Below are 57,671 nucleotides of genomic sequence, written 5' to 3' on the forward strand. Positions count from 1 at the left end.
CGTGGTCGTCGTCATGAAACCCTCCGAGAAACAGTGAGACCATGTAAGAGGTCACTTACAACCAGCGTAAGTGGGCTCTTACCTATTCCGCGACCGGAACGGTGTGATCCACGACATGGGCGGCAAGTACCATCACGGCGACCTCCGTGCCGAACTCGTACGAGTCTCGCTCGACTTGATCGCCGAACGGGGTTTGGGCGCGTTCTCCGTCGCCGAGGTCGCCAGGCGCGCGAAAGTCAGCCCTGGCGCGCCGTACCGGCATTTCCGGGACAAGGAAACCCTGATGGCCGCGATCGCGACCGAAGTCGCCTGCCGGCTGGCCGGCAAGGTGCGCGACGCCGTCGAGGCCGAGAGCGAGCCCGTCGCCGCGCTCGCCGCGGCCGCCGGGGCGTACACGGAGTACCTGATCGAACACCGGGCCGGGATGAACGTCATCTACGCGGACGGCCTGCAGGGACCGGAGCACGCCGATCTGCACGAGCAGACCCGTCGTTTGACCGACCAGTTCGTCATGCTCTGCCTCACCGTCACCGATCGGCCGCAGGACGGGCTCGAACTGATGGAGCAGTTGTTCACCCAGGCGCACGGCTACGGCACGTTCCATCTCGACGGGGTCTTCACGAAACAGGGCTACTCGAAGGAAATCGTCGTCCGGAAGTCGGTCGAGGCGGCGCGCGTGGCCATCGAGGGCCGCCGGAAAAGGTGACATGAGAACCGCGTGAGCATCGCGCCAGACGTCACATCCCGGCGGGAACCGAGCCGTCATACGAGCACTTCGGCGATCCGCCCAGGCCGTCGCGAAGACTTTGCCATTTCGGCGGCGCGCCGCACCGCCCGAGTCAGTTCGGGAAGTGCCTTCCGCGCACACGCGGGAGCGCTTCCGGACAGCCGCCGTCGCAGCGGATGTGCGCCCACACGATCTTCCCGCCACGCACCGACTCACGCCGGACGCCCCACTGCACCGCCACCCCGTCGACGACGAGCAGCCCCCGCCCGCGGGAATCCTCGATCTGCGAACGGCGCGCCCGCGGTTGCTCGACGCTGACGTCCGCGACTTCGATGCGGACGGCGCACGGTGTCACGCCGCGCCAAAGCTGGATGAGACGTGCCCCGCCCCCGTGCACGTAGGCGTTGGCGACGAGTTCGGTCGCCGCCAGCAGGACGTCGTCACGATGCCCCTCCCCGAAATCGGGAAGGCAGCTGACGACCCATGCTCGGATGTCGGGCAAGGCGCGAGGCGTCGTGGCGCGCAGGTCGAGCATCCAGGTACCCGGCGTCGGATGCTCCGCGATACTGATCATGGAGCCACCCTTCCCGTTGCCCGCGACCTCCCTGCTGAAGTCGCACAATCGGGTTACCCCGAACATTCGCCGATCAACCCGTTTCGGAGCCGGCACTCCGATCACCGGGCCGCGAGACCCTCCAGCACCGTCTTGACCACGGCTTTCACCTCCGGCGAAACGGTCACCGACGGGCCGTGCGGGAGCAGAGCGGAGAGCACCGTTTCGTGGCAGACGCCGACCAGCATCGCCACCGCCGCGTCCACATCGCCGTCCAGTCTGCCGAGTTCCTTTTCCGCCCGCAGGTATCCGGCGAGACGATCGCGCCAGAGCTCGCCGTCGCCCGTCCGTTCCCCGAACCGCGCGAGCACGACGGGGCGAGCGAGAAGCCCGGCGAACGCGGGCAGGATCTCCTTGTGCAGAGCCAACCCATACGTGAGCTGCGCGCGGAGATTGGCCTCGACCGTAGCCGAACCTGGCTCGGGCAGCTCGCCGAGCCCGTCTTCGGCCCTCCGCACGTGTTCGGCCAAGGCTTCGGCCAGCAATTCCTCCTTGTCGGCGAAATGGTTGTACAGCACGCCATCGGCGACTCCCGCCGCACGCGCGATCGCCCGCACCGTGAGTTCCGCGGTCCCGTGCGCGGAGATCAGGTCCGCGGCGGTGCCGATCAGGTGCTCGCGCAGGCTCCGGCCGTCTTCCGTGTGGCGCAGGGCGGCCGCTTTTCTCGGTGCCATCAGGATTTCGCCCTGACCAGCCAGGCGGCGCCGCGCAGCCGGACACCACCGGATCCCGCACAAGGCTTTAGCGCGGCCGAAAGCGCTTCTCGTGCACTGTTCGCCGCTTCGGCGCTCACCTGGCCGAGGTGGTATTCGACCGGACCCCAGTCCGCGATGAACCTCGCCGCGTCGGGTACGTCAGCTCCCCAGATCTGGTCGGCCTCGACATGGTCGCAGGCGACATCGAGGAAGCGGCGCCGGTCAGCACCGAGCGAACCCGCGCCGGATCGGCGAACGCCGTCGGTCCCGTGCCGTCCTCACCGGTCGGGGTCGGCAGAAATGGCGCCAGTGCCCCGAAAACGGTACCGAGATCGGTTCCGGCGAGCGCGGTCATGCACAGAAAAGCGAGCCTGCCGCCCGGTTTCAGCGCCCGGCGGACATTCGCGAAAGCGGCGACCGGATCGGCGGAGAACGTCACCGCGAACCGGCTGAGCGCGACGTCGGAAACCCCGTCCCCGAACGGGAAGACCTGGGCGTCGCCCTGATCGAACACCACGTTCGCGACACCTTCCGCCTCCGCGCGCGCCCGTGCCGTGGCGAGCATCGGCGCGGACAGGTCGATCCCGGTCGCGCCCCCCCGAGCGGAGCACGGACGGCGGCGAGCCGGGTGACCTGCCCGTTGCCGCAGCCGATGTCGAGCACCCGGTCCCGCTCGCCGATTCCGGCGGCGTCGAACAGGAACCGGTTGAATCCGCCGTTCACCGCGTCGTAGCGCTCGTCGTGTGCGGCCCAGTGCCGTCCCTCGTAGCCGTTCCACGCCTCCGCCTGCGCGGTGTTGACGATACCGGACACAGCAGCACCCCTTCCGTCATGAACGCGCGTTCATGAACACGTGTTCATATGGGGGGGGAGTGAGTCTGACGTCAAGCGTCACGTGACTCTCAGCGGTAGCCGGGCGACCAGCCGCGCGCCGGAGGCGCCGTCCTCCGCCCGAAGCGATCCACCGTGCCGGACGGCGATGTCCCGCGCGAGTGTGAGACCGAGACCCGTACCTCCCGCGTCCCGCGCGCGAGCGTCGTCGAGCCGGGCGAACCGATCGAAGACACGCTCGCGATCGGCGGCGGGGATGCCGGGGCCGTCGTCGAGGACTTCGAGGACCGCCTCCCCCGCCTCGCGCCGGAGCCGGACCGTGACGGACGACCGCGCGTGCCGCACGGCGTTGTCGAGCAGGTTCCGCAGCAGGCGTTCCAGCTGGACGGGTTCACCCGCCACCGGCGCCGGTCCGTTCACATCGGACACGACCGCGGGGCCGGGTTCGAGCGCGCGTTCGGCGACCTGCTCCCCCACCACGTCGGCGAGGTCGACGGCGGCTTCCGGGATGCCGGCGGGGTCGACCGCAAGCTGGAGGAGGTCCGCCGTGATGCGCTGGAGCCGCTGGACGTCGAGCAACGACCGGTGGGCGACGCCGGGCCAATCGGCGCGATCGGCGTGGGTGAGCGCGACCTCCAGTCCGGCGCGGAGGTTCGCCAGCGGGCTGCGCAGCTCGTGGCTGGCGTCCGCGATGAACCGTTCCTGTTGGTCGTAAGCCTGCTGGAGCCGGTCCAGGGTCTCGTTCATGGTGGTCGCCAGGCGGGCGATCTCGTCACGGGACGGTGGTACCGGCACCCGGCGGTCGAGTCTGCTCCCGCTGACCTCGGCCAGTTCCCGGCGGATCGCCTCCACCGGCCGCAGTGCCCGCCCCGCCGCGAGCCACGCGGCGAGCGCGGTGATCAGCACCGCGAGCGGGACGAAGAAGACCAGGGTGTCGTCGAAGGTCCCCAACGTCCGAAGCGTCTCCCACGGCGACACGAACAGGTGGACGGTGAAGCGGCGCCCGCCGCGGTCGGTCACCTTGCCCACCACGGTGTACTCGCGGTATTCACGCCAATGGGGATGGTCACCGGGTTCGAGCGTGGCCTTCGTGGTGATCGTCCAGTCCGCGGGTGCCCCGGCGGGCGCGGGCGGCAGCGGCGTCCACCCGGGATCCCAGCGACGGAGTTCCTCGCTGCCCGCCACTGCCTTGCCGGACTCGTCGACCACTTCGAACAGCGCGTCGCCGTAGAGCGCCGGTGGCTGCCCGGCACGGTAGGCGTCGGCGAGGCCGTCCAGCTGGACTCGTGTCGCGGCCACGGCACTGACCGACAATTGCTTGCTCAGCAGTTCTCGGGTGCCCAGCCAGCCGAGGCCGAACACGACCGCACAGAGCAGGGCGGCCGAAAGCGCGGTGCTCCGGCGTACCGAGGAAGGCCACGACCCGCTCATCCGTCCTCCAGCCGGTACCCCGCGCCACGCACGGTCGCGATGGTGCGCCGTCCGAACGGCGTGTCCAGTTTGCGCCGCAGCGCGCTCACGTAGACCTCGACGATGTTGGGATCGCCCCGGTAGGCCAGATCCCAGACCTGCTCGAGGATCTCCCGTTTCGTCACCAGTTGCCCGCCGTGGCGCAGCAGGCATTCGAGGACCGCGAACTCCTTGGTGGTCAACGACACCGGCGTCCCGGCCCGGCGGCACGTCCGCTTCGCCGGGTCGAGTACGAGGTCCCCGAACTCCAGCACGCCCGCCGTGCCTGCCCCACCCCGGCGCAGGAGCGCCCGCAGCCGGGCGGTGAGCACGACGTAGGAGAACGGCTTGCTCAGGTAGTCGTCGGCTCCGGTGTCGAGCGCCTCGGCTTCGTCGTACTCGCCGTTCTTCGCCGTCAGCATGAGGATCGGCGTGGTGATGCCGCGCTCCCGCAGTGCCGCGCAGACACGGTAGCCGTTGAGCTTCGGCAGCATGATGTCCAGGATGATCACCTGATACGGGTACAGCTGCGCGAGTTCGAGCCCTTCCAGGCCGTCGTGGGCGAGGTCGACCGCGTAGCCGTCGGCCTCGAGTCCCCATTGGAGGGTCTCGGCCAACCGCCTTTCGTCTTCCACCACGAGCACGCGCATGACCCGATCTTCGCAGATCACCGCCTGGGTTCCTGAAGCGTTCTTCAGGTTGTTTCAGGAACCGTTCAGGTGCCTCCGGCCATGATCCCGGTATGCACACAATGGACGGTTCCGCGGCGGGCGCGATGGATGTGGTGAAGGTCTACGGCCAAGGCGACACCGCGGTACGGGCGCTGGACCACGTGTCACTGGACTTCCCGCGCGGCCGGTTCACCGCGATCATGGGTCCCTCGGGGTCGGGCAAATCGACCCTCATGCACTGTCTCGCCGGACTGGACACCGTCGACACCGGCCGGGTCCACATCGGACGGACCGAGCTCACCGGCCGGTCCGACGCCGAGCTGACCAGGCTGCGCCGCGACCGGGTCGGGTTCGTGTTCCAGTCGTTCAATCTCCTGCCGACCATGACCGCCGAAGAGAACATCCTGCTCGGGCTCCGGCTCGCGGGACGGCGCCCGGATCCGGTGTGGTTCGACACCATCGTCGGCACCCTGGGGCTTCGGGAGCGCCTGCGGCACAAGCCCGGCGAGCTGTCCGGCGGCCAGCAGCAGCGGGTCGCGTGCGCCCGTGCCCTCGTCGGACGACCGGACGTCGTGTTCGCCGACGAACCCACCGGCAGCCTGGATTCGAGGTCCGGCGCCGAGGTGCTCGACTTCCTGCGGACCTCGGTCCGCGAACTCGGCCAGACGGTGGTCATGGTGACGCACGACCCGGTGGCGGCCTCGTACACCGAGCACGGGGTGCTGCTGGCCGACGGCCGGATCGCCGCGCGGATCCCCCGGCCGACCGCCGACGCCGTGCTCGGCGCGCTCGCCGGGCTGGGGGCGTGATGCTGCGAACCGTGCTCGCCGGGCTCAAGGCCCGGCCGCTGCGGCTGCTGCTGTCGGCCGTCGCCGTCACACTGGGCGTGACCTTCGTGGCCGGCTCGTTCGTGCTCACGGATTCCGTCGGCGCCGGACTGCGGGACGCCGCGGCCTACGAGACACGTGGTGTGGACGCGTCGATCACCGCCGACCGGGCCGCCCTCGACGACACGACGCTCACCAAGGCCCGGCAGGTACCGGGTGCAGCCGCCGCGGAGGGCAGGACCACCGTCAGCGCGCCCCTGATCGGACCCGACGGGCGGCCGCGTGACGCCGCCGCGACCGGGTTGAGCGCCGACGAACGACTACGCCCGTACGACCTCGTGGAAGGCCGTTTTCCACGCGACTCCGGCGAAATCGCGCTGGAGCGGACCAGTGCCGACGGCTTCCCGCTCGGCGGGCCGGTGACCGTGCTGGACGAGACCGGCGGCCGTCACCCGCTGACGCTGGTCGGCACGTTCAGCCGCCCGGCCGACTCCGGTCTCGGTGGGGCGAACCTGCTGGTGTCGCAGGAAATGGTGCACCGGCTGAATCCGGCGGCGACGTTCGGCGAGATCGTCGTGCGCGCCGCACCCGGCGTCGGCCAGGCACGACTGGCCGCGGATCTGCAAAAGGCCTTGGGTGTCCCCGTGGTCACCGGGAAGGAAGCCGCCGCCCGGCTGCTCGCCGAGACCGCGCCGGACACCGCCGGTCTGGCGAAGTTCTTCGTCGGCTTCGCGGTGCTCGCCATGGTGGTGGCCGCGATGGTGATCACCAACTCCTTCACCGTTCTCGTGACCCAGCGGGCACGCGAGCTGGCGTTGCTGCGCTGTGTCGGGGCCGGGAAACGGCAGCTCTTCGGCGGTGTGCTGGCCGAAGCGGCGGTGGTGGGCGCGGTCGCCTCCGTGGCGGGGCTCTTCGGTGGCGTCGGTGCCGCCGCCGCGTTGCAGGCCGTCGCGGGACAGCAGACCATCCATCTCCCCTTGACCGCGCGGACGGTGGCCGCCGCGCTGGCCGTCGGAATCGGAGTGACCTCGCTCGCGGCGGCGATCCCGGCATGGGCGGCGACGCGGGTCGCGCCGGTCGAAGCGCTTCGGACGCCGGCCGGATCCACGCGTGCCGGCCGGCCGCGCGCGATCGTGGCGGCGTTGCTCCTCGCGGTCGCCACCGGCGCGGGCGCGCTGGCCCTTCGGTCCTCAGTGGATGGTGGTGCCGCGCTCGCCGTGCCGGCGATGGCCGCGCTGCTCGGCGCGGCACTCGCCGCCGGGCCGCTGATCGCGGGTCCGGTCGTCAGGACGCTCGGCAGGCTCGTGCCAGGGCGGGCCGCCGAACTGGGCGCCCTCAACGCCGACCGCGACCCGAACCGCACCGCCGCCAGCGCCGCCGCCCTCACCATCGGCCTCGCCGTCGTCACGCTCGCGACCACCCTGGCGGCCGGGGTCGAAGCGGGCCGCGGCCGAGGGCTGGACGAGCAACTGGCCGCCGACTTCGCCGTCACCTCGGTGATCATGACCCGGCCCCTCCCCGCGACACTCGTGGACACCCTCGCGACCGTGCCCGGCGTCACCGCCACCGCGACCCGCCGGTCGTTCTCGGGCGACCTGGGCGAATACGGCGACTACCAGCTGACCGCCGTCAGCGGCGACCTCCTGCGCCCCACGGTGCTCTCCGGTCGTCTCGGCCGGTTGGGCCCCGGCGAGATCGCCATCAGCAAGGATCTCGCCGATCAGACCGGGCTCGCCGTCGGCGGCACCGTTCGGTCCCTGCGCGTGGTGGGGGTCTACGACGCCGTGGACGGGCCGGGAGTCGATGTGGGGTTCGCGCTGGTCGACGTCACGGAGCAGCGGAGGCTCGACCCGGCCGGGGAGAGCTACGACGGGAGCGTGCTCGTCAAGGCCGCCGATCCCGAACGGACGCGGCCTGCGCTGGAGCGGGCGCTCTCCGCGACACCACTCGCGAAATTGAGCAGTGCCGGCGAGATCAAGGAAGAGGAGGCCGCGCCGCTGCGGGCGACCTTGAACCTCATGTGGGCGCTGACGGGGCTGGCGGTGCTGATCGCTTTCGCCGGGATCACGAACACGCTTTCGCTGTCCGTTCTGGAGCGGACGCGGGAATCGGCGCTGCTGCGCGCGCTCGGTCTCACCCGTGGCGGGCTCGGCGCCGCGCTGACCGCGGAGGCGGTGTTCGTCGCCGTCCTCGGTGCCGCGTGCGGTCTGTCGGTGGGGATCGCCTCCGCGTGGCTGATCACGGAAGTGGCGGCGGGCGGCGGTGAACCGATCGTGTTCGCGCCGCCTTGGGCGCGACTGGGGGTGCTGGTGGCGGCGGCCCTGGTCGCGGCTCCCCTGGCGGCCTTGGTCCCGGCGCGGCGGGCCGGACGGCAAGGGCTCGTGGCGGGTCTTTCGGCCGAGTGACGCTCGATGACCGGCCAGAACCCCGTCCCGCGGCGTTTCATGGGGATTTCATGGCTCCGTCCTACGGTTCCGGGCACGGCCGCACCCGCGGGCCGGTGGCCCCACGAGGAGACGTGCATGAGCCCCGCGAGCCGGACCCCGTACAACACAGTGCTGCCCTGGGACGACGCGCCGAGTCCCGGCGAGCGGGACGGGGCCGTCGGACCCGGCTGGAGCTGGGCGGCGTTCTCCTTGCCGTGGGCCGGCGGCCGTCCGTCGCCGAAGTACCGATGGACGGTGTTCGAGACCGCCGCCCACGCCGTCGAGGACCTCCACCGCCGCCTCGTGGACGGCGACGTCGGCAGGCGCGGCGCCCTGTGCTCCTCGGTGCTCCGCAAGCGCGGGGCACCGAGGGAATTGGTGCTGTGCGACGCCGCGGAGTGGGCTTACGCCGTCCACGAGGTCCGCGCCGGAGCGCACTTGGCCGATGCCGCCGACGCCTGCTTCCTGCGCTGGCGGACGAGCATGGCGGGGCACCGCTTCACGATCGTCAACGCCGGCGTGCCGACTGTCTGGTGAGGTCCAGGCCTTCGAGCGCGAGGGTGCGTTGCACGGAATCGCCGTCGGAGCCGATCGTCGTGAGCACCCACTCGAAATGTTCCCTCGCCGTCACCGGATCACCCGCGGCGAGATGGGTGCGGCCGAGCCGGTTGCGGATCTCGGACTCCATCCCGGCGATGGTCTCCTCGGTGACCGCCGTCAGCGCCCGCCGCTGGAGGTCGAACGCCGCGTCGAGGTTCCCCAGTTCCAGTTCCGCGGCGCCAAGGCGGGCGAGCGCGGTCGCGGTCAGCAGGCCGTCCGCGGTCTCCTCGGCGAGTTCGACGGACCGCCGGAGGTCCAGCGCGGCTTCGGCGAAACTGCCGGTCTCCAGCCGGACGGTTCCGCTGTGGCACAGCACTCTGGCCAGCATGCCGGGGCTGCCGATCTCCTCGCTCAGCTCACGGGCACGGCCGAGGTGGCCGAGTGCTTCCTCGTGCTCGCCTTGCAGGTAGGCGAGATAGCCCAGCGCGGACAACGACCGCTCGGCCAGCCAGCGGTCCCCCACCTCGTCGGCCAGGACCATCACCCGCCGCATACCCGGGATCGCGAGCTCGTGCCGTCCCGCGATCAGATCCACCATGGTGAGCCCGCCGAGCGCCCGCGCCTCCACCCCGCGGTCACCGGACGACCGGCCCGCCCGCAGCGCGTCGTCGAACCAGCCGCGCGCCCGGTCCAGCTGCCCTTGCATGGCGTAGGCGTAGCCGAGGCAGAAACGCAGCGAAGAGACGAGACGTTCGTCTTCGGCCTGTTCCGCCAATGGCAGCGCGATCTGCAGCGCCGTCCGGCATTCGTGGTACCGCTGCTGGCGCGCGAGGTAGTCGACCAGCGCCTCGGCGATCGAGCAGGCCAGGCCGTCCAGTCCGGCTTCGGCCGCTTGGGACACCACCTCCGGCAGGTCACCGACGGCGTCGAGCCAGGCGGAAGCGTCCCGTTGCCCGGTGAACGCTCCGCCGGATTCCACCGGGAATCGCGCGACACCCCATTCGCTCGCCCGGCGAGCGGCGCCGAGATACAAGCCGTGCACCCGTTTCCGCGCCGCGTCGGCGACGTCTTCCGGCATTTCGCCGGCGAGATGCCGCGCGTAGACCGCCACCAGGTCGTGCAACCGGTACCGACCGCTCGCCGGTTCCTGCACGAGGCTGGCGTCGACCAGGCTTTCCAGCTCCCGCTCGGCTTCGGCGGGTGAGGAGCCCAGCAGCGCGGCGACCGAAAGCCGGTCGAACTCGGTCGTCGGGGACAGGCCGAGCACCGTGAACGCGTTCTGCTCGGCCGGGCGAAGCTGCTCGTAGGACAGGCGCAGCGCCACCTCGACGCTGCGGTCCTCGGCGGTCAGCTCGCCGAGCCTGCGCTCGTCGTCCGACATCCGGTCCACCAGGTCCTTGAACGTCCACATCGGACGGTTCTGCAACCGGGCGCCCGCGATCCGCAACGCGAGCGGGAGCCGTCCGCACAGTCCGGCGAGCGCGCGCACGGCGAACCGTTCGCCCTCGGCCCTCGGCGCCCCCACGATCCGGCCGAGCAGCTTTTCCGCCGCTTCGAGGCCCAGCGCGCCGAGGGAAACGCGGCGGTCGGCGTCCAACCCGGACAGCCGGCGCCGGCTGGTCACCAGCACACGGCTGCCCGGCCCGGACGGCAGCAGTGGCCGCACCTGCCCGGCGGATTCGGCGTTGTCGAGCACCAGCAGCAACTTCAGCTGCGCGGTCGCCGCCCGCCACGAAGCGGCCAGTTCGTCGAGATCGTCCGGCATGGCGCCGTCTTCGACACCGACCGCGCGCAGCAGCCGCCGCAGCGCGCGCTCGGGCTTGACCGGTTCGCGGCCTTCGGTGTGGCCGTGGAGATCCACGAACAAGGCACCGTCCGGACAGGACTCCCGGAGCCGGTGGGCCGCGCGCACCGCGAGCGTGGTCTTGCCCGCGCCGGGAACGCCGTCCACGGCGTCGACCGAGACCGACTCCGGATCACCGTCCTCGACAAGGAGCGTGAGTTCCCGGTCCCTGCCGACGAGTTCGCCGTTGGTGGCGGGCAGTTCGTTCCGGATCCGGCGGGACGGCTCGCGGCGCGGCGCGACCCCGAGCAGCGTCTCGTCCCCGCGCAGCACCGCTTCCTGCACCTGCCGCAGTTCCTCCCCCGGCTCGACGCCGAGCTGCTCGATCAGCCGCTCGCGGACGTCGGTGAACACCTCCAGCGCCTCCGCCTGCCGCCCGCCGCCGTAGAGCGCCCGCATCAGCAACGCGGCCAGTGGCTCGCTCGGCGGATCGGCCGGCACCAGCGCCGACAGCTCGCCGATCACCTCGTCGAACCGCCCGAGTTTCAGCTGGGCCCGCAGTTTCCGGCGTAGCAGCAGAAGTTTGCGTTCTTCCAGCCGTCGCCGCTCGCCATGGACGAACGCACCGGGCAGCCCCGTCAGCGGCTCGCCGTGGAACAGCCGGAGCGCGTCGGCGAAGGTGTCCACCGCGGTGACGAGGTCGCCCGCCTCCTCGGCGGCGGCCGCGACGACGGCGATCTCCTCCAGCCGTGCCACGTCGAGGCGCACCCCGCCGCTGGCGAACCGGTAGCCGCCGCGATCGGACACGATCACCGAGTCCCGCGGCTTCTGCCCGGAGCTGTCCAGGCATTGCCGCAGCCGCCGGACGTACACCGGCAGCACATTGGATTCCGGCGGTTTTTCCCAGAGCCCGTCGGTGAGTTCGTGGTGGCTGACGGTCACGTCCGGGCGCAGCAGCAACGCGGCCAGCACGGCCTGCTGCCGGACCGGACCCAGGTCCAGCCGGGTCTCCCCGTGCCAGGCCCGCAACGGGCCGAGTAGTTCGAGGCGAAGTCGCGAGTCCGGCATTGTCCCCCCATCGTCGTGCATCAGCCCGGCACCACGATCCCGTGGTCGAACGCGTAGACGATCGCCGCCGCCCGGTCCCGCAGCTGGAGTTTGGTGAAGATCCGGCCGATATGGCTTTTCACGGTCACCTCCGAAATGACGAGGGCCGCGGCGATCTCGGCGTTGGTCAGCCCGCGGCCGATCGCCCGGAGCACGTCCTGCTCCCTCGGTGTCAGCAGTTCCGGCGACCGTCCCCCGCTGCCGTTCCCGGCGGCCTGCCGGTACGCGGCGAGCACCCGGCCGGTGACGCCGGGGTCGAGCCAGGCGGCACCCCCGGCGACCGCTCGCACGGCCCGGATCAGGTCCTCGGCCGGGGAATCCTTGAGGACGTAGCCGGCGGCGCCCGCCCGCAGCGCGTCGGCCAAGAGGTCGTCGTCGTCGAACGTGGTCAGCGCGAGCACGGGCGGACGACCGCCGGACCCCCGCAGCCGCCTGGTCGCCTCGACGCCGCCGACGTTCTTCATCCGCAGGTCCATCACGATGACGTCGACCTCGTGCGCGGCCAGCGCCGCGGCCACTTCCGAACCGTCGCCGCATTCCCCCGCGATGACGAATCCGTCGCGACGCCGCAGGATGCGCCGCAGCCCGGAGCGGACCAGCTCCTGGTCGTCGACCAGCAGCACCTGGATCTCGGCGGCGGTCACGGGTTGGCTCCCGGCACGGTGACCTGCACGATCCACTGCCTGCCGCTGGGCCCGGCGCTGAGTTCGGCGCCGAACTGGGCCGCGCGGACGGCCATGCCCGCCAGTCCCGAACCATCCTCGGCCGAGCGCCGGACGTTCGCGGGCAGCGGGTTGCTGACGATGAGCTTCATCCCGGACCGGCCGGCGTTCAGCCGGACCTCGGCGGTCGCTCCGGGGGCGTGCTTGACGACGTTGACCAGTGATTCCTGCACGATCCGGTAGAGACCCAATCCTTCCGAGGCGCCTACCCGGCCGGGATCGCCTTCCTGTGTGTAGCGCACCGCGAGTCCGGCACTGCGGGTGCGTTCCACCAGCGTCGCGATGTCCTCCACGCCCGGCAGCGGGGCGCTGCCCGACGGAGAGTCGGCGAGCAGGCCGACCGTGCGGCGGATGTCGGCCATCGCGGCCCGTCCCACCTGTTCGGCCTCGGTGAGCGCTTCGATCGCCTCGTCGACGTCGCGGTCCTGCTGCAAGGCGTGCCGGGCCCCGGTCAGGTGCAGCAGCGTGATGCTGAGCGAATGGCCGACGACGTCGTGCACCTCGCGCGCGATCCGCTGGCGTTCGGCGAGCAGGGCCTTGTCACGGGAGGCGTCCCGGCTGCCTCGTTCGGCGTCGAGCACCCTGGTGTACCAGCGGACCATGAGCCCGCCGCTGAGGCCGAGCAGGATGGCGACCATGTACACCGGCCCGCCGATCAGCCCGCCCCAGACCCCGGCCACCACCAGGACCGCCTCACCCGCGGCCGTGACGAGGGCGATTCCCCACGTCGTCCGCAGGACACTGCCCGCTTCGGTGGCCGCGACCAGCAGCAGCAACGGCGCGAAATCCGGGAGAACGGGCTCGAGGAGCAGCACCGAGGAGGCGAGGATCAGCGCCGTCATCCGCGCCCACGGCATGATCCAGTTCGTGACCGTCCAGATCACCGACGGCGCGATCACGATCAGGCCTGCCAGCGCGATCGGCTCGGGGGGCAGCAGCGCGTCCCGCTGCACCAGCGCGACCGCGGTGAACGCGAAACTCACCGCACTGGCGCACAGCGCCCCCCACCACGGCAGGGTCAGTCCGGCACGGGTGAGGCTCACCTGCACCCGTGCCCGGAACCGGTCCCGCAAGATCCTCAGCACGGCATCAGCCTAGGAAGTCCCGGTGAGCGCGTCATCGTGCGGCGGGCGGCAACCGTCTCCGCCCACGGTAGGAGGCGGGAGGAGCACGGACCGATGAAATCCGGATGAAACCCGGGCGTCATTCCCGGCTGAGCGCGACCCAGCCCAGTTTCTCTTGCTCCCGTTTCGGCAGGCCCGCGACGACGAGGTCGTAGGAGTCTTCGACCAGCTCCCGGACGAAAGCGCCGGTCAGCGGACCGTCCAGGTGGACGGTGTTCCAATGCCGCTTGTCCAGGTGGTGGCCGGGGATGATCTCCGGATGCTCGGCGCGCAGCCGGACCGCCAGGTCGGGCTCGCATTTCAGGCTGATCCGCAGCGGCTTCGCCTTGAGCGGGCTGAGCGCGAACATCTTACCCGCGACCTTGAACACGCTGGAGTCCTCGCCGAAGGGGAACTCCTCGCGGGCACCGGGGAAGCCGAGGCAGAGCTTCCGGAGAGCGGCAGGCGTCATGGCGTTCAGGCTAACCGCCCCCTCCGACAGGAATCCGTCCTGTCCAGGGCGTCGACCACTCGTCGGTGCTTACTCGACGATGGGTGGAGCCGACTGGGTGGAGGCGGAACCGGCATGCGCGCGAGGGGCTGGGGTTCGTACACGCCTCAGCTCGAGGAGACCAGGCAGGCGGTCAACCGGTTCATCCGCACCAGTGGGTTCTTCGACTCCTGCGTCGACTTCGACGCGGCGATCCGCGATCCCGCCGACCCGCGGCGGATGAGACCCGAGTACGACTCAGGCGATCACCCCCATCCCGGTGACCAGGGCTTCACCGTGCTGGCGAACGCCGTCCCGCTGCCGGAACTCCAGGGGAAATAAGAGCTGCGTCAGGCGGTTCCTTCGGGCACGATGAACTGATGGCGAGCAGGAATGACTAACGGCGACAGCGGTACCCGGGCGACGGCACGGCAGGTCCGGTTCGCCGAACACGACGCGCGCGCCGAAACGCTACGGGCACAGCTGGCGGATCTGCACGGAACCATCCGGCTGGCGAAACGGACGTCGAACCTGTTCCGGGCACGGACGGCGACCAGTACGCCGGGGCTGGACGTCTCGGGTTTCACCCAGGTCCTCGACGTCGATCCCCTGGCACGCACGGCCGACGTCGAAGGCATGGTCACCTACGAGCAGCTCGTGGACGCGACCCTGCCGCACGGGTTGATGCCGCTGGTCGTGCCCCAGCTCAAGACGATCACGCTCGGTGGCGCGGTCACCGGACTCGGCATCGAGTCGTCCTCGTTCCGCAACGGCCTCGTGCACGAGTCGGTGCTGGAGATGGAGTTGCTCACCGGCGACGGCCGGATCGTCGTCGCGCGGGCGGACAACGAACACAGCGAACTGTTCCACGGCTTCCCGAACTCGTACGGGACGCTCGGCTACGCGCTGCGGCTGAAGATCGAGCTGGAGCCGGTCAAACCGTACGTGCGGCTCGACCACGTGCGGTACGACGACACCGAGGAGTACTTCGCGGCACTCGGCGAAGCCTGCCGTAGCGGATCGGCCGACTTCGTGGACGGAACGGTCTTCGGGCCGGGCGAGCAGTACCTGACGCTGGGCACGTTCACCACCTCCGCGCCCGCGACCAGCGACTACACCTGGCTCGACATCTACTACAAGTCGATCCGCTCCCGCGAGACGGACCATCTGAGCGTCCGGGACTACCTGTGGCGCTGGGACACGGACTGGTTCTGGTGCTCACGGGCGTTCGGCGTGCAGAACCGGCTCCCCCGGTTGCTGCTGGGCAGGCGGCTGCTGCGGTCTTCGGTCTACTGGAAGGCGGTGGCGCTCGACCGCCGGTTCGGGATCGCCGCGAAACTGCTCAAGCTGCGCGGGCTCCCTCCGGAAGAGACGGTCGTGCAGGACATCGAGGTGCCGCTGTCGCGTGCCGCGGAGTTCCTGGACTTCTTCCGCCGCGAGATCCCGATCAGTCCGGTGTGGATCTGCCCGCTGAAGCAGCGGCCGGGTGGCGTGAACTCGCCACTGTACGAACTGGACCCCGAAACGCTGTACGTCAACTTCGGCTTCTGGTCCGCGGTCCCACTGGACCCTGGCGAGGAGCCCGATACGCACAATCGGCTGATCGAGGCCGAAGTGACGCGACTCGGCGGGCGGAAGTCGCTGTATTCCGACAGTTTCTATACCGAAGACGAGTTCTGGCGGCTGTACAACGGCGACGCCTACGGAACACTGAAGACGGCGTACGACCCGGACGGCCGCCTGCTCGACTTGTACGCGAAATGCGTGCGGCGGCGGTGACCCGGGCTGGGAGAAAAGAGAAGAACATGGCTGAGACGACGACCGTCGGGAAGATCTTCGAGCGGTTGCTCGGCCCGAGCACCGAAGTGTCCATCACCGCCTACGACGGCAGTACGAGCGGCCCGGCCGACGCGCCGGTGTCGATCCAGGTGCGGTCACCACTGGCGTTGACCTACTTGATGTCTTCACCGGGGGACCTCGGGCTCGCGCGGGCTTACGTGGCCGGCGCGCTCGATGTGGACGGTGACCTCTACTCGGCGTTGCGCGCGCTCGTGGCACAGGTCGATCAGCTCAGCGCCGCGGACCGGTTGTGGCTGCTGCGCGAACTCGGGCCGAGGCACCTGCGCCGCGTCACCCCGCCCGCCGAGGAATTGCCGAGTCGCGCCAAACGCGTCTTCGACGGGTTGCGGCACTCGAAAGCACGCGACAGCAACGCCATCTCGAACCACTACGACGTCTCGAACCGGTTCTACGAACTGGTGCTGGGCCCGTCGATGGCCTACACCTGCGCCGCGTATCCGTCCGCCGACGCGTCACTGGAGGAGGCGCAGGCGCACAAATTCGACCTGGTGTGCCGGAAACTCGGCCTCCGGCCGGGGATGCGACTGCTGGACGTCGGCTGTGGCTGGGGCGGCATGGTGGAGCACGCCGTCGAGCACTACGGCGTCGAGGCGCTCGGTGTCACCCTTTCGCGCGAACAGGCGCAGTGGGCGCAAAAGGACATCGTGACCAAGGGTCTCGCGGACCGCGCCGAGGTGCGGCACCTCGACTACCGTGACGTCACCGAAACGAACTTCGACGCGGTGTCCTCGATCGGGCTGACCGAGCACATCGGCGCGCGCAACCTGCCGTCGTACTTCCGTTTCCTCGCCGGGAAACTGAAGCCGCACGGGCGCCTGCTGAACCATTGCATCACCAACCCGGACACCTCGGTCCCGCACCGGTCACGCGGGTTCATCGACCGGTACGTCTTCCCCGACGGCGAACTGGAGTCCGTCGGGGAGATCGCCACCGCCATGCACGACAGCGGGCTCGAAGTGCGGCATTCGGAGAACCTCCGCGAGCACTACGCCACCACCCTCGGCGCGTGGTGTGCCAACCTCGACGCGAACTGGGACGCCGCCGTCGCCGAAGCGGGCGCCGGGCGGAGCCGCGTCTGGGCGCTGTACATGGCCGCGTGCCGACTCGCCTTCGAGCGGCGGGAGATCGAACTGCACCAGGTGCTCGGGGTGAGGGTCGGTCCGGACGGTGACTCGGGCATGCCGCTGAGGCCGGACTGGGGCGTGTAGGAAGGCGTCGGCGAGCCACCACGAGCCGCCGTCGCCGGCGATCGCCGCGGTGTCGGTGTCGGTGTCGGTGTCGGGGAACCCGTACATGAAGGCCCCCTTCCTTGCGCCTAGCGCAAGGAAGGGGGCCTTCATGTACCTCAGCGAGAGCACCACGGCGGCGACGTAGCGGGCACTGGGTCGTGATGTCCCTTGTGGACTGTCAAGCCGCGCCAGGCCCCTTCAGCGAATTCGCTTTAGCTCCTTCGGCTCACTAGGCCTGACCACGTCCCGTTCACCACTGGCCGGTTTCTTTTCACCGTCCCCCGGTGCGGCGGTGCAGCCAATAGGTCTAGACAACTTGTCACCAGCCCATGCACACCGACCACTGGCTAGGCTGTGGTCATGCGGCGAACAGAGGTCGAGGATCGGCTCCGCCGGCTCATCGAGCGGCGGCGGCCCGGTGAGGTTCTGCCTTCGGAACGCGCGCTGAGCACCGAAATCGGCGTCTCGCGCCCCACCCTGCGGGCCGCGATCGACGAGCTGGAACGCGACGGTCTCGTGGTCCGCGAACACGGCCGCGGCACGTTCACCGCACCACGCAAGATCTCCCAGGATCTCGTGCCCGCCACCGGCGGTGACCAGTTCGCCCCGCCCGCCGAAGGCCACTGGACCAGCCGGGTGATCGAGTTCGCCACCATCCCGGCGGGTGCCCGGCTCGGGAAACGACTCGAGGTCTCCCCCGGCCGCACACTGGTGGCCGTCACGCGCGTCCGCGTCGTCGAAGAGGCGCCGATGGCGATCGAACGCATCCTGGTCCCGCGGGATCTCGTGCCGGACATCACGGCCGCGGGCTTCGAGTCCGGCTCGTTATACGAACTGCTCCGCACCCGGTACGAGATCGTCCCCGCGACGGCCGTGCAGGTCATCGAACCGACCGTCACCGACGTGGACGAATCCGGCCTGCTCGGCGTGCCGCAGCACTCCCCCGCGCTGCTGTTCGAGCGCACCACCCGCGACGACGGCGGCCGCGTGATCGAGTACACCCGCTCGATCTACCGCGGTGACCGCTACCGGATCACGTCGCATCTGACGTTCGACCACACCTCCGGCTGACTCCGGCGCGCCGGAGCCGTCCTTTCGCGAGTCCGTGCGAGACTCCCGGGCGATGTACACCCCGTCCGATCTCGCCGACCTGCTCGAATGCGAGCACCGCAGCCTTCTGAACCAGGCGCTGGCCGCCGGGCTCCCCGGAGCGCCGCGGCCGGGCTCCGGGCCGGATCAGCTGGCGGTCACGCACGGACGCGCGCACGAGGCCGCGACGCTGGACAAGCTGCGCGGCGAGCGCAGCGCCGTCGTCGAGATCGACGAACGCGACCCGGTCGTCGCCGCGAAGGCCACCGAGGAAGCGCTTCGGGCGGGCGCGCCGGTGATCTACCAGGCGGTCTTCCACGACGACGAGTTCTCCGGCCGTGCCGACTTCCTGATGAGGGACGACGAAGGCCGTTACGAGGTCTACGACACGAAGCTGGCCAGGCACGCCAAGCCCGCGGCGGTAGTACAGCTGACCGCGTACGCCGACGCCTTGCGCCGCGCAGGCTGGCCCGCCGGTCCGCGGATGCACCTGCTGCTCGGTGATCACAGCACCCGCTCGTTCCGCGTCGACGACTTCCTCCCGCTGGTGGACCGGCTCCGCGCCCGGCTGCGGAACCGGCCGCCGACCCTGCCGCTCCCGTTGTGGGCCGACGAACGGCCCGCCTGCGGTGGCTGCTCGTACGCCGCGCATTGCGCGAGCGCCCGCGAAGCGGATCGAGACCTTTCGCTGGTCGCCGGGATGCGCGGTGACCAACGGCGGAAACTCGTCGCCGCGGGTCTCGGCACCATCGACGCGCTCGCGACCGCCACCCCGGAGGATCGGCCGCGCGACCTCTCGACGACCTCGTTCACCACGCTGCGTGCCCAGGCCGCGATCCAGGTCCGGCAGGACGCCACCGGGCGGATCGCCTACGAGGTCATCGATCCGGCCGCGCTGGCCGAGCTGCCGCCGCCCGCGCCCGGTGACGTCTTCTTCGACATGGAAGGCGATCCCTACGCCCTGGCCGGCGAAGGGCTCGAGTACCTCTTCGGCGCGGTGACCGCGGACGACGGCACGAAGTTCACACCGTTCTGGGCGCACAACCGGTCGCAGGAGAAGCGGGCCTTCGAGGAGTTCGTCGACTTCGCCACCGCGCGGCTCGCGGAACATCCCGGTTCGCACGTCTACCACTACGCGCCGTACGAGGTCACCGCGATCAAACGGCTCGCCGCCGTGCACGGGACCCGTGAGGACGCCGTCGACCATCTCTTGCGCAGCGGCGGGCTGGTGGACCTGTATTCCGTGGTGCGCAAGGCACTCCGGGTGTCGCAGCGGTCGTACTCCATCAAGTACCTCGAGCCGCTCTACATGCCCGAAGCCCGCGACGGTGACGTCAAGACGGCGGTCTCGAGCATCGAGGCCTACGAGGAGTACCTGACGCTCACCGCTTCCGGCGAGACCGCACACGCGGACGAAGTGCTGCGCGGGATCGGCGACTACAACGAATACGACTGCGTCTCGACGCTGCGGTTGTTCGAGTTCCTCCACAAGGTCCGCGTGGAGGAAGGGATCGAGCTCGCCGAGCCGCCCGACGAGTCCGAGGTGGACGCTCTGCTTCGCCGGACCGAAGAGGACGTCGCGGCCCAGAAACGCGCGGAACGCGCCACGTGGCTGGCCGCGCTGGTCGATCCGCTGCTGGACGGGCTTCCCGACGATCCGGCCGGGTTCACCGGCGAGGATCGCGCCCGTGCCCTGCTGGCCGCGTCCGTCGGCTATCACCGCCGCGAGACGAATCCCGCGTGGTGGGAGTACTTCCGCCAGCTGGCGGCCCCACTCGGTGATCTGGAGACCGACAACGCGTGCACCGTCCCGATTTCGCTGGAGGCGGGGGAATGGGTCCCGCCTTCGGGCCGGGTCCGCAAGGCGAAACGCTCGCTCGTGCTGCGCTGCGACCCGGACCGGCCGCATCCCTTCGCCCCCGGTGACGACGTCCGGCTGCGGTACGGGGCGGCCGCGCGGGACGCGAAGGTCGTCTCGGCCACGGCCGTCGAACTGACCCTCGAGGAAAGCTGCCCACCCGACGAAACCACCGCCGACAGGCCGGTGGCGGTGCTGCCGGGCAGCCCGGTCCGGCCTTCCCCCAAGGACGACGCCGTCGCGGACCTCGCCCGTCTCGTCGTTGACAGGTTGCCGGTGCTGCCCGCCCATCCCGGCGTCGACCTGCTCCGGCGCGCGTCGCCCCGGCTGCGTGACGATCGCCCCCTGCCCGAGCCCGGGGCCGATCTGGTGAACACGGTGATCGAAGCCGTCGAGGCGCTCGACGGTTCCACGCTCGCCGTCCAGGGTCCGCCCGGCGCGGGCAAGACGTACCTCGCGGGCAGGCTGATCGCCAAGCTGGTGCGCGCGGGCAGGACGATCGCCGTCACCTCGAACAGTCACAAGGCCGTGGAGAACGTGCTGTCCGCCGCGCTGAAGAACGCCCCGGACCTGCCGTGTGCCAAACGCGCCAAGCGGACCCCGGATCCGGCCGCGCCCTGGGAGCAGCCGAAGACCAATCCCGCGCTGGTGAAATGGCGCGAGGAGCACGACACCGGCCATCTGGTCGGCGGGACCGCGTGGACGTTCGCGAACGCCGCGATCCGGGAAGAGCCCTTCGACCTGCTGATCATCGACGAGGCGGGCCAGTTCGCCCTCGCCGACGCGCTCGCGGTGTCGATGTGCGCCAAGAACCTCCTGCTGCTGGGTGATCCGCAGCAGCTGCCGCAGGTCGTGCAGGGCACGCATCCGGCGGGCGCCGAGACGTCCGCGCTCGGGCATCTGATCGGCGAGGCCGACATCATCCCGGCCGAACTCGGATACTTCCTCGACGAGACCCGCCGGATGCATCCGGCCGTCTGCTCTCCGGTGTCCCGGCTGTCCTACGCGGGCCGCCTGCACTCGCATCCTTCGGCGGCCGAGCGGGCGATCGACGGTGTCGAGGCGGGTCTGTACCTCGCGGAGGTCGACCACCACGGCAACACGACACGGTCGGTCGAGGAGGCCGAGGCGGTCACCGCGCTCGTCTCCGAACTCCACGGCCGCGCCTGGACCGATCACGGCGATCCCCGCCCGCTCGGCGACGAGGACATCCTGGTCGTGGCGCCGTACAACCTCCAGGCCCGCGTCGTGGCGCGTGCCCTGGAGCAGGCCGGGTATCCGGGCGTCCGGGTGGGCACCGTCGACCGGTTCCAGGGGCAGGAGGCACCGGTGGTGATCACCACCATGACCTCGTCGTCGGCGGTCGACCTGCCGCGTGGCCTGGACTTCCTGCTCTCCCGCAACCGGCTCAACGTCGCGCTCTCGCGGGCTCAGGCGCTCGCGATCGTGGTCTGCTCGCCGCGGCTGGTCGAGGCCGACATCCGCACGGTCGACCAGATGCGGCTGGTTTCGGGCATGCTCGGGTTGATGACCGAAGCCGTGCCCTGGCACGCAGGACGGAGTGACCATGAGTGAGAACAGTCCGGAGAAGAAGCCGGAAATCCTCGACGCCGAGATCGTCGAGGAGACCCCGGTGCCTCCCGCCCAGGTTCCGGACCCGGACTACAGCGAGTCCGGGGTGCCCTCGTTCGAGCACGTGCGGGACCGCATCGAGCAGCGGTACACGACCTCGCTGGGCTCGACCGAGCTCGCAGGCCTCGGCGGTAAGGAAGACGTGGCCTCACTGGACGAGAAGATCGCCGACCGCGACAAGGCCGCCAAGGACAAACTGGCCGAAATCCGCCGCGCGATGCGGGAGCGGTGAGTCAGCCCCAGTGCGGTGAGCCGGCCTGCACCGCGATGGCCCGTGCCTTCCGATAGAGCTCAGTGGCCGCTTCGCGGAGGCCGAGGGCGGTGGCCAGCTCGCCGAGGTGGAACGCGACCGGGCGAAGGGTGAGCATCCCGCTCCCGGCGCCCGCGATCTCGCCCTCGGCCGGAAGAAGGTCGGCGTACAGGCGTTCCATCGCCGTCCGGTCACCGAGTTCGATCGCGACGACGGCGGCCAGGCAGGTGCGCGCCTCGTACAGCACGTCACGGGGCGAGTCCGGGATCGGGAGGACCGGACGACACCAGCTTTCGTAAGCGCCGTAACTGTCTTCGCGTGCTTCGGGCGGCATGCCCCGTTGGATCCGGTCACAGAACAGGGCGAGGGCGAGGATCCCGTTGTCCACTCCGGACATCGCGGCTCCGGCGAGCCCCGCCGCCGCGGCGCGGTAAGCGGCTTCCCCGCCGGGTCCGGTCATCGCGGTCCGCATCGCGCGATACCACCGGGTGAACACGCCGACGAGCGGGAGGCCGTACTTCTCCCCCAGTTCGTCCGCCGAAGCGGCGTGCCGGTCCGCGGCCGTGAAATCCGCGAGCGCGCTGCTCGCCTGCACGAGGACGAGATGCCCGAGCACCTCGAACGTGACCAGCCCCTGTCGCCGGGAGAGGTCGACCAGTTCCGCACCGATCCCGGCCCGCTGGGGTGCCAGCCCCGCGCGGTCGAACGACTGCAGGAACCGGGCGTTGAGCGCGAAGGCCAGCAGCGCCGGGTCACCGAGCCGGCGGGCGAGCGTCTCGGCTTCCCTGGCCGCCTCGCGGGCCCGCCGTCCGCCCGCGTTCCGCAGTTCGACGGCGAGTGTGGCCAGCAGACGGCACCGCTCGGCCTCCCGATCGCCGGGCAACGCGGCGAGGGTCCGCTCGACGGCGCCCCGCGATCCGCGCAGCGAGTCCGGGATCGTCGCTCTCGGTCCAGCTGGCGGGAACGTCGAAGGCGCCGATCACCCGCGCGGTCAACAGCGGATCGGCCAGCTTTTCCGCCGATTCCAGCGCCTCGGCCCGGTGCCGTCGCGACTGGGCGAGGCCGCCCGCGACGGCCGAAGCGCGCGCCTTGCCCATGACCAGCTCCAGGCGCTTTTCCGGGTCGGAGGCGCCGGACCGGTCGAACGCGGTGAGCGCGGCGTCCCAAAGTCGCGCCGCTTCCGCCTGGGCGAAACGGCTTTCGGCCCGTTCGGCGACGGCCCGCGCGTAATGCGCGGCGCGGTCCGCGTACTCCTCGGACAGCACGAAATGGTGCGCCAAGGCGTCGACGTCGTGGGGGCGCAGCCCTTCCAGCGTCTTGGCGATCTCGCCGTGCTCGCGGGCACGCCGTGAACGAGAGAGATCGTGGTACAGCGTGTCCCGCACGAGCGCGTGCGCGAACCGGAACCGACGCGGCGCCGGCTCGGTCAGGAAACCGTGCCGGACCGCGCTTTCGAGCGCGTCGAGCGCGGTTTCCCCGGCCAGGGTCTCGAGTACGGCCAGGTCGACGTCCGTGCCGATCACCGCGGCCCGGCGCACCACCCTCTTCGCCGTGTCCGGTAACGCGTCCAGCCGGTGCCGGACGACGTCGCGGACTCCCGGCGGCACCGCGTCCAGTGCGGCCGGCCCCTCGGCGGCCAGCACATGGGCGAGTTCACGGACGAAGAAGGCGTTCCCGCCGCTGCGCCGATGGATCGCCGCGGCGGTCCGCGGATCGACTTCTTCCCCGGTCGTGACCCGGACCAGGTCGGCGACTTCGGTCTCGGGCAGGCCGCCAAGGTGGACGCGCACCGGCTCGTGGCGCGCGGCCCGGCCGAGGAAGCCCGTCAGCCGCGCGGGCGGGTCGGTGCCTCGATGGGTGGCCACGACCAGCACCGGCTCGGCGAGCACCGCCGTCAGCAGCGCCAGCGTCTCCTCGCCCGCCCAATGCAGGTCGTCGAGGACGATCAGCAGCGGCTTGGCGCCGGCCAGGTAGGACGCGACAGCCCGATGCCATCGCCAGCGCGCGGCGACGGGATCTTCGGCCACCGGTCCCGCCGTCGGCGCGGGACCGTATCCGGCGTCGGCGAGTGTGGCCAGGATCCGGGTCCACGTTCGGCTTCCTCAAGAGAACTTCTCGAGCGCGGCTTCGGCCGAGCCGGTGTGAGAGTCCAGGTGCCGCCAAGGGTCCTCCTTGCGCGCCAGCCGCCGACGCAGTCTGGCCGGATTCCAGCCGTCCGGCTCGGCCTTGCCCAGTTCCGGCCAGTCGAGCGGGGTGGCGGCCGCGGCGCCGGGACGGGCGCGCAGCGAATACGGCGCGACGAAGGTCTGCGCGTAGCCGTTCCGGTTCGCGTCGAGGAAGATCCGGTCGCCGCGCTTGTCCTTGCGCTGTGCGGTGGTCAGCCGGTCGGGATCGTCGGCGGCGACACTGTCCGCGATCTTCCGCGACAGTTTCAGGACGAGGTCGGTGTCCGCCTCGGCGTCCAGCGGTGTCAGGATGTGGAAACCCCGGCCGCCCGTCGCCTGGACGAAGGCCGTGAGCCCCAGGTCGCCATAGCGGTCGCGGATGCGGCGGGCCACCGAGCGCAGTTCGGTGACCGGTGTCCCGTCCGGTGGGTCGAGGTCGAGCACCAACCGATCCGGCCGATCCGGCGCCTCCACAGTGGACAGCCAGACATGGAACTCGACGGCGCCCTGATCGGCGAGGTAGACCAGCGTCTCGACGTCGTCGCAGACCACGTACTCGTCGGTGCCGTCGGACCGGCGGGGTACCTCGGCGACGTGGATCCAGTCCGGGAAATGCTCGCTCGGATGCTTCTGGAACCAGCCTTCGGCGTCGATCCCGTCCGGGAACCGGCGCACCGTCAGCGGACGGCCGCGCAGCTGCGGGAGCATGACGTCCGCGACGCGGCGGTAATGCTCGACGACGTCACCCTTGGTCAGGTTGTCGGCGGGGTAGAACACCTTGTCCGGATTGTGCACCGTCATCCGGGGTGATTTCCCGATGATCGCCCGCACGAAACGGCGTGGCACCATACCGTTCTCGCAGGTCCAGGCTCTTTCCGGTGGGGAATTTGCCGCCCGGACCGGCTGGCGCAGGCTGCCGGAGGGGCCGGATGTGAACCGTACGCGACCATTCACGCGTCAAAGAGGACTCTTCGGACTGAGCCGAACGGGCTAATTCTTGCCCTCCACCGGTCGCAATCGCCGTCCCTTCGGGTTTGTCCATCACTCGGATGGGTATCGGTTGTCGGCACGCTCTACGAGGGGCCCGACATGACACCCACCACCAAAAGGGCGCACACCATCGCCCGCGATCTCCTGTCTCTCACCAGATCGGGTGAAGCCGACCAGCTCGCCACCGCGCTGGTGTCCATCGCGTCGTCCACCCGGCGGAAACCGGCGCTCGGCGAAGTCGTCGGACGGCTGGTCGACACGTTCTCCTTGGCCACCAAGGATCGCCGGAGTTCGCTGCGGATCGGTGAACCGTTCACCTTGCGCCTGCGGGATTCGGCGGGACGGACGGTCCGGCCCGACAGACTCGACCCCGGTGTGGCCGCGATCGTCCGGGCCATCGCCGCCAGCGTCCGCGACGACCGGGACACCTGCGCCGACCAGATCGGCGAGGCCTGCGAGAACGTGGACCTCGACCAGCGGATCCGGGTTCTCGCGCACTGCCTGGTCTGGACCTCGGATCTGTTGAGCACCGATACCACCGCCTATCCCCCGGTACTGTCCTGCTTCAAGGTATTCCCCCGCCACCGTCCACAATAGACATTGCGCGGTTCGGATGACTTCCGGCCCGTCCGGTGGACAACCCCCGCCCGGAACGGCAAGCTGGACCATCGCGCACGAAGTCCGAGTCCCCGATGACGGGCGCACCTTCGCGGCCACTTCCCCTGAACCAGGAGTGCAGACTTGGACGAGGTAGCGCCCTCGACGGTACCCGCGGATTCCCGTGCCGCCGCCACGGCGGGCCGATTGCCCAATCCGGACAGCAGATTGGTCCGAGCGGCCGTCGCCGGTGATCCGGTCGCGGTCCGGGAACTGCTCCGTTTCCTTTCCCCGCACGTGTTCCGCTATTGCGCGGGCAGAGTCGGGAGCACCGGCACGGGAGCCTGTGACGCGCAGGACTGCGCGCAAGACGTGCTGCAGGCGGTGCTGATCGCCCTGCCCCGCTACCGGTACCGCCCGGACCGGTTCCTCGCGTTCGTCCTCGGGATCGCCGGGCACAAGGTGGCCGACCTCCATCGGCGGCGTTCCCGCGAACCGGTCGCCTGGGTCTCGGAGATCGGCGACGGACTGACGCTCTGGGTCCGCCGCGATCCGGACGAGATCGAACGGCTGGAGCATCGATGGCAAGCCGGGACCCTGCTGGCGAGATTGCCGATGCCGCACCGGGAGGTGGTCGCCCTCCGGTTCGTGTTCGGCCTTTCGGCCGAGGAGACGGCCGAAAGGCTCGGCCTCCCGAGTGCCGGAGCGGTCCGCGCGGCCCAGTTCCGGGCGCTCGCGCGGTTGCGGGCCCTGCTCACCGAGCGCACCATCCGTCACGCGAGCGATGTCCCGATCATGGGACAAATCCCCGTACCGGAACTCGTCCCGGTATAGAACCGTCCCCTTCGGCGATCGATTCTTGTACGCCGCTTGTACGAGGGTCCCGCATCCTGTCCCCCTATCCGGGGAACCACTGGAGGACAGAGATGAAGATCCGATCGAGGATCGGCAGAAGCGCCGTGGGCACGATCGCGCTGACCGGGGCGATCATGCTCGGCGGCGCGGGTGAGGCGCTGGCGGCGACGGGCACGGTGAACACCGAATCCGGCGTGGCGGTGACCGTGCGGTCGAGCCCGAGCACCGGTGCGCGTTCGGTCGGCACCGTCGCGAGCGGCACCTCCGTCACGATCGACTGCCAGATCAACGGTTCGACGGTGAGTGGCAAGTACGGCACCACCGACATCTGGGACTACGTGCCGTCCAAGGGCGGCTACATCAGCGACGCCTACGTCTACACCGGCTCCGACGGCCGGGTCGCGCCGGACTGCGCCGGCAGCACCCTCTCCTGCTCCACCGCGGGCACCGGAAACCCGAGGACCTGTGCCGAAGCCGTCGCGTGGGCGAAGGCGCACGTGCACACCGACAACGATCCGAACTACTACCGCTGGTGCGACCGGATCAACTCGTGGGCCTACGGCTGGACCGCGAGCGGCTCGGAAACGGCGTACGTGCACTGGACCCAGATCCCGGGTTCGTACAAGCACCCCGGTGACACCCAGGTGCCCGCCGGCGGGCTCGCCTTCTTCGGCAACGGCGGCACCGGGCACACGATGATCTCCATCGGCGGCGGCAAGTTCCTGTCGAACGACATCCACGGTCCGGGCAGCTTCACCGAGACCACGATTTCGGAGATCAAGAGCGCGTGGAACTACACCTATCTCGGCTGGTCACAGCCGTGGTTCAAGATCAACCACTGAGCGCGCGAGTGGCCTCGAAACGCTGCCGGACGAAGGGAGCCTCGCCCGGCAGCGTTTCCTCCGCACGCCAAGAGAAATGCGCGGCGGTCAACCCGGAGAAGATCCACCGGCGCCGGACGCCGCCGGTGTCGGCCTCGATCTCGAAGCCGTCCTCCGTCCGCTCGCCGAGGAACGGGATCACCCAGCCGTTGCCGGGACCGAGCCAGGTCGACCGGAACGCGTCGATCTTCTCGTCGTAGAAGCGCAGGCTCATCCCCCATTCCCCGTCCACACCGCCGACCCTGCTCACCCGCGCCGGACTGATCCACACGTCGGCCAGCGCGCGGCCGTCGAGCGCCCAGCCGAAATGCCACTCCCCGTCGACGGTGCGGACACCGCCGTCTTCGTCGAAGTTGTGCACGACCAGGTCCCAGCTGCCGATCAGCGGCTCGAACACACCGAGCCGTCCGGCGAGTTCGGGACGCGGTCCCGAGGCGGTGAAGACGGCGGCGATCCGTTCGGTGACGTCCATGCGGCCAGCATGACCATTTGACAGTATGCTGTCAAATATGAGCGACCTCGTCCGCGACTACCGGCTGCTGATCGCCGACGTCTACGAACTCGCGGGACTGAGCCGCCGCATCAGCGAGCGGGAAGCGGCCGGGCTGGGCACGACGGTGGCCCGCTGGCACGTGCTGAGCACGGTGTCCGAAGCACCCCTCGCCGTGCCCGCCATCTCACGACGGCTGGGCCAGGTCCGCCAAGCCGTGCAGCGCGTCGTGGACGACCTCGCCGAAGCAGGCCACCTGAGCGTGGAGCCGAATCCTTCGCATCGCCGCTCATCCCTGTACGCCATCACGTCCGAGGGCACCCGGTTGCTGCAACGGCTCTGGGACGCGAGCGAATCCCGGTGCGACGTACTCGAAGACAGCGGTGTCACCCACGAGGAGCTGCGGCAAGCCCGCGACACGCTGCGCAGGTTGTCAGCCGCGCTCGGCTCCTGAAACCACTTCGTCGCATCGTGACAAGCGGCCACTCGATCGGGTCGTGAGCACGCCCCAAACCCGGACGACGGCTCCTCCTCGACACGCTGACATGGTCCGTGAAGGCCTCTCGGAGTCATGGGGTTGTTGCAACACCGTCTGATGGGGGTGGGGTTGTGGTGCGGGTTCATCGGTGGCTGCCGCGGTCGGTGCGGGTGGGGTTTTGGGATCAGGTCCGGGCCGGGGTGGCGGCGAAGCCGGCGGCCCGGGCGGTGGGGCTGTCCCCGACGACGGGGGTGCGGTTGTTCCGGCAGGCTGGCGGGGTGATCGGTAACGCACCTGCTCGGCCTGGTCCCCTCCGGTTGAGCCTGGCCGAGCGGGAAGAGATCGCCTGCCTGAAAGCCGCGGGCCAGGGGCCCCGGGCGATCGGGCGGGCGATCGGCCGTCCGGCCTCGACCGTGTCCCGCGAGCTGGCCCGCAACACCGGTTCCTCCGGCCGCTATCGGGCTGTCAGCGCGCAGCACACGGCCGAGAACCGTGCGAAACGCCCGAAGGCCGCGAAACTGGCCGCGGACACCGTGTTGCGGGACGTGGTGCAGGACAGGCTGAACCGTAAATGGTCCCCGCGTCAGATCGCGCGGAGACTGGTGCTGGAGTTCCCCGACCAGCCGGAGATGCGGGTGTCCCACGAAACGATCTACCAAGCACTGTATGTCCAGGGAAAAGGCGCGCTGCGCCGCGAACTCACCCAGGCGTTGCGGACCGGGCGGGCACTGCGGATGCCCCGCCGGCAGGCCCAGGCCCGCCGGGCCCGGCCCGCGGGCAGGATCCCCGACATGGTCAACATCTCCGAACGGCCCGCCGAGGTCACCGACCGCGCCGTCCCCGGGCATTGGGAAGGCGACCTGATCCTGGGCAAGAACAACAAATCCGCGATCGGGACCCTGGTCGAACGATCGACCCGGTTCGTGATGCTGCTGCACCTGCCCCACGGACGCGACGCCGCCACCGTCGCCGCCGCCATGACCGAGACCATCCAGACGCTGCCGCCGCTGCTGCTGAAATCCTTGACCTGGGACCAGGGCAAGGAAATGGCCCACCACAAAAAGATCACCCTGGCCACCGGGATCGACATCTACTTCTGCGACCCACACGCACCCTGGCAACGCGGAACCAACGAGAACACCAACGGACTACTCCGCCAATACTTCCCCACAAGCACCGACCTGTCCCAGCACACCGCCGCAGACCTCGCACGAGTCGCCGCCGAACTCAACGGCCGCCCCCGCGAAACCCTCGACTGGCACACACCCGCCGAAGCCCTCGAAGCACTACTCTCCAACCAACAAACAATGCGTGTTGCAACCACCATGTGAATCCGCCCCTCCTTGAGGGACCCTGGGTCCCTCAAGGAGGCCTTCACGGACTTCAGGCGCCGAGATCCGCGGAGTCCTTTGTGGACGATCATGGGCGCCCCAGACCCCGGCGATCAGGTCATACAGCTTTGGCGGCCTGACACGTTCGCCTTACCCCTCAATACCTCTTGTGCCCGCCGCCGAGGCGCGGGGTGAGGATCTGAGATGGTGCCCCATCCGCCCGTGAACCTCGATCCTCGGGCAACTCAGCGCTTCCCGCCGCGGCGAACGGCCTAACCGAAGTACCGTCCCGCCCCGATGTGAGCACCGGCGGATCGCCACCATCCCGCGTCGCCGGTCGAATCGATCCCGTCCGCGATCACCGTCGCGCCCGCCAAGGTCGCGGTCTCGATGAGGTTCCGCAGTGACCGCTCCGCCAGTGGTTCCGTCCGCCGCTCCGCCAGCCGGGGAGCGATCCGGACCGTCTTCACCGGCACGTCCACGAGGCAGACGACGTCACCGGCCGCGCCGAAGTCCTGCAGTTCCGCGTCCACCCCGATCTCGGCGAGGAGGTGCAGGTTGTCCACGGTCTCCCCGAGTTCGGCGAGCACGGCGCCCGCCGGGAAGCCCAGTCGCAGCCGTGACGGGCCCAGACCGGTCGCGGCGAGCACGTTCCGCACCGATCCGACGAGATCGGGATCCGCGGCCTGGTTCGGCGTCAGGCTCACCACCATCGGGAGCCTGTCGTCCGCCTCTTCGCACGCGGTGCGGATGAGCCATTCGCCGAGCGGCACGACGAGACCGGTGTCGTTCGCGAAGCGGACGCACGTGTCGTGACCGATCCGGCCGTGGCGCGGATGGTTCCAGGCGAGCCTCGCCTCGATACCCGCGGGCCTGCTGTCCGCCAGCCAGGTCAGCGGCCGGAAGTGCACTTCGACCTCGCCGGTCTCCCAGGCGCCCGCCATCGAGACGGCAAGGCCGAACTCGTGCCGCTCCCTGGTGTCGAGGACGGAGTCGGACATCGCCCACTGGCGATAGCCGTTGGCCTGCGCCCGGCGCAGTGTCATGTCGGAGACGCGCAGCAGTTTGTTCGGCGCGATGTCCCTCGGCGGCCGGTGCACCACCCCGACGCAGGCCGATACCGCGACCCCGCTGCCGCCTTCGAGGTAGACCGGTTCGGACAGCTCCTGATTGAGCATGCCGATCACGGTGGTGACGTCGGGACTGGCCGCGGTGTTCTGGATGAGGATGCCGAACTCGTCACCGCCGATCCTGGCGACGAGTGCGTCCTCGCCGCCGACGACGGCACGCAGCTTCGCGGCGACGTTCTTCAGCAGGTCGTCGCTCTGTTTCTGGCCGAGCCCGCCGGCGATCAGTGAGAACCCGTCGAGGTCGAGGTGGTAGACCGTGACGCCGAACGACGGGTCGGCGTGCCGCAGCGCCCGTTCGAGGCGAGTGCCGAAGCACTGCCTGTTCGGCAGGCCGGTCAACGGATCGTGCAGGGCCTGACGGCTCAGCTGCCGCTGCAGCAACGAAACGTCGGTGTCGCCGTCGACGAGCGTGATCAACTGCTGGGCCTCGCCCGCCGGGTCGCGGATCACCGCGCCGGTGAAGCCTGCCCACATCGGTTCCTCGTCGTCGGCCGCGAGTCTTCGCGTCAGCTCCAGCCGCTGGCTCTCGCCTTCGAGCAGCTTCCGGTAACCCTCGCGCAAGCCCTCGGCGTCTTCCGGATGAACCAGCTCGTAGAGGTTGAGCCCGGTCAGATCGGTGACGGGCCGGTTCAGCATTTCGGCGAACGCCGGGTTCACCCGCTGGACGCGGCCGTCCACCCTGGTGACGGCGACCCCGGTCGCCGAACCGGCGAACAGCTGCTCGAAACGTGCCTGGGTGAGCACCAGCTCACGCCGGGTCTCGCGTTCGATCGTGACCAAGGTACGACTCAGATCCTCTTGCTGGGTTTGGATGCTCTCACGCAACGCCTCGCCGTAACCGGACGCGAGTGCGCCGAGCACCTGCAGGACCCGTTCGGGAAGCGACTTCACGCTCCGCAACTCCGGCTCGTGCAAGAGTCCCTTGCCGAGTACGTCCATCGTGCGCCGGAGACTGTCCGGCCCGACGCACCTGAGCGCGACGAGCCGTGCCCCGGCATCGGCGGCCTGCACGGGCTCCGCGTCCTCGCTGAGGACCGCCGCGAAGACTTCGTCCAGCAGGCCGGCGAAATGTTCCTCGATCTGGGCGTGGGTGTACGGAAGATACGCCGTTCCGGTGACCAGGTAGGCCCATTTGCGGGCCAGCGTGGCGCGGGTCGGCGCGGCGTTCTTCCGCTTCGGCGCTGTGGAGGATGCGGTTCTCTTCGGGGCGTCCGGCGATACGGAGAACTCATCGCCGTCCGGAAGTGGGGAGGTCACGTCCGCCGGTCCTGGGGTCGTTTTCGTATTCCGTCGTGAAGAAACATCCTCCACGATTCTCTGGGCGTACTCACGGTCAACCGGCCACCTGATCGGGTGGTCACCCTACGGTACTGCAATACCGACCTTGTCCCTCAGCCAATCGCGAGTGGCCTCCCGATAGTGGGACGCATTCCGGTGCAATGCCAGCGAATGCCCGGCACCGGGCAGAACATACGTGGAAAGTTCGGCTTCGGGCCGGTAGTACGGCGCTTCCGCCGGACGTAACGTCTGTGCGTGCGAGCAGTCCCGAAGCGCGAACAGACCACAGAACAGGATGTCCTTCTCCCCGATCGCCTGGAAAACCGGCACCCTGATCGCTTTCGTCGCGGGCAGCACGATGCCGAACACGGCGACGGTTCCCATTCCCGGGACCGCGACCTGATCCTTGGTCGCCTCGTCCGCCTCGATGACCCGCGGATCGGCATTTTCCGTCGCGTAGAACAGCCCGGCCCGCGCTCCCGGTTTGGTCGTGAAATAGAGCGGATCGCCACCGACCGAACCGAGCTTGCCGTCCGCGAAGGCGGGCTGAAGGCCGAAAAGCACGCCGAGGGTCAAGGCGGGTACCGACGGAAGATGCGTGACGCCGGTGAGGATCACGCCGTCCACGTCCTGATACGTCGAGGCCTCGGCCGCGACGATGCCCGAACCGACCGAATGCCCGACGATCACGACCTTCTCGAACGGCGTGCCGCCGACCCGTCCCGCGCGCAGGTGACCGACCACCTCGTGCATCGACCGTGCCAGTACCGGCAGCAGGAGCGGAAGGCTGAACGGTTTGCTGCTCCCGCCCGAACCGAGCTGATCCGCGGCGAAGGTCGCGTAGCCGTGCTTGGCCATGTCCCGCTGATAGGAGTAGCGATCCGGGTCGTACGGCAGGTCCCAGTAGGCGCTGTTGTACGTGCCGCCGTGCACCAGCAGCTGGACCGCCTTGGGCACCGGGTCTTCGGGCAGGCAGAGCCGGCCGTGCACCGTGGCGGGCGCGCCGAGCGGGCCGGTGACCGGCAGCTCCAGGTCGGAACAGCGGACGTCGACGGCCGCGGCCGGGGCGGCGACCAGGAAACCACCGAGGAGCGCGCAGCAGGCGGCCACCACCGTGGCCAATTTGAGCGGCATTCTCACAGAACCTCTCCGGAATCGGAACGCTCGGAAGGAGCATGAACCCTACACCCGGTGATCGAACATTCACCGACAGCCTGGTGACGGAGTCGGAAATGCACCGGACAGGCGGCCGAACGCGGGAACCCGCCCTGCCGACGTGGATCCCGGGCACCGGTTCGCCATCAGGCACAGCCCGAGGTCCGAGGCAGCGCGATCATCGGCAACCGGTTCGGCTGCATGGTCGCTTTGATCTTGGGAAAGACCTTCACCCCCGGGACCGGCTCCAAGCGCCACCGCGCGCCGATCGTCGCCGCCACCAAGGCGATCTCCGTGGGCGCGAACTGGTGGCCGGGGCACAGCCGCGCGCCGGCCCCGAACGGGATGAACGCGCCTTTGGGTATCCCGGCGGCGCGCTCGGGCTCCCAGCGATCCGGGTCGAACCGTTCGGGTTCGGGGAACCAGCGCGGATCGCGGTGCAGCGTGTGCTGGCTGACCGCGACCTCGGTCCCGGCGGGGATCGGCACACCACCGAGTTCGACGTCCTCTCGCGCCCGCCGCATGAGGATCACCGGCGGAGCGCGGCGGACGACCTCGTTGATGATCCGCTGTGTGCACACCAGGCGCGGCAGGTGTTCGAACCGTGCGGGGCCGCCCGCCAGCACCTCGTCCACCTCGGCGTGGAAGCGGCGTTCGATGTCCGGCCGCGCCCCGATCTCGTGGAAGAACCACGCGAGCGCGACGGCCGTGGTCTCGGCGCCGGTGGTGAGGATCGTGATGACCTCGTCCTCCACCTGCCGGTCGGTCATCTCCTCACCGGTCTCGTCGTCCTTGGCCAGCAACAACATCGACAGCAGATCGCCCTGATCGCCACCCTTCTCGCGCGCCTTGAGGACCGCGTCGCCGATGACCCGCCGGAGCCGCGCGGCCGCCGCGTCGAACTCGCGGTTCGCCGCGATCGGCAGCCGTTCCACGAACTTCGGCGAAAAAGCCCGGACCATGACGTACTTCAACATGATCGGGATCGACCGCTGGATCTCGGTGAGCGCGTCGTCGCCGAGTTCGGTGGAGAACAGGGTGCGCCCGGAGATGGTCAGCGCGAGATCCTGCATCCGCCGGTCGAATTCCACCACCTCGCCCGGTTTCCACGTGTCGGCAAGGTCTACAGCGACTTTCGTCATCGTCGTCTCGGCGTAGAGCGCGATGCGGCTTCGCTGGAAAGCGGGCAGCATCATCCGCCGTTGCCGCTGGTTGAAAGCACCGTTCGAAGTCGCGAGCCCGTCACCGAACAACGGCCGCATCTTGTCGAACACGATGCCTTTGTCGAACTTTCCCGCGTCGACGGCGAGCAGTCGCCAGGCCAGTTCCGGCGTGGTGACCAGATAGACCGGCATCGGGCCGAAGTCGAGACGGACGACGTCGCCGTGCGATCGCAGTGACGTCAACAGTTTCAGCGGGTCACGGAGCATCGGCACGGTATGCCCGAGCACCGGCCAGCGGCCTGGTGCGACAGCGACGTCCGGTGATGGTGCCATCGTGCTCGTCTCCCCATGCCTGGGCGCTGAACCCGGTCACCTTAGGACCGCCGGGCCGCGGACGGGGTGCCGCGGCCGCACATCCACACGATCGGACGATGGCAGTCTGGCCCCGCGTGACCGATAGACTCCTGTGCCCCAACGGATCCCAACCGAACGGCGGCCACGACGGTGACTTCGAACCTGAGCTGGGTACCCCCCGAGGTCGACACGACCGTGCCGAATCCCGCCCGGGTCTACGACTACTGGCTCGACGGCGACCACAACTTCCAGGCCGACCGTGACCTGGGTGAACAGATCCTGAAGATCATGCCGGGCATCCGCGACGCGGCCCGGCTCAACCGCGCCTTCCTGCGGCGTGCCGCACTGCACATGGTGGACGCGGGAGTGCGGCAGTTCCTCGACATCGGCTCCGGCATCCCGACCGTCGGCAACCTCCACGAAATCGTCCAGCAGGCCGATCCCGCCTGCCGGGTGGTCTACGTCGACCGGGAATCGGTCGCCGTCGCCCACTCCAGACTGCTGCTGCGCGGCAACGACCGGTGCGCGACGATCCAGGCCGACCTGCGTGACATCAACGCCATTCTCGACGCGCCGGAGACCAGGGAACTGCTGGACCTCGATCAGCCCATCGGCCTGTTCATGTTGCTGCTGCTGCATTTCGTGCCGGACGACTGGGAACCGCACGCGATTTTGGCGCGCTACCGGGACCGTCTGGCCCCCGGCAGCTTCCTCGCCCTCTCGCACGTCGCGGCCGACGCGAACTCGAGCGGCCTCGACGAGGCCATCGAGGCGTACAAGAGCACCCAGAACGACCCCATCCCCCGAACCCACGACCAGGTGCTTTCCTTCTTCGAAGGCTTCGACGTCCTCCAGCCCGGCGTCGTCGGCTGCGCGATGTGGAACCCCCAAGGTGCCGGCGACATGTCCGAGGACCCGGAGATCAACTCGCTGCCGTACGCGGGTGTGGGCCGGAAGCCGTAGGGCCGCTGCTCGCCCCAGTACATGAAGGCCCCCTTCCTTGCGCCTAGGTACAGGAAGGGGGCCTTCATGTACCTAGAACTCGGCGTCACGAAAGAAACGCCGCAGGATCCTCAAGGCAGCACGTCGGTCACGGTGTCCTTGATGACCTGCCACTGGCGTGCTCCCGCACCCGCGTCAGGCTGATCGTGCAGTGCCGACCGATGTTCCGCGACGGCACCTGGCAGTAGGGTTCGTGGACCTGCACGGCCATTCTCCCGCTCGTGGACCGGCGCGCGGAACTGTGGCGCACCAGAACGGCGGGCCGGTTCCTGCTGGTGGTGCTCGACGACGCCGCGAGCGCCCTGATCGCGGCGGCGTCCGGACGGCCGGACTCCGGGGTGGCCGCGTTGTGCGGCGATGCGCCGCTGGCGATCCGGATCACGGCCGCCCGCCCACAGAATCGTCCACAGTGGACTGTAGATGCCCTGGCCGAACGGCTGGGTTCCGAGCACGACAGGCTGGCCGAGCCGCCGAAGGTCGTCATCTGAGGAATTCGGTGAGCAGGCCGCGCAAGGTGTCCGGCTGGTGGAGGACGCCGTGGTCCTGTCCCTCCACGGTGGCGTACCGGGCGCCGGGGATCGTGTCGGCGACCGCGCGGGCGCCGGCCCGCATCCAGGCGTCGCTCTCCCCGCCGTCCAGCACCAGCGTGGGCACCGAGATCTTGGCCAGCCTGCCGGCGGGCAGCACGTTGCCGGGACCGCACAGCGCGAGGTCATAGGGCAACGTATGGGCGAGTCCGGTGAACCACGCCCAGAACGCGTCTTCCCGCATCCCCTTGACGACCTCCGCCGGGGTGGCCGTTCCCTCGACCAGGAAGAGTTCCGCCGCGCCGTCGCGGTCGCCGTCGGCGATCAAGGCCCGGACGCGGTCGAAGAGGTCGACCGGGGGCTTCGGACGGCTGTCGTCGACGACGTACGGCGGCTCGTATACGGCGAGACTCGTCACGGCGACGCCTCGTGCGGCCGCCTCCAGCCCCAGCACGGCCCCCGACGAGTGCCCGAAGACCGCCGCCGAACCGCCGACGTGCTCGATCAGCGCGGCGAGATCCTCGACCTCACGCTCCACCGAATAGACCGCGCCCGCGCCGCTGTCACCTCGCCCTCGCCGGTCGTAGGCGATCACGGTGAAGTCCGCGGCCAGCGTCGCGGCGAGGCCGGCGACGGTCGTGCGGTCGTTGAACGCGCCACCGGCCAGGATCACCGGAGTGCCCGTTCCGGTGCGCTCGAAGGCGATCAGGGTGCCGTCGGCCGAGGTCACGGTCTCGAACGAGGTGGTCATCAGGTCCTCCACAGGGTCGCTTGACTCTAGTTTCGTCCCTGGGTCGGAGCCGACGACCACCGCTCGACCTCACTTCCCGAGATTTCCGAAGAATTCCCGGAACTCGGCGACCACGTCGTCCGGAACGGCCTCCGCGAGCCTGTCCAGGTTCGCCAGTGCGGCGGTGCGTTCCGCCGACGGCCGGTCGATACCGGTTTGCAGTTCGCGGTAGCCGGTGACGATGGAGGACGTACCCGCCGGTCCGGAAGGACCCGGAGGTACGGGCCGGGCTGACGAGGAGCTCGCGAGAGCGGTCGTGAACGCCACCGAAGCGGCCGCTGCCGCACCCGAGCGCAGGGCCGTTCTCTCGTCGAAGTGACCGAACGCGGGCATGACGGCGCCTCCCCAGTGTTCGAACGACGGCGACCAGGGGCGGCGGGTGGTGAGGCCTCGTGTGCGGCAAGGACGGTTCTCTCGATCACCGTCCTCACCACACCCGGGTTTCTAGCGCTTTCCGTCGGTCCTGCGGGGCAGGCCCCACGGGTTGTCCTCCTGCACCGGTTCCGGCAGCAGCGCGTCGGGGAAGCCCTGCCAGGCGATCGGTCGCAGGAAGCGTTCGATCGCGGCGGTGCCGACCGAGGTACTGGCCGGCGCGGTGGTCGCCGGGTAGGGACCGCCGTGTTCCTGTGCCCAGGTGACCGTGACGCCGGTCGGCCAGTCGTTCCACAGCAGGCGGCCGGCGACCCGGGTCAGCGACGGGAGAACCGGGCGAATCCAGTCCACATCGGACTCTTCACCCTGGATGGTCGCGGTGAGCCCCGGTTCCATCACCCCCAGCAGGCTGATCAGTTCCGCTCGGTCGGCGTAGGTGACGATCAGCGACGCGGGGCCGAAGCACTCCTCGCGGACGGTGTCGGCGTCGGACAGGAAAGCCTCGGCCGTGGTGGCGAGCAGCGTCGCGCCGTGCGAAATCCCCTCGGTGCCACCGGATTCCGACAGCACCTCGACCCCGTCGACCTCACTCAGTTTCGCCAGTCCTTCGGCGAATCCGGCGGCGATGCGCTCGTTGAGCATCGGCTGCGCCGGAATCGCCGAGACGGCCTCGCGCAACGTGTCTTCGAGGCCGTGGCCCTCGGGCAGGAACAGCAGCCCCGGTTTGGTGCAGAACTGACCGGCACCGAGGGTGAAGGAGCCCGCGTAGCCCTTGGCGATCGCCTCGCCGCGCGCGTCGATCGCGGCCTGCGTGACGACGACCGGGTTGACGCTGCCGAGTTCGCCGTAGAACGGGATCGGTGACGGCCGCGAGGTCGCGATGTCGAACAACGCGCGCCCACCCGGCACCGATCCGGTGAACGACGCCGCCTGGATCCGCGGATCCTTCAACGCCGTGACGCCGTTCTGCTGGCCGTGGACGACCGCGAAGATCCCTTCCGGCGCACCGGCCTCGACCAGTGCGTCACGCAGGATCTCGCCGGTGCGCGCGGACAACTCCGGGTGACCGGAGTGCGCCTTGAGCACGACCGGGCAGCCGGCGGCCAGCGCCGACGCGGTGTCACCGCCCGCGACACTGAACGCGAACGGGAAGTTGCTGGCGGCGAACACCAGCACCGGGCCGATCGGGGTGAGCAACCGGCGGATGTCCGGCCGCGGCCCCATCGGCCAAGCGGCGTCCGCGTGGTCGACGGTGGCGCCGAGGAACGAGCCGTCGGCCAGCACCTCGCCGAACAGGCGTAGCTGGAACGTCGTGCGCTTCAGTTCCCCCTGCAGGCGCGGTGCGGCCGGGAGGTGGGTCTCCCGGTTGGCCAGCGCGATCAGTTCGTCGGCGGCCGCGTCGAGGGCGTCCGCCGCCGCTTCGAGCCATCCGGCACGCTGGGCTGGGGTCGCGGCCGCCGCCGTGCCTGCCGCGTCGGCGGCGGCCGCGAGGATCTGGTCGAGCGTGGCGGGATCCGTTGCCTGGCTCATGATTTCCTGCTTCTCCTAGAGTTCGTGTGCCGCGCTGACGGCGGCGATGAGATCCGCCCAGCGCCCCGGGCCGGCGAGGCCGAGGTGGTACAGATGCAGTTCGGTGGCGCCCGCCTTGCCGAGTTCGCGGGTGTAGGCCTCGATGTCGGGCACCGGGCTCGCCGCCACCGCGGTGACGTAGCTGCCGACGGCGACCTTCTCCGGCAGTTTCGCCCGTGCCGTCGCGACCGCGCCCACGCTGGGGCGGCCGGGTACCCAGTTCTGCAGCACCACCGCGTCGACGTCGTCCGGGGCCGACGGGGTCAGCCCCGGCAGCGCGCCGGTGACCCACGGGTCCATCGCGCCGTGCAGCACGATCCGGGGCCCGGGCGGGATCTTCGCTAGCACCTCCCGCCGGAGCGCGTCGGTCGCCTTCTGCCGCGTGTCGAGCAGGACCTGCCGCAGCGTGGGCAGGATCTTGTCCTCTCCGGTGCGGAGGTCGCCGCTGTCGATCAGCCGCCGGACCTCGGCCCGCAGCTTGCCCAGCGCCTTCACCGGGTCCTGCCCGGCCGCGGCCCAGGTGTCGAGACAGTCGTCACAGCAGCAGATCGACAGCAGCCGGGCCACCGCGGGCGACCAGACGCCGTCGGTCTTCTCGTGCTGGTGCTGGTGTACGGCGCCGAGGGGGCCGCACGCCTCGAGGACGACCGTGGCGAAATCGAGTCCGGCGAGGCTCTCCGCGGTCACGTTCGCGGCGTACTCGCGGACGGCGGGCTGGCCGGGGCACAGCGCCCACGGGTACCGCTCGCCGAAGCAGTTGCGCACGGTGAAATCCGGGAACTCCGTGCCCAGCCGCGAATTGTGGGTCAGCACGAGCCACGCCGCGACCGGAACACCCGCCTCGTTCAGCGTCCGGACGGCGTCACCCGCGCTGTCGCGGCTTTCGACCCAGTCCGGTTCGGCGGGCTTCAGCTCACCCCAGGCCTCCTCGCGCACCGGCCGGTACAGCGCCGCGTGGCGCGCGACGACCGAGGTGCGCTCGGGAGCCCAGGGCGTCGCCGCACGGGCGCTGTGGTACGAAACGGCGACGGCGACCTCGTCGACGCCGAGTTCCCGTACGCGCTCGACGAAGCCGGGATCGTCGACGACGTCCCAGGGGTAGGCGTATCCGGTGACCTTCACCCTGTCACCACCGTGCCGTGTTCGGCTCGAAGTTGCCGACGAACTTCCGCATGTAGGTCACGTCATCCCGTTTGGTCTGTCCACTTCGGACATAGTCTTCATGGGCCCGCGCCAGCGCGTCGGGGTCGAGTTTTACCCCGAGCCCGGGCTTGTCGGGCACCGCGACCGCACCGTCGGCGAACTCCAGCGCACCCGGGGCGATGACGTCGGCCGTCTTCCACGGCCAGTGGGTGTCGCAGGCGTAGGTCAGGTGCGGCGTCGCCGCGGCCACGTGCACCATAGCGGCCAGACTGATCCCGAGATGACTGTTCGAGTGCATGGAAAGTCCCACGTCGAAACATTCCGCCGTGGTGGACAGCGCCTGAGTGTCCCGAAGGCCACCCCAGTAATGATGGTCCGAAAGTATTACGCCGACCGCTCGCTGCCGGAACGCGGGCTCGATGTCCGCGAAGCGCACGACGCACATGTTCGTGGCCAGCGGCATGTTCGCCTGCTCGGCCACCCGAGCCATGCCCTCGATGCCCGGTGTCGGGTCTTCGAGGTACTCCAGGACACCGTCGAGCTCTTCGGCGACCCGGATGCCCGTTTCGGCGGTCCACGCCGCGTTCGGGTCGATGCGGAGCGGGTGGTCCGGGAACGCCTCGGCGAGCGCGCGGATCCCGGCCATCTCCTGGTCGGGGTCGAAGGCACCGCCCTTGAGCTTGATGGAGCCGAACCCGTACTCCGCCACCATGCGGCGTGCCTCGCCGACGAGCGCCTCCGGCGTGGTCACCTCGCCCCACGAGTCCTCCTCGGCGCCGAGGTGGGCGCCGAACTTGTAGAACAGGTAGGCGGAGAAGTCGACGGCGTCGCGTGCCTTGCCGCCGAGCAGGTCCACCACCGGCCTGCCGAGGTAGTGCCCCTGCGCGTCGAGCGCGGCCACCTCGAACAGCGAGTACACGCTGGCGACCGTCTTGCTGACGGAGAACCCGCCGGTGAGCCCGTGCGCGTCGGCGAAGACGACTTCGCCCAGCGTGGTGGCGACCTTGCGGCGGAGGCCGGGCAGGTCGAACACGTCCTGCCCCTTGAGTTCCGGCAGCACCTTGCGGACCTGTTCGAGGAACGTGAAGTCGCCATAGGACTCGCCCAGGCCGACCACACCGTCCTCGCAGATCAGCTGGACGACGCCGCGCAGCGCGAAGGGTTCGTGCACGCCCATGACGTTGAGCAGCGGCGGGTCGGCGAAGGCGACCGGGGTCAGGACGACATCGAGAACCTTCATCTTCAGGCACCGACCTCGACGGACTCGAGGACGGCGAACCCGTCGTGGACGATCTTCTCCAGGCGGGTGATCTGGTCCGCGGTCGGCTCGACCAGCGGCGGCCGGACGGAGCCGACCTTGTCCCCGCGTAGCCGTGCGGCGGCCTTGACCAGTGACACGGCGAAGCCCTGCCCTTCGTCCCGCAGCGCCACCAGCGGGAGGTAGAACCCGGCGAGCAGCGCCTCCATGACCGCGTCGTCGTTCTCCGCGAGCGCGCGGTGGAAGCGGGCAGCGATCTCGGGGGCGAAGCAGTGCACGGCCGAGGAGTACCGCGCCACACCGACCGCGGAGTAGGCGCGCGCGGAGACCTCCGCCGTGGGAAGACCGTTGAAGAACAGGAAATCCCGGGCCCGTTCGGTGTCGGCCGCACGGATCGTGGTGATGATCCGGCTCATGAGTTCGACGTCCCCGAAGCCGTCCTTGATGCCGACCACCGACGGAATGCCGAGGAGCTCCGCGGCCGAGCCGGGGGTGAACACCCCGGTGGACCGGTGGTACACGATCACCGGGATCGAGGACTCCCCGACGGCGTACCGGACGTGGTCAACCAGCCCGGAAGGCGGGCCGGTGACCAGGTAGGGCGGCAGGAGGAGGACGCCGTCCGCGCCGCCCGCCTCCGCCGCCGCGATCCCGGCACGGGCCGTCGCCGCGCCGCCGCCGGCCCCGACCCACACCGGCACCCGCCCGGCGACGACTTCCCGAGCCTTGCGCAGGATCGCCGCGTGCTCGTCCGGGGACAGCGAGCTGAATTCGCCCGTACCGCAGGCGACGAACAACGCGCCGGCTCCGGCGGCCACGTGGCTCTCGACGGTTTCCGCGAACACGTCGAGGTCGAGTTCCAGCCCCTCGGTGAAGGGGGTCAAGGGGAACGCCAGTAGGCCGTCGAGTTCGATCTTGGGCTGTGCCATTGGTTTTCTCTTTCGTTCTTTGTGAGGTTCCGGGTTCGGGCCCGGTCAGGCAGGCACGGTGGTGCCGTCCTGGGACTTGGGGGCAGGACGTCGTCGTCGCGGTCGATCGTGTCGATGATCTCGTCGGTGGCGGCCTCGCGCTCGGGCATGAGGTAGCCGAGCCCGGCGAACAGCGCCACTGAGACCAGGATCGGGGTCGACACGGTGACCGCGAGGGTGGCGTGGTAGCCGTAGTACGCGATCGCGTAGGCGAGGAGACCGCCCGCCCACGAGATCAGGGCCGCGCGGGAGCCGGAGCGGCGGAACGCGGGGAGCATGCCGAGCAGCAGCGGCCACACCAGGTAGAGGATCGAGGACAGCCGGGCGCCCCGGCGGGCTTCGCAGGTGTTCGGCGCCGCCATGTAGCGCTGCGCCAGGTTCCACATCCCGCCGTTGTATTCCAGCGTCTTCACCAGCACGTAGACGAGCAACACGACGGTGGTGAACTTCGACGTCGTCGGGTTCAGATGGGCGGGCGGGAGGTCGCCCCACATGGTCCACAGTCCGGAGACGCCGCCGAGCTTGTCCAGCACGACCCACAGCATCACGATCGCCGCGATGGCCTGGACGACGAACTGCCCGAAGTCGGTGAGCGCGTCGGCCCAGAGACCACCGACGGTGCGGTAGATCAGCGTGATCGAACCGGTGATGACGATGCCCCAGGGGTAAGGCACGCCCGCGAAGACGTCGAGGATCGTCGCGACCGCGAACCACTTGGCCGCGATGTCGAAGATCTTCAGCAGGCTGCCGCTCCAGGCCAGCGCCTGCTGGGTGGGCACGTCGAAGCGTTTCGCCAGGTATTCGAGCGGCGAGGCGACCCCTAGCTTCGAGCGCAGGCGGTTCCAGCGTGCGGCGAACAGCCGGCTGCGGATCCCCACGCCGATCCCGATGCCGGCCATGCCCCAGAAGTAGACGGTGATGCCGTCCGTGTAGGCGACCCCCGCATACGCGACGAAGAGGACGGCGCTGTAACCGGACATGTGGTGGGAGATACCGGCCAGCCACCACGGCATCTTGCCGCCGGCGGTGAAGAAGTCACTGACAGTGTCGGCCCGGCTGTGCGACCACAAGCCGATCACCCCCATCAGGACGAAATACGCGGACACCATGACCCGGTCCAGTAGATGCACCGCTGACTTCTCTCCGCGTTCACGAAGAGCCGACCCGACTTGTTCACATCCATGAACGAAGTCTGCTATAGTGATTATGTTCATCCATAGGAACGATGTTCGGACGCTAATATGGCCGGAGTCACAAGTCAACGGCCGGATGGAGGAGCGCGGATGCCACAGGAAGCCGCTGTCACCGTGGCGAACGGCGCGGTCACCACGGCCGAACCCGCCGGGGTGAAATCAGCCCGGCGGGCGATGGATCTCATCGAGACCTTCGCCGCCAACGACGTCTGGCTTTCCCTGTCGGATCTCCACGCGCGCACAGGTTTTCCCAGGTCGAGCCTGCATGGCCTGCTCCGCACCCTGCTCGAGGCGGGCTGGCTGGAAGTGGACACCAACACCGCCCGCTACCGCCTCGGCGTCCGTGCGCTGATCTGCGGAACGGCGTACCTCGACCGCGACCCGGTCGTCCCGTACGCGACCGAGGCACTGGAGCGGATCCGGGAGAAGACCGGCTTCACCGCGCACTTCGCGCGCCGCGAAGGCACCGATGTCGTCTACCTGGAGACGCGCGAGTCCCGACACTCGACGCACCTCGTCTCCCGCGTCGGCCGCACCCTGCCCACCCACGCGACCGCGCTGGGCAAGGTGTTGCTGGCCGAACTGACGCACGACGAGATCGACGCGCTCCTGACCGGGAAACTGCCGGCACTGACGCCGAACACCATCACCTCGGCCGAAGCACTGCACGCCGAATGCGCGAAGACCCGCGAACGCGGCTATGCGGCGGAAATCGAGGAAGGCAGCCTCGGCGTCCGATGCGTCGCGGCCGTGATCCCGTACCGCATCCCCGGCACCGACGCGATCAGTTGCTCCATGCCGGTCACCGAGGTCACCGACGCCGACGCACGGCGCGTCGGCGAACTGCTCGCCGAAATCACCGCGGAACTCGGCCAGCAACTGCGCCGCGCCGGCATCCGCTGACCGACCCGTACTTCTTTCACCGACAAGGGGCACTTATGGCAGACCAGCGCGTCCTGATCACCGGCTCGGCGGGCATCGTCGGCACCCTGATGCGGCCGCGGCTGCGCCGTTCCGGCCGGACACTGCGGCTGCTCGACCTGGCCACGCAACCCGAAGCCGAAGCGGGCGAGAGCGTCGAACTGATCACCGCCTCGGTCACCGACCCGGAGGCGATGGCGACGGCGTGCGACGGCGTCGACGCGGTGATCCACCTCGGCGGGCACAGCCGTGAGAACACGTGGGAAGCCACCCTGGACGTCAACATCAATGGCACCCACACCGTTCTCGAAGCCGCGCGCGCGGCCGGTGTGCCGCGCGTGATCCTGGCTTCCAGCAACCATTCCGTCGGCTTTCGCCGCACTGACGATGCCGGTGAAAACGGCCTCCCCGCCGACTCCACGCCCCGGCCCGACACCTACTACGGCGTCAGCAAAGCGACCATCGAAGCGCTCGGCAGCCTGTACCACTCCCGGTTCGGCATGGACGTGATCGTCATCCGGATCGGTTCCTGCTTCGAAAGCCCGGTCGCCCTCGGCCCGCGCGGCCTGACCACCTGGCTCTCCCCCGACGACGGCGCCCGCCTGTTCGAGGCCTGCCTGAGCTACCCCTCCCCCGGCTACCGGCTCATCTGGGGCGTCTCGGACAACACGCGCCGGGTCTACTCTCTCGCCGAAGCCGAGGCACTGGGGTACAAATCGCTCGACAACGCGGAGACCTACGCGGACCAGGTGGCGGATCAGCCCGCGCCGACCGGCGTGGCGGCCGAGTACGTCGGCGGGCCGTTCTGCACCGCGCCGCTGGGGGCGTACAACCCGCTCTGAGACGGGACGATTGCATCCCGGTGGGCGCACTTTCGCACCGTGCGTCGTGAAGGTCATGGACGGCTGGCGGGTCAGGCCAAGATGGCGTGGGGTACATGAAGGCCCCCTTCCTTGCGCTAGGCGCAAGGAAGGGGGCCTTCATGTACCCCACAAGACAGCGGCATAACGGGCACTGGGGTCGTGATGTCCCTTGTGGACTAACGCGAAGTCACGCCAGGCCCCTCACGACCCTGCTCCGGCAGCCGGCAGCGAGACCAAGGTCGGCGTCAAACCCCTCAAGACTCCGAGGGGGGCCTGGGATCCTCGGTCAACCAAAGGACACCGGCCGGAGGAAGCTGGAGGACCGCGGAAGCCGGCTGGCCGTGCCACGCCTCCTCCGTCGCCTCCACCTCGCCCAGGTTGCCCACATCCGAGCCACCGTAGGAGCCCGCATCCGTGTTGAGCACCTCACGCCAACGGCCCGCCGACGGCAGACCGACGCGGTAGTCGTGGTGCGGGGACCCGGCGAAGTTCGCCACACACGCCAGACGTGAACCGTCCTCGCCGATGCGCAGGAAGCTGAGCACGTTGCCGCCCGCGTCGTTGGCGTCGATCCAGGCGAACCCCTCCGGGGTGGTGTCCTGGCTGAACAGCGCCGGGGTCGAGCGATACAGTTCGTTCAGGGTGCGCACCAGCTCCCACACTCCTCTGTGCAGGGGCGCGTCCAGCAGCTGCCAGTCGAGCGAACGTGATTCCGCCCATTCGGCGGCCTGGCCGAATTCGCCGCCCATGAACAGCAGTTGCTTGCCGGGGTGCGCCCACATGAACGCCAGCAGCGAACGCAGTCCGGCTGCCTTGTTCCACTCGTCGCCGGGCATCCGGTCCCACAGCGAACCCTTGCCGTGCACCACTTCGTCGTGGGACAGCGGCAGCATGAAATTCTCGCTCCAGGCATAGGCGAGGGAGAACGTCATCTCGTTGTGATGGTAGACGCGGTGCACCGGCTCATGGGACAGATAACGCAGCGTGTCGTGCATCCAGCCCATGTTCCACTTGAAGCCGAAACCCAGCCCGCCGAGATGCGTGGGGCGCGTGACGCCCGGCCAGGCGGTGGACTCCTCGGCCACCATCACCACCCCGGGGTGTCGCTTGTAGACGGTGGCGTTCAACTCCTGGAGAAACCGTACGGCGTCCAGGTTTTCCCGGCCACCGTATTGGTTCGGCAGCCACTCCCCGTCCTTGCGGGAGTAATCGAGGTAGAGCATCGACGCGACCGCGTCGACCCGAAGGCCGTCCAGGTGGAATTCGTCGAGCCAGTACAGCGCGTTGGCCACCAGGAAATTGCGGACCTCGTTGCGGCCGAAGTCGAAGACGAGGGTGCCCCAGTCCGGCTGTTCGCCGCGGCGCGGGTCCGCGTGTTCGTACAGCGGCGTGCCGTCGAAACGGGCGAGCGCCCAGCTGTCACGCGGGAAATGCGCCGGTACCCAGTCGACGAGCACGCCGATGCCCCGCCGGTGCAGATGGTCGACGAAATACCGGAAGTCGTCCGGCGAACCGAACCGCGCGGTCGGCGCGTAGTACGAAGTGACCTGATAGCCCCAAGAGCCGCCGAACGGGTGCTCCGACACCGGCAACAGCTCGACGTGGGTGAAACCGGTCTCGACCAGGTAGTCACCCAGCTGTTCGGCCAATTCACGATAGTCCAGGCCGGCGCGCCACGAGGCGAGGTGCACCTCGTAGACGCTCATCGGCGCCTTGGCCCAGTCGGTCGCCTCGCGTCGCGCGACCCATTCCTCGTCACCCCAGGTGTAGCCGGACGTGGTGACCACCGACGCCGTCGCCGGTGGCGTCTCGGTGGCGAACGCCATCGGATCGGCCTTCTCGTGCCAAGTGCCGTCCGGGCCGAGGATGCGGAACTTGTAGCAGGTGCCCGGCTTGACGTCGGGCAGGAACAGTTCCCAGACACCGGACGAGCCGAGCGAGCGCATCGGCTGCGCACGCCCGTCCCAGCCGTTGAAGTCACCGATCACGCGCACGCCTCGCGCGTTCGGCGCCCACACCGCGAACGACGTGCCCTCGACGACACCGTTCGGCGTCTCGTAGGAGTGCACCCGCGCTCCCAGCACCTCCCAGAGGCGCTCGTGCCTGCCTTCGCCGATCAAGTGCAGGTCCAGCTCCCCCACCGTCGGCAGCCAGCGGTACGGATCGTCCGTGACGACGGTGTGCCCGTCATAGTCGACCTCGAGCCGGTAGTCGCCGGGATGCTCGGGTACGGCGACGGCGAACAGCGCGTCGGTCACTCGCTCCATCGGGTATCGGTGGCCGTCGACGCACAGCGTGACGGCCTTCGCGCCGGGCCGCAGCGTCCGCACCGCGAACGCCGAGCCCGCCGAGTGGGCGCCCAGCACCGAGTGCGGATTGTGGTGATCCCCGGCCAGGAGCCGGTCGATATCGGCGGCCGGCGGGGCGGCGTCGGGCAGATCGTCCGATGCGGCGTTCGGGTTCACGCTTCTCCTTGAGCGATGCGGGCGATCGAGGCGAGCGGCACGCCCAGCCAGTCCGGCCGGTTCGCGTACTCGTAGGCCACCTCGTAAATCGCCTTGTCCAGTTCGAAAGCCCGCAACAGTTCGTCTTGGTCGCCGGGGGACACCGACGTGTCCTCCCTCGCCACGGCGTAGCCCTTGTAGAAGGCGGCGCGGTTGCGCGCGGCCCACTCGGCTGCCTGCTGCTCCAGTTCCACGTCGTCCGGCTGCCCGACCAGCATCTGCTGAGCGGCGTAATCGAACGAACGCAGCATGCCGGCGACGTCCCGCAGCGGGGAGCGGAGCGCCTGCCGTTCCTCGACCGGGGCGGCGGGCTCGCCTTCGAAGTCGATCAGCAACCAGCCGTTGACCGTCCTCAACACCTGGCCGAGATGCAGATCTCCGTGGATGTACTGCATCGGGACGGCGTCGGCGGACACCCCGCGCAGCTTCTCGAACGCCGCCCGCAGCATCGGGGCGTGCTCGGCCAGCTCCGGCACTTGCCCGGCGACGGTCTCCAGCCGGGCGACCATCGCCCGCACGGTGCGTTCGAGTTCGGCGGCGTCGGCGGCCTCCGAACCGAGCGCCTTCGCCAAGTCGGCGTGCACCTCGGCGACCGCTCGGCCGAGCCGCTCGGCCTCACCGGCGAAATCACCACCGGCCTCTTCGGCGTGCCGGTCCTGGCTCGCCATCAGGTCCCGGACGCTCGTGGTGGCCATCGCCCAGCCGTCGACGGCGTCGGGAACGAACCGCTGAAGCATCCCGACAGTGGTCGGCTCCCCGTCCAGCTCACCGGTGATCGAGCCCAGCGGCTGCGCGATGTGCTTGCTGCCGATCTTCTGCAGGGCGCGGTGCAGCACCAGATCCTTGTTCTCGCCGGGGCTCAGCTTGCGGAACAGTTTCAGGATGTACTGGCCGCCGTACACGAGCGAAGTGTTGCTTTGTTCGGAAGTGATCGGCCGGGCCCGCAGCCCGGTGTCGAGCTCGACACCGGCTTCGTGCTCGAACGACAGTGTGCCGACCTGACCGCCGCAGGCCATCAGCTCCAGCAGCACGCTGGTCAGGTCCGCGTCACCGGACGCCTCGTACGCGTTGAGCTCGCCGCCGGCGCCGATCCAGCTGGTGGAGCTGATCTCCGGCGGATGCGTGCGGCGTCCGACGAGCAGTTGGTAGGGCTCACGCCGCCCGTCCTGATCGACTTCGACGACCACGTGCAGCAACTGCGGGTCGCCTTCGACCAGCTCGGTCACGCCGAGCGGCCGGACGGTGGTCACGGGCCGGTCCTTGCCGGCGAACCAGCGCTGCTCCGGCAGCCAGTGCTTCAGATCAGTGGCCAGTTCTTCGACCAGCACACGGGGGTCGATCAAAAGGTCTCACCTCGTTTCGCCTGCTTCTGCCGGGTTCTGCAATTGGAACCAGTAGAAGCCATGTCCGGGCAAGGTCAGCAGATAAGGCAGCTCGCCGATGCTCGGGAACTGCACGCCGCCGGTCAGCTCCACCGGCGTGGCCCCGCGGTGCGCCGCGAGGTCCAGTTCCACCGGCTGCGGGAAGCGGGAGAGGTTGTTGACGCAGAGCACCACGTCCTCACCGCCGTCCGGCCGTTTCCAGTGCCGCTTGTAGGCCAGCACACTGGGGTTGGACCCGCCGAGGTCCAGGAACTCGCCCGCGGCGAAGGCGTGGTGCTGTTTGCGCACCTCGATCATCCGCCGGGTCCAGTTGAGCAGCGAAGAGGCGTTGTTCGACTGCGCCTCGACGTTGAGTCCCTGGTAGCCGTAGACCGGGTCCATGATCACCGGCAGGTAGATCCGGCCCGGGTCGCAGGAGGAGAACCCGGCGTTGCGGTCCGGCGTCCACTGCATGGGTGTGCGCACCGCGTCGCGGTCGCCGAGCCAGATGTTGTCTCCCATGCCGATCTCGTCACCGTAGTACAGAACGGGCGAGCCCGGGAGGGAAAGCAGCATCGCGGTGAACAACTCCTGCTGGTTGCGGTCGTTGTCCAGCAGCGGGGCCAGCCTGCGGCGGATGCCGATGTTGGCCTTCATCCGCGGGTCCTTGGCGTACTCCGCGTACATGTAGTCGCGCTCGTCGTCGGTGACCATCTCGAGGGTCAGCTCGTCGTGGTTGCGCAGGAAGATCCCCCACTGCGTGCCGCTGGGGATCTCCGGGGTCTGGGCGAGGATCTCGGAGATCGGGAACCGCGACTCACGGCGCACGGCCATGAAGATCCGCGGCATCAGCGGGAAGTGGAACGCCATATGGCACTCGTCGCCGCCGACCTCGGGGTCGCCGAAGTACTCGACGACGTCCGAAGGCCACTGGTTGGCCTCCGCCAGCAGGATCCGCCCGGGGTACTCGTCGTCGACGACCTTCCGGCAGCGCCGGAGGAACTCGTGCGTGCGCGGCAGGTTCTCGCAGTTGGTGCCCTCTTGTTCGAACAGATACGGCACCGCGTCGAGCCGAAATCCGTCGATGCCCAGGTCGAGCCAGAAGCGCAGGACGTCGATCATCGCTTCCTGCACGTCCGGGTTCTCGTAGTTCAAGTCGGGCTGGTGGGAGAAGAACCGGTGCCAGTAGAACTGGCCGCGCACCGGGTCGTAGGTCCAGTTCGACGTCTCGGTGTCGACGAAGATGATCCGCGCGTCGGCGTAGCGGGAGTCGTCGTCGCTCCAGACGTAGTAGTCACCGTACGGACCATCGGGGTCGCTGTGGGATTGCTGGAACCAGGGATGCGCGTCCGAAGTGTGGTTGAGCACCAGGTCGGTGATCACCCGGATGCCGCGGCGGTGGGCCTCGTTGAGCAGGAACACGAAGTCCTCGACGGTGCCGAATTCCGGCAGCACCGCGCGGAAATCGCTGATGTCGTAGCCACCGTCGCGCAGCGGTGAGGCGTAGAACGGCGGCAGCCAGAGGCAGTCGACGCCCAGCCAGGCCAAGTAGTCCAGCCGCTCGGCCAGCCCGCGCAGGTCGCCGGTGCCGTCCCCGTTCGAGTCGGCGAACGCGCGCACCAGCACCTCGTAGAACACCGCGCCCTTGAACCATTCCGGGTCCGACGGCGCCTGTTGCGCCGCCCGGAAGTCGTCGGCTTGCGGTTCCACCAGCATGCCGTCGGCGGTCATCGCCTCACCAGTATGCGGCACGTCCTCCAGCCCCAGCGCCACATCGGGCCCGGCCTCTTCCGCCATAGCTCCACCTCGTATCCGCAAGTCCGTCGATCCGCAAAATCAGTCGGGGGTACCGAATGTTCAAGTGGCCAAGCGGCGCCTGAGCGCCACGACGTGAGCCACCGCACGCCAGGGTTCGAGCCGGACGAAGTTGGCCTGGCCCCAGTCCCAGGTGTCACCGGTGACTTCGTCCTGCGCGATCAGCCGGTCGTGCGGCTCGAAGCCGAGGGCGTCCATGTCGAAGTGGAGCGTGCCTTCTTGGGCCATGTACGGATCGAGCGTGACGACGGTGACCACGGTGTCGCCGGTGGCCGGGTCCTGTTTGGAGTAGGCCAGCAGGGCGTCGTTGTCGATGTGGTGGAAGTACAGCGTGCGCATCTGCCGCAGCGCCGGGTGGGCACGGCGGATGACGTTCAGCTTGGTCAGCCACGGCTCCAGGGATCGCCCCTCGGCGAGCGCGCCTTCGAAATCGCGCGGACGCAGCTGGTACTTCTCCGAGTCCAAGTACTCTTCGCTGCCCTCGCGGACCGGAAGGTGCTCGAACAATTCGTAGCCCGAGTAGACGCCCCAAGTCGGCGACAGCGTCGCCGCCAAGGCCGCCCGCAAGGCGAACATGCCAGGGCCACCGCGCTGCAACGACTCGTGAAGGATGTCCGGGGTGTTGACGAACAGGTTCGGCCTGCCCTCGTCCCAGTGCTGCCACAGGTCGACGCCGAAGTCGATGAGCTCCTGCTTGCCCGTCCGCCAGGTGAAGTAGGTGTAGCTCTGGGTGAATCCCAGCCGCGCCAGGCCCCACAGCCGCGCCGGGCGGGTGAACGCCTCGGCCAGGAACACGACGTCCGGGTCGACCTCCTTCACCGACTGGATCAGCCAGGCCCAGAAGTCCGGTGGCTTGGTGTGCGGGTTGTCGACGCGGAAGATCCGCACCCCGTGGTCGACCCAGTGCAGGACGACCCGCAACACCTCTTCGTAGATCGCCTTCGGGTCGTTGTCGAAGTTGATCGGGTAGATGTCTTGGTACTTCTTCGGGGGGTTCTCCGCATAGGCGATCGAACCGTCCGGGCGGGTGGTGAAGAACTCCGGGTGCTTGAGCACCCAAGGGTGGTCGGGTGCGGCCTGCAGCGCGAGGTCGAGAGCGACCTCCAGGCCGAGCTCGCCGGCGCGGGCGACGAAGGCGTCGAAGTCCTCCAGCGTGCCCAGCTCCGGGTGGACCGCGTCGTGCCCGCCTTCGTCGGCGCCGATCGCCCACGGCGAGCCGACGTCGTCGGGGCCCGCGTCGAGGGTGTTGTTGGGGCCCTTGCGGTTCACCCGCCCGATGGGGTGGATCGGCGGCAGGTAGACGACGTCGAAGCCCATCCGCGCGACGCGGTCGAGCTCGGCCGTGGCGGTGGTGAAGGTGCCGTGCACCGGATTGCCGCGCTCGTCCACACCTCCGGTGGAACGCGGGAAGAACTCGTACCAGGCGCCGTAGGCGGCGCGTTCACGGTCGACCCACAGCTTCATGGCCTTGCCCTTGGTGACCAGCTCACGCACGGGGAACTCGTGCATCAGCAGCCGCACCTCGGGCGAGAGCGCGGGCCCGATCCGTTCGAGCAGGGCGCGCTCGGTGTCCCGCAGCGCTGTCACGGCGCCGGTCAGCAGCGACCGTTCGGCGCGCCGGTCCGGACGACGGGAGAGGCGTTCGAGTAGCCGGGCACCGGCCTCGAGGTCGTTGGCCAGATCGTCGGGCCCCTGGCCGGCGGCGACCTTCACCTCGACCGCGTGCGTCCACGTCGCCCACGGATCGCTCCAGGCGTCGACGCGGTAGGTCCACAGACCCCGGGCGTCGGGCACGATCACGGCCGCGAAGCCGTCGGGGTGGTCGGCGCCGCGCGGAGCCATCCGGGTCTGCCGGGTCAGCCGGTCGCCCGGTCCGCGCCAGGCGACGGTGGCGGCCACGGCGTCGTGTCCCTCCCGCCAAACCGTCGCGGTGACAGGAATGTGCTCTCCCACAACGGCTTTGGCCGGATACCGGCCGCAACTCACGCAGGGGGAGACGTCGTCGATGCCGAGCCGGCCGGTCATGGGCAACGCCCCTCAAGGTGTCGGGGGTGGACGAAGACAGGCACAGCCTGCCCGAGTCGATCAAGGCCCCTGACGCCAGGGTCCTCTTTCGGGATACCCAAATCGAGCGCGGCGAAACTCTTCTGTCACAGGAGATGTTCCCTCGTGGTCACCGGGCGGGTCGATCGTCCGAGGGGCACGACACCTGCCAGGCGAAACCGTGGTGAGGACGGCTGCGAGGGGCGGTCATCGGCGGCGTGTTCGCGAACGGAACTGGCCGGCGCAGGACGTCTTCGGCCCGGTCGGGCCGGGAAAGCGGGGACCCCGCGACCCCGCGACCGTCGCCATGTCGGGAGCAAAGGACGAGTTCGCCACCGTCCGGGTGGGCAAGGAGGCCTTCGCGTCGGCTTCACCCGTGATGAGCCCGTGCCGGCCGTCCTCGCCACTCACCACGCCCCCCGAGCCTCACCTCAGGAGCTGCCTGTCCTCGGCGCCCTCAGCAACAGCAGCGACCTTGCCGGGAGGGTGATCCTGCTCTTCGCCTCCAGGACACCGAAGCCGGCCGGAGAGCCGTCCGCCGAACTCGTGTCCAGGGACGCCTTGAACGTCTTTCCGTACTCCGGGCCGGGGAGGATCACCTTCACCGGCTCCGCGCCCGCGTGCAGCCACAGCAGCCACGAATGGTCCGGGACCAGCTCGCCTTCACGGTTGCGGGCCTGGCTGTTCGAGCCGTCGATCCACATGCCCAGGGTGCGGCGGTCCTCGAACCAGTCGGCCTCGTCGAACTCCTCGCCGTCCGGGCGGAACCAGATCAGGTCCGGTTTGCCCGTCGGTGTGGTGCGGCCTTCGAAGAACTCCGGTTGGCGCAGGGCCGGGCTCGCCGCCCGCAGGCGGATGACCCGCCGGGCGAACGCCAGCATCGCCGTCGCCTCGTCGGCTCGCCCGTCGGGGGTCCAGTCGAACCACGACGTCTCGTCGTCCAGGCAGTAGGCGTTGTTGTTGCCATGCTGGGTGCGCCAGAACTCGTCACCCGCCGTGAACATCGGGGTGCCCGTGGACAGCAGCAACGTCGCGAACAGGTTGCGGGCCTGACGGGCCCGGAGCGCACGGACCTCCTGATCGGCCGTGTCACCCTCGACGCCGTGGTTCCACGAGCGGTTGTCGTTCGTGCCGTCGCGGTTGTCCTCACCGTTGGCGTCGTTGTGCTTTTCGTTGTAGGACACCAGATCGCGCAGCGTGAAGCCGTCGTGCGCGGTGATGAAGTTGATCGACTGCCACGGACGGCGAAGATTGTGGTCGTAGAGGTCCGACGAACCCGAGAGCCGGTAAGCGAGATCACGCACCCCCGTCGCGCCACGCCAGAAGTCGCGGACGGTGTCGCGGTAGCGGCCGTTCCACTCCGCCCATTGGGCGCCGAAGTCGCCGACGCGATAGCCGTCCCCCGTCGCGTCCCACGGCTCGGCGATGAGCTTGCACCGCGAAAGCACCGGATCGGTCGTGATCGCGGTCAGCAGGGTCGAGTCGCGGTCGAACTTCCCCCCGTGCGGCCTGCCGAGCGTGCTGGCCAGGTCGAAGCGGAAGCCGTCGACGCCCATCTCCTGTGTCCAATATCGCAGTGAGTCGGTCACCAGCCGCACCACGGTCGGCGACGCGGCCTCGAGGGTGTTGCCACAACCGGTGATGTCGGCCAGGTGACCGCGGTCGGTGTGCAGGTAGTAGGCGGGGGCGTCCAGTCCCCGGAAGCTCAGCGTCGGACCGTCCGGCCCGCCCTCGGCGGTGTGGTTGAACACCACGTCGATGATCACCTCGATGCCGGCCGCGTGCAGGGCCGCCACCATCAGCCGGAACTCTTCGATCTCGCGGCCGGGCTCGCTCGCGTACGCCGCGTGCGGGGCGAAATACCCCAACGGCGAGTAGCCCCAGTAGTTGTGCCGTCCGTTGCGGATCAGCGCCGGCTCGTCCTGGAACCAGTGCACCGGCAAGAGCTCCACCGAGGTGACGCCGAGGCGGGTCAGATACTCGATGGCGACCGGGTGGGCCAGCCCGAGGTAGGTGCCGCGCAGCGACTCGGGAATGAACGGGTGCTGCTCGGTGAAGCCCTTGACGTGCAGCTCGTAGATCACCGCTTCCTCGAACGGCACCTCCGGCTTGGTGCCGGTGTCCGGCCCGCCGGGGGAGGTGACGACCGAAAGCGGCACGCTGCCCAAAGAGTCCACAGTGGACATCCGGCCGCGATCGGGGTCGCCCGTGAAACCCCGGGCGGCACGCAGGTCGGTGAGCGCGCCGGTGATCTGCCGCGCGTAGGGGTCCACCAGCAGCTTGTTCGGGTTGCACCGCAGACCGCGGGCCGGTTCATAGGGCCCGTGGACGCGGTAGCCGTAGCGTTGCCCCGGGGTGACGCCGGGGACGAGCCCGTGCCAGACGCCGAAAGTCCGCTCGGTCAGCGCGATCCGCCGTTCGGACCCGTCGGTGTCGATGAGGCAGAGCTCGACGAAGTCGGCGACCGCGGAGGTGATCGCGAACCGGACACCGCCCGCCTCGGCGTGGGCCCCGAGCGGAAACGGGCGGCCGGCGAGGACGTGATCAACGGAAGGTCGTGTGGCCATGGCCCGATGATCGCAGATCCGGACCGCTGTCTTCCGCTCCTGCCAGAGGATGTTTCCTCCGGCAACCGCCGTCAGGGTGTCGTTTCCGCCAGGACGAAGGTCTCCGGCGGCAGCCGGGCCTCGTGACCGTCCACGGTGGCCGTTCCCCAGGCGAGCAGGGTGGCGGTGGCCCCGAGCGGGATCCGTGCCTCGGCCGGGCCGAAATTGCACGCCAGCCGGAGCCCACCGCGGTGCAGTACGAGCCATGACCGGTCGGGGGCGGTCTCCACGCGCAGGCCCGCCACCCGAGGATCGGCCAGCTCGGGCCGCTCACGGCGCAACCGGATCAGGTTCCGGTAGAGCTCCAGCATCTCCCGGTGTCCCGCACGGTCCACTTCGGTCCAGTCCAGCCGTGAGCGCTCCACCGTGGCGGGGTCCATCGGGTCGGGCACCTCGGCCTCGCCCCAGCCGTGACGAGAGAACTCCCGCCGCCGTCCCGTGCGCACGGCCTCGGCGAGTTCCGGGTCGGGGAAGGAGGCGAAGAACTGCCACGGTGTGCTCGCGGCCCACTCCTCCCCCATGAACACCATCGGGGTGTAGGGTGAGCAGAACAACAGCGCCGCGCCACAGGCGAGGCGGCCCGGCGCCACCGTCGCCGAGAGCCGGTCACCGGTCGCGCGGTTGCCGATCTGGTCGTGGTTCTGGAGGTAGCCGAGGAACCGGTGCCCCGGGACGACCGCGGTGTCGACCGGGCGGCCGTGGGTGCGTTCGCGGAACGACGACCAGGTGCCGGCGTGGAAGAACACCTCGCGCAGCACCCGTTCCAGTGCGTCCGGGGCCGCGAAGTCGGCGTAGTAGCCGGACGTCTCACCGGTGAGCTTGACGTGCAGGGCGTGGTGCAGGTCGTCGGACCACTGGGCGTGCAATCCGTAGCCCCCGCGTTCCCGCGAGGTCACCAGCTTCGGGTCGTTGAGGTCCGATTCGGCGATCAGGGTCAGCGGCCTGCCGAGCACCGCCGACAGCGCGTCGGTCTCGGTGGCGAGTTCTTCGAGCAGGTGGGTGGCCCGCCGATCGGCCAGCGCGTGCACCGCGTCCAGGCGCAGGGCGTCGAGGTGGAAGTCGCGAAACCAGCCCAGCGCGTTGTCGATGACGTACCGGCGGACCTCGTCGGAGCCGGGGCCGTCGAGGTTGAGCCCCGGACCCCAGTCGTTCTGCCCGGCGAAGTACGGCCCGAACCGGTCGAGGTAGGCACCCGAGGGACCGAGGTGGTTGTAGACGACGTCGAGGACGACGGCCAGCCCGCGGGCGTGGGCGGCGTCGACGAACCGCTTGAGCCCGTCCGGCCCGCCGTAGGGCTCGTGGACCGCGCCCCAGAGCACCCCGTCGTAACCCCAGCCCGCGGTGCCGTCGAAGGAGTTGACCGGCAACAGCTCGACGTGGGTGACGCCGAGCTCGACGAGGTGGTCGAGCCGCTCGATCGCCGCGTCGAAGGTGCCACCCGCGGTGAAGGTGCCGACGTGCAGTTCGTAGAGCACACCACCGGGTAGCTGCCGCCCGGTCCAGGCGTCGTCGGTCCAGGCGAACTCGCCGTGGTCGTAGACACGCGACGCCTCGTGCACGCCGTGCGGCTGCCACCGCGACCGCGGGTCCGGCAGCGGCACGTCGTCGTCGTCGAGCAGGAAGGAGTAGGTGACCCCCTCCGCGTCGGCGTGCCACCAGCCGCCGTCACCGGCGGTCATCTCGTGCACCCCGGCGTCGACCCGGACCCGCACCCGGTGTGCCTCGGGGGCCCACACGCTGAACCTCATGCGTCTCCTCGTACCAGCAACGCGACCGCGTAACGGTCGAACAGTTCGGACAGTTGCGGCCGGGTGCCAAGCTCACGACCGGTCACCACGTCGGTCCACCTGCCGTCGGCCAGGGGCAGCACGGTGTCGCCCCAGCCGCCGCCGGCGTCGAGGCCGACCGGCAGCCGGGTCACCGCGACCACCAGATCGGCCGACCGGGTGTAGGCCAGCACGTGCGCC

47 protein-coding genes and 2 pseudogenes (2 of these 49 running past the window's edge) are annotated in these 57,671 nt (G+C 69.6%); 19 read left to right on the plus strand and 30 right to left on the minus strand.

Annotated features, from left to right (window positions below):
• Positions 1 to 15 carry the start of an NAD(P)-dependent alcohol dehydrogenase gene (locus P3102_RS23475; protein WP_276361795.1) on the minus strand. It extends 1,035 nt beyond the left edge of the window, so only the first 15 of its 1,050 coding nucleotides appear in the window; it begins with the start codon at positions 13 to 15; its stop codon lies beyond the left edge, outside the window.
• A gap of 88 nt (positions 16 to 103) precedes the next feature.
• On the opposite strand from P3102_RS23475, the gene P3102_RS23480 reads away from it, so the two are divergent.
• On the plus strand, positions 104 to 706 hold the full coding sequence (locus P3102_RS23480) for a TetR/AcrR family transcriptional regulator (protein WP_276371312.1): 603 nt from the start codon (positions 104 to 106) through the stop codon (positions 704 to 706).
• A 133-nt stretch (positions 707 to 839) separates the two neighbouring features.
• Here P3102_RS23480 and P3102_RS23485 read toward each other — a convergent pair whose 3' ends face one another.
• The 5 genes from P3102_RS23485 to P3102_RS23505 form a co-directional block, all read right to left on the minus strand.
• Positions 840 to 1,301 (minus strand): ATP-binding protein, encoded by a 462-nt coding sequence (locus P3102_RS23485; protein WP_276361796.1) that lies wholly within the window; start codon positions 1,299 to 1,301, stop codon positions 840 to 842.
• A 101-nt stretch (positions 1,302 to 1,402) separates the two neighbouring features.
• Complete coding sequence (locus tag P3102_RS23490) at positions 1,403 to 2,014, minus strand: TetR/AcrR family transcriptional regulator (RefSeq protein ID WP_276361798.1); 612 nt, start codon at positions 2,012 to 2,014, stop codon at positions 1,403 to 1,405.
• A gap of 115 nt (positions 2,015 to 2,129) precedes the next feature.
• Entirely contained in the window at positions 2,130 to 2,600 is a 471-nt protein-coding gene (locus P3102_RS23495) for a methyltransferase domain-containing protein (protein WP_276361799.1), read from the minus strand.
• A gap of 326 nt (positions 2,601 to 2,926) precedes the next feature.
• Complete coding sequence (locus tag P3102_RS23500) at positions 2,927 to 4,297, minus strand: ATP-binding protein (protein WP_276361801.1); 1,371 nt, start codon at positions 4,295 to 4,297, stop codon at positions 2,927 to 2,929.
• Positions 4,294 to 4,965: a response regulator transcription factor gene (locus tag P3102_RS23505; protein ID WP_276361802.1), complete on the minus strand. Its 672-nt coding sequence runs from the start codon at positions 4,963 to 4,965 to the stop codon at positions 4,294 to 4,296. Before P3102_RS23505 ends, P3102_RS23500 begins: the two co-directional genes overlap by 4 nt.
• 101 nt (positions 4,966 to 5,066) lie before the next feature.
• On the opposite strand from P3102_RS23505, the gene P3102_RS23510 reads away from it, so the two are divergent.
• The 3 genes from P3102_RS23510 to P3102_RS23520 all read left to right on the plus strand — a co-directional run bounded on the left by P3102_RS23510 (position 5,067) and on the right by P3102_RS23520 (position 8,776).
• The gene (locus P3102_RS23510; protein WP_276371314.1) at positions 5,067 to 5,795 is read left to right on the plus strand and encodes an ABC transporter ATP-binding protein; all 729 of its coding nucleotides are present in this window, start codon (positions 5,067 to 5,069) and stop codon (positions 5,793 to 5,795) included.
• Positions 5,795 to 8,218 carry an FtsX-like permease family protein gene (locus tag P3102_RS23515; protein ID WP_276361804.1) on the plus strand — a complete coding sequence of 808 codons (2,424 nt, stop codon included), beginning with the start codon at positions 5,795 to 5,797 and terminating at the stop codon, positions 8,216 to 8,218. The genes P3102_RS23510 and P3102_RS23515 overlap by 1 nt, the downstream gene beginning before the upstream one ends.
• Positions 8,219 to 8,335: 117 nt before the next feature.
• Positions 8,336 to 8,776, plus strand: coding sequence for a hypothetical protein (locus tag P3102_RS23520; protein WP_276361805.1), 441 nt, complete (start codon positions 8,336 to 8,338; stop codon positions 8,774 to 8,776).
• Here P3102_RS23520 and P3102_RS23525 read toward each other — a convergent pair.
• From P3102_RS23525 to P3102_RS23540, 4 genes are all read right to left on the minus strand, one after another.
• Positions 8,748 to 11,630, minus strand: coding sequence for a BTAD domain-containing putative transcriptional regulator (locus P3102_RS23525; RefSeq protein WP_276361807.1), 2,883 nt, complete (start codon positions 11,628 to 11,630; stop codon positions 8,748 to 8,750). The genes P3102_RS23520 and P3102_RS23525 overlap by 29 nt on opposite strands.
• 20 nt (positions 11,631 to 11,650) lie before the next feature.
• The gene (locus P3102_RS23530; RefSeq protein WP_276361808.1) at positions 11,651 to 12,313 is read right to left on the minus strand and encodes a response regulator transcription factor; all 663 of its coding nucleotides are present in this window, start codon (positions 12,311 to 12,313) and stop codon (positions 11,651 to 11,653) included.
• The gene (locus P3102_RS23535) at positions 12,310 to 13,476 is read right to left on the minus strand and encodes a histidine kinase (protein WP_276361810.1); all 1,167 of its coding nucleotides are present in this window, start codon (positions 13,474 to 13,476) and stop codon (positions 12,310 to 12,312) included. The genes P3102_RS23530 and P3102_RS23535 overlap by 4 nt, the downstream gene beginning before the upstream one ends.
• 118 nt (positions 13,477 to 13,594) lie before the next feature.
• The gene (locus P3102_RS23540) at positions 13,595 to 13,966 is read right to left on the minus strand and encodes an MmcQ/YjbR family DNA-binding protein (protein WP_276361811.1); all 372 of its coding nucleotides are present in this window, start codon (positions 13,964 to 13,966) and stop codon (positions 13,595 to 13,597) included.
• A gap of 123 nt (positions 13,967 to 14,089) precedes the next feature.
• On the opposite strand from P3102_RS23540, the pseudogene P3102_RS23545 reads away from it, so the two are divergent.
• From P3102_RS23545 to P3102_RS23570, 6 genes and pseudogenes are all read left to right on the plus strand, one after another.
• Positions 14,090 to 14,326: pseudogene (locus P3102_RS23545) on the plus strand (SGNH/GDSL hydrolase family protein); the annotation flags it as partial.
• Between the two features lie 51 nt (positions 14,327 to 14,377).
• Positions 14,378 to 15,763 (plus strand): FAD-binding oxidoreductase, encoded by a 1,386-nt coding sequence (locus tag P3102_RS23550; protein WP_276361813.1) that lies wholly within the window; start codon positions 14,378 to 14,380, stop codon positions 15,761 to 15,763.
• A gap of 26 nt (positions 15,764 to 15,789) precedes the next feature.
• Positions 15,790 to 17,052 carry a class I SAM-dependent methyltransferase gene (locus tag P3102_RS23555; protein ID WP_276361814.1) on the plus strand — a complete coding sequence of 421 codons (1,263 nt, stop codon included), beginning with the start codon at positions 15,790 to 15,792 and terminating at the stop codon, positions 17,050 to 17,052.
• A gap of 381 nt (positions 17,053 to 17,433) precedes the next feature.
• Positions 17,434 to 18,144, plus strand: coding sequence for a GntR family transcriptional regulator (locus P3102_RS23560; protein WP_276361816.1), 711 nt, complete (start codon positions 17,434 to 17,436; stop codon positions 18,142 to 18,144).
• A gap of 52 nt (positions 18,145 to 18,196) precedes the next feature.
• Positions 18,197 to 21,595 carry a TM0106 family RecB-like putative nuclease gene (locus P3102_RS23565; protein ID WP_276361818.1) on the plus strand — a complete coding sequence of 1,133 codons (3,399 nt, stop codon included), beginning with the start codon at positions 18,197 to 18,199 and terminating at the stop codon, positions 21,593 to 21,595.
• Complete coding sequence (locus tag P3102_RS23570; RefSeq protein ID WP_276361819.1) at positions 21,588 to 21,884, plus strand: hypothetical protein; 297 nt, start codon at positions 21,588 to 21,590, stop codon at positions 21,882 to 21,884. The genes P3102_RS23565 and P3102_RS23570 overlap by 8 nt, the downstream gene beginning before the upstream one ends.
• Positions 21,885 to 22,654: 770 nt before the next feature.
• Here P3102_RS23570 and P3102_RS23575 read toward each other — a convergent pair.
• Positions 22,655 to 23,929 (minus strand): hypothetical protein, encoded by a 1,275-nt coding sequence (locus tag P3102_RS23575; protein ID WP_276361821.1) that lies wholly within the window; start codon positions 23,927 to 23,929, stop codon positions 22,655 to 22,657.
• Positions 23,930 to 24,004: 75 nt separating this feature from the next.
• Complete coding sequence (gene ligD, locus P3102_RS23580) at positions 24,005 to 24,868, minus strand: non-homologous end-joining DNA ligase (protein WP_276371315.1); 864 nt, start codon at positions 24,866 to 24,868, stop codon at positions 24,005 to 24,007.
• Positions 24,869 to 25,156: 288 nt separating this feature from the next.
• On the opposite strand from ligD, the gene P3102_RS23585 reads away from it, so the two are divergent.
• The 3 genes from P3102_RS23585 (at position 25,157) to P3102_RS23595 (ending at position 27,351) form a co-directional block, all read left to right on the plus strand.
• The gene (locus P3102_RS23585) at positions 25,157 to 25,654 is read left to right on the plus strand and encodes a hypothetical protein (protein WP_276361823.1); all 498 of its coding nucleotides are present in this window, start codon (positions 25,157 to 25,159) and stop codon (positions 25,652 to 25,654) included.
• Between the two features lie 144 nt (positions 25,655 to 25,798).
• The gene (locus P3102_RS23590) at positions 25,799 to 26,488 is read left to right on the plus strand and encodes a sigma-70 family RNA polymerase sigma factor (protein ID WP_276361824.1); all 690 of its coding nucleotides are present in this window, start codon (positions 25,799 to 25,801) and stop codon (positions 26,486 to 26,488) included.
• 92 nt (positions 26,489 to 26,580) lie between these two features.
• Positions 26,581 to 27,351, plus strand: coding sequence for a hypothetical protein (locus tag P3102_RS23595; protein WP_276361826.1), 771 nt, complete (start codon positions 26,581 to 26,583; stop codon positions 27,349 to 27,351).
• Here P3102_RS23595 and P3102_RS23600 read toward each other — a convergent pair.
• Complete coding sequence (locus tag P3102_RS23600; protein ID WP_276361827.1) at positions 27,341 to 27,862, minus strand: hypothetical protein; 522 nt, start codon at positions 27,860 to 27,862, stop codon at positions 27,341 to 27,343. The genes P3102_RS23595 and P3102_RS23600 overlap by 11 nt on opposite strands.
• A gap of 37 nt (positions 27,863 to 27,899) precedes the next feature.
• Here P3102_RS23600 and P3102_RS23605 point away from each other — a divergent pair, with 37 nt between their 5' ends.
• Positions 27,900 to 28,334 (plus strand): MarR family transcriptional regulator, encoded by a 435-nt coding sequence (locus P3102_RS23605; protein WP_276361829.1) that lies wholly within the window; start codon positions 27,900 to 27,902, stop codon positions 28,332 to 28,334.
• A gap of 158 nt (positions 28,335 to 28,492) precedes the next feature.
• Entirely contained in the window at positions 28,493 to 29,689 is a 1,197-nt protein-coding gene (locus P3102_RS23610; protein WP_276361830.1) for an IS30 family transposase, read from the plus strand.
• A 272-nt stretch (positions 29,690 to 29,961) separates the two neighbouring features.
• Here the strand turns inward: P3102_RS23610 and P3102_RS23615 are convergent, their stop codons facing one another.
• From P3102_RS23615 to P3102_RS23625, 3 genes are all read right to left on the minus strand, one after another.
• Positions 29,962 to 32,076, minus strand: coding sequence for an EAL domain-containing protein (locus P3102_RS23615; RefSeq protein WP_276361832.1), 2,115 nt, complete (start codon positions 32,074 to 32,076; stop codon positions 29,962 to 29,964).
• 105 nt (positions 32,077 to 32,181) lie between these two features.
• The gene (locus P3102_RS23620; protein ID WP_276361833.1) at positions 32,182 to 33,231 is read right to left on the minus strand and encodes an alpha/beta fold hydrolase; all 1,050 of its coding nucleotides are present in this window, start codon (positions 33,229 to 33,231) and stop codon (positions 32,182 to 32,184) included.
• Positions 33,232 to 33,398: 167 nt separating this feature from the next.
• A complete protein-coding gene (locus tag P3102_RS23625) occupies positions 33,399 to 34,748 on the minus strand; it encodes a cytochrome P450 (protein WP_276361835.1) in 1,350 nt (449 codons plus the stop codon).
• Between the two features lie 171 nt (positions 34,749 to 34,919).
• On the opposite strand from P3102_RS23625, the gene P3102_RS23630 reads away from it, so the two are divergent.
• On the plus strand, positions 34,920 to 35,732 hold the full coding sequence (locus P3102_RS23630; protein ID WP_276361836.1) for an SAM-dependent methyltransferase: 813 nt from the start codon (positions 34,920 to 34,922) through the stop codon (positions 35,730 to 35,732).
• 260 nt (positions 35,733 to 35,992) lie between these two features.
• Positions 35,993 to 36,259: a hypothetical protein gene (locus tag P3102_RS23635; protein ID WP_276361838.1), complete on the plus strand. Its 267-nt coding sequence runs from the start codon at positions 35,993 to 35,995 to the stop codon at positions 36,257 to 36,259.
• Here P3102_RS23635 and P3102_RS23640 read toward each other — a convergent pair.
• The 7 genes and pseudogenes from P3102_RS23640 to P3102_RS23670 all read right to left on the minus strand — a co-directional run bounded on the left by P3102_RS23640 (position 36,252) and on the right by P3102_RS23670 (position 43,528).
• Positions 36,252 to 37,049, minus strand: coding sequence for an alpha/beta hydrolase (locus tag P3102_RS23640; protein ID WP_276361839.1), 798 nt, complete (start codon positions 37,047 to 37,049; stop codon positions 36,252 to 36,254). The two genes, P3102_RS23635 and P3102_RS23640, sit on opposite strands and share 8 nt — an antisense overlap.
• Positions 37,050 to 37,118: 69 nt before the next feature.
• Positions 37,119 to 37,421: a hypothetical protein gene (locus P3102_RS23645; RefSeq protein ID WP_276361840.1), complete on the minus strand. Its 303-nt coding sequence runs from the start codon at positions 37,419 to 37,421 to the stop codon at positions 37,119 to 37,121.
• 111 nt (positions 37,422 to 37,532) lie between these two features.
• Positions 37,533 to 38,990, minus strand: a complete 1,458-nt coding sequence (locus tag P3102_RS23650) for an aldehyde dehydrogenase (NADP(+)) (RefSeq protein WP_276361842.1) — start codon at positions 38,988 to 38,990, stop codon at positions 37,533 to 37,535.
• A gap of 15 nt (positions 38,991 to 39,005) precedes the next feature.
• A complete protein-coding gene (locus tag P3102_RS23655) occupies positions 39,006 to 40,151 on the minus strand; it encodes a hypothetical protein (RefSeq protein WP_276361843.1) in 1,146 nt (381 codons plus the stop codon).
• Between the two features lie 4 nt (positions 40,152 to 40,155).
• Entirely contained in the window at positions 40,156 to 41,412 is a 1,257-nt protein-coding gene (locus P3102_RS23660) for an enolase C-terminal domain-like protein (RefSeq protein WP_276361845.1), read from the minus strand.
• Between the two features lie 2 nt (positions 41,413 to 41,414).
• On the minus strand, positions 41,415 to 42,359 hold the full coding sequence (locus tag P3102_RS23665) for a 5-dehydro-4-deoxyglucarate dehydratase (protein WP_276361846.1): 945 nt from the start codon (positions 42,357 to 42,359) through the stop codon (positions 41,415 to 41,417).
• Between the two features lie 45 nt (positions 42,360 to 42,404).
• Positions 42,405 to 43,528 (minus strand): annotated as a pseudogene (locus tag P3102_RS23670) (Na+:solute symporter).
• A 153-nt stretch (positions 43,529 to 43,681) separates the two neighbouring features.
• Between P3102_RS23670 and P3102_RS23675 the strand changes: the two are divergent.
• Positions 43,682 to 44,494 carry an IclR family transcriptional regulator gene (locus P3102_RS23675; RefSeq protein WP_276361849.1) on the plus strand — a complete coding sequence of 271 codons (813 nt, stop codon included), beginning with the start codon at positions 43,682 to 43,684 and terminating at the stop codon, positions 44,492 to 44,494.
• Between the two features lie 35 nt (positions 44,495 to 44,529).
• On the plus strand, positions 44,530 to 45,354 hold the full coding sequence (locus tag P3102_RS23680) for an NAD(P)-dependent oxidoreductase (RefSeq protein WP_276361851.1): 825 nt from the start codon (positions 44,530 to 44,532) through the stop codon (positions 45,352 to 45,354).
• Between the two features lie 275 nt (positions 45,355 to 45,629).
• Here the strand turns inward: P3102_RS23680 and glgB are convergent, their stop codons facing one another.
• The 7 genes from glgB to treY form a co-directional block, all read right to left on the minus strand.
• Positions 45,630 to 47,840 carry a 1,4-alpha-glucan branching protein GlgB gene (gene glgB / locus P3102_RS23685; RefSeq protein WP_276361852.1) on the minus strand — a complete coding sequence of 737 codons (2,211 nt, stop codon included), beginning with the start codon at positions 47,838 to 47,840 and terminating at the stop codon, positions 45,630 to 45,632.
• Positions 47,837 to 49,222 (minus strand): phosphotransferase, encoded by a 1,386-nt coding sequence (locus P3102_RS23690; RefSeq protein WP_276361854.1) that lies wholly within the window; start codon positions 49,220 to 49,222, stop codon positions 47,837 to 47,839. The genes glgB and P3102_RS23690 overlap by 4 nt, the downstream gene beginning before the upstream one ends.
• A 6-nt stretch (positions 49,223 to 49,228) precedes the next feature.
• On the minus strand, positions 49,229 to 51,037 hold the full coding sequence (gene treS / locus P3102_RS23695; protein ID WP_276361856.1) for a maltose alpha-D-glucosyltransferase: 1,809 nt from the start codon (positions 51,035 to 51,037) through the stop codon (positions 49,229 to 49,231).
• A 60-nt stretch (positions 51,038 to 51,097) separates the two neighbouring features.
• On the minus strand, positions 51,098 to 53,080 hold the full coding sequence (locus P3102_RS23700; RefSeq protein WP_276361858.1) for a maltotransferase domain-containing protein: 1,983 nt from the start codon (positions 53,078 to 53,080) through the stop codon (positions 51,098 to 51,100).
• Between the two features lie 449 nt (positions 53,081 to 53,529).
• Positions 53,530 to 55,665: a glycogen debranching protein GlgX gene (gene glgX, locus P3102_RS23705; RefSeq protein WP_276361860.1), complete on the minus strand. Its 2,136-nt coding sequence runs from the start codon at positions 55,663 to 55,665 to the stop codon at positions 53,530 to 53,532.
• 71 nt (positions 55,666 to 55,736) lie between these two features.
• Entirely contained in the window at positions 55,737 to 57,452 is a 1,716-nt protein-coding gene (gene treZ, locus P3102_RS23710) for a malto-oligosyltrehalose trehalohydrolase (RefSeq protein ID WP_276361862.1), read from the minus strand.
• On the minus strand, positions 57,449 to 57,671 hold the end of the coding sequence (gene treY, locus P3102_RS23715; RefSeq protein ID WP_276361864.1) for a malto-oligosyltrehalose synthase. It continues 2,060 nt past the right edge of the window; only the last 223 of its 2,283 coding nucleotides appear in the window; its start codon lies beyond the right edge, outside the window; the stop codon is at positions 57,449 to 57,451. The genes treZ and treY overlap by 4 nt, the downstream gene beginning before the upstream one ends.

It is taken from the genome of Amycolatopsis sp. QT-25 (genome assembly GCF_029369745.1).
Lineage (GTDB): Bacteria > Actinomycetota > Actinomycetes > Mycobacteriales > Pseudonocardiaceae > Amycolatopsis.

Coding starts and splice junctions, on each gene's coding strand:
- P3102_RS23485 (WP_276361796.1), bottom strand. CDS start 1,301: ATGATCAGTATCGCGGAGCATCCGACGCCGGGTACCTGGATGCTCGAC.
- P3102_RS23490 (WP_276361798.1), bottom strand. CDS start 2,014: ATGGCACCGAGAAAAGCGGCCGCCCTGCGCCACACGGAAGACGGCCGG.
- P3102_RS23495 (WP_276361799.1), bottom strand. CDS start 2,600: ATGCTCGCCACGGCACGGGCGCGCGCGGAGGCGGAAGGTGTCGCGAAC.
- P3102_RS23500 (WP_276361801.1), bottom strand. CDS start 4,297: ATGAGCGGGTCGTGGCCTTCCTCGGTACGCCGGAGCACCGCGCTTTCG.
- P3102_RS23505 (WP_276361802.1), bottom strand. CDS start 4,965: ATGCGCGTGCTCGTGGTGGAAGACGAAAGGCGGTTGGCCGAGACCCTC.
- P3102_RS23510 (WP_276371314.1), top strand. CDS start 5,067: ATGGACGGTTCCGCGGCGGGCGCGATGGATGTGGTGAAGGTCTACGGC.
- P3102_RS23515 (WP_276361804.1), top strand. CDS start 5,795: ATGCTGCGAACCGTGCTCGCCGGGCTCAAGGCCCGGCCGCTGCGGCTG.
- P3102_RS23520 (WP_276361805.1), top strand. CDS start 8,336: ATGAGCCCCGCGAGCCGGACCCCGTACAACACAGTGCTGCCCTGGGAC.
- P3102_RS23525 (WP_276361807.1), bottom strand. CDS start 11,630: ATGCCGGACTCGCGACTTCGCCTCGAACTACTCGGCCCGTTGCGGGCC.
- P3102_RS23540 (WP_276361811.1), bottom strand. CDS start 13,966: ATGACGCCTGCCGCTCTCCGGAAGCTCTGCCTCGGCTTCCCCGGTGCC.
- P3102_RS23550 (WP_276361813.1), top strand. CDS start 14,378: ATGACTAACGGCGACAGCGGTACCCGGGCGACGGCACGGCAGGTCCGG.
- P3102_RS23555 (WP_276361814.1), top strand. CDS start 15,790: ATGGCTGAGACGACGACCGTCGGGAAGATCTTCGAGCGGTTGCTCGGC.
- P3102_RS23560 (WP_276361816.1), top strand. CDS start 17,434: ATGCGGCGAACAGAGGTCGAGGATCGGCTCCGCCGGCTCATCGAGCGG.
- P3102_RS23565 (WP_276361818.1), top strand. CDS start 18,197: ATGTACACCCCGTCCGATCTCGCCGACCTGCTCGAATGCGAGCACCGC.
- P3102_RS23570 (WP_276361819.1), top strand. CDS start 21,588: ATGAGTGAGAACAGTCCGGAGAAGAAGCCGGAAATCCTCGACGCCGAG.
- ligD (WP_276371315.1), bottom strand. CDS start 24,868: ATGACGGTGCACAATCCGGACAAGGTGTTCTACCCCGCCGACAACCTG.
- P3102_RS23585 (WP_276361823.1), top strand. CDS start 25,157: ATGACACCCACCACCAAAAGGGCGCACACCATCGCCCGCGATCTCCTG.
- P3102_RS23595 (WP_276361826.1), top strand. CDS start 26,581: ATGAAGATCCGATCGAGGATCGGCAGAAGCGCCGTGGGCACGATCGCG.
- P3102_RS23600 (WP_276361827.1), bottom strand. CDS start 27,862: ATGGACGTCACCGAACGGATCGCCGCCGTCTTCACCGCCTCGGGACCG.
- P3102_RS23605 (WP_276361829.1), top strand. CDS start 27,900: ATGAGCGACCTCGTCCGCGACTACCGGCTGCTGATCGCCGACGTCTAC.
- P3102_RS23620 (WP_276361833.1), bottom strand. CDS start 33,231: ATGCCGCTCAAATTGGCCACGGTGGTGGCCGCCTGCTGCGCGCTCCTC.
- P3102_RS23625 (WP_276361835.1), bottom strand. CDS start 34,748: ATGGCACCATCACCGGACGTCGCTGTCGCACCAGGCCGCTGGCCGGTG.
- P3102_RS23640 (WP_276361839.1), bottom strand. CDS start 37,049: ATGACCACCTCGTTCGAGACCGTGACCTCGGCCGACGGCACCCTGATC.
- P3102_RS23645 (WP_276361840.1), bottom strand. CDS start 37,421: ATGCCCGCGTTCGGTCACTTCGACGAGAGAACGGCCCTGCGCTCGGGT.
- P3102_RS23650 (WP_276361842.1), bottom strand. CDS start 38,990: ATGAGCCAGGCAACGGATCCCGCCACGCTCGACCAGATCCTCGCGGCC.
- P3102_RS23660 (WP_276361845.1), bottom strand. CDS start 41,412: ATGAAGGTTCTCGATGTCGTCCTGACCCCGGTCGCCTTCGCCGACCCG.
- P3102_RS23665 (WP_276361846.1), bottom strand. CDS start 42,359: ATGGCACAGCCCAAGATCGAACTCGACGGCCTACTGGCGTTCCCCTTG.
- P3102_RS23675 (WP_276361849.1), top strand. CDS start 43,682: ATGCCACAGGAAGCCGCTGTCACCGTGGCGAACGGCGCGGTCACCACG.
- P3102_RS23680 (WP_276361851.1), top strand. CDS start 44,530: ATGGCAGACCAGCGCGTCCTGATCACCGGCTCGGCGGGCATCGTCGGC.
- treS (WP_276361856.1), bottom strand. CDS start 51,037: ATGGCGGAAGAGGCCGGGCCCGATGTGGCGCTGGGGCTGGAGGACGTG.
- P3102_RS23700 (WP_276361858.1), bottom strand. CDS start 53,080: ATGACCGGCCGGCTCGGCATCGACGACGTCTCCCCCTGCGTGAGTTGC.
- glgX (WP_276361860.1), bottom strand. CDS start 55,665: ATGGCCACACGACCTTCCGTTGATCACGTCCTCGCCGGCCGCCCGTTT.
- treZ (WP_276361862.1), bottom strand. CDS start 57,452: ATGAGGTTCAGCGTGTGGGCCCCCGAGGCACACCGGGTGCGGGTCCGG.